This window comes from Myxococcales bacterium (assembly GCA_016717005.1).
In the GTDB taxonomy this organism is placed as follows: Bacteria; Myxococcota_A; Polyangia; order Haliangiales; family Haliangiaceae; genus UBA2376.
The window spans coordinates 1,326,445-1,384,115 of sequence record JADJUF010000001.1; the positions used below are offsets into that span (position 1 = coordinate 1,326,445).

A 57,671-nucleotide genomic window follows, 5' to 3' on the forward strand; every position below is an offset into this window, starting at 1 on the left:
CGCGCTCGCGCTGGGGCCGCGCCGATCGAGCCGCGCGCTGGTCGCCGGCGTCGCGGGGATCGCGCTCGGCGCGGCCGCGCTGGCGCGCGCGCTCGGCAGCCCGGTGGACGCGGCGATCGGCGCGGGCGTCCAGGCCGCGCTGGTCGGCGCCGTCGGCGCGGTGGTGCTGCACCTCGGCCAGCGCTACCGGCGCCGCGCCACCCTCGACCGGCGCGGCCTGCGCTGGGCCGGCGGCGGCGCCGCGGGCGCGCTGCCGCTGGCGGCGATCGATCGGTTCCTCGCCCCGGGCCCGGGCGACGACGTGGTCGTGGTCGTCGCCGACGACCGGGCCCGGCCGGTGTTCACCGAGACGCCGGGCGCCCGCGCGATCGCGACCGCGCTCAACCTCGAGCTCGACCGCCTGCGGGCGCCGGGCCGGCGCTGACCGACCGCCGCCGCCGTGCGCGCGTCGCGCGCGCCACCGCGGTCGCGCGCCACGATCCTCGCCAGGACGCGCGCGCCCGGATCTGATCGCGCGGCTCGCTCCCGTCGCGCCTGCGCTACGCTGCGGGAGTGCGCCTGGGTCCGATCTCGGTCGGCGACGACGTCGGCGGCGGCCGCGTCGTCGCGATCGCGCGCGCGGCGGGCGAGGCCATCGTCACCGTCGAGCTGGCCGGTGGCCAGCCGCTCGCGTTCGCGCTCACCAGGACGGTGACACGCCGCGGCCCGTTCGCCGCGCTGCCGGCCCTGACCTACCGCGCGACCGCGCTGCCGTTCGCCGGGTTCGCCGCGGTCGGCGCGGCGCTGGCGACCCGGCTGGCGCCGGCGTGGCCCGCGGTGCTCGACGAAGCGGCCGCGCCGACGTCCTGGCCCGACGCCATCCGCGCGCTCGGCGACGATCCGTGGGCGACGCGCGCGCTCGTCGACCTGCTGCCCGCCGAGGCGCTGGCGCGGCGGGCCTGCGTCGCGCCGTGGACCCGGCTCGAGTACGGCCGCCGCGATCAATACGGGCCGTGCTGCGCCGACTTCCAGGCCGCGCCCGCGCTCGGCCACGCCGATCCGCTGACCTTGTGGCGGTCGCCGCACCTGCGCGAGTTCCGGCGCGCGCTGGCCGCGCCGCGGCCGCCGTCGACCTGCCGCGCGACCTGCCCGCGCCTGGTCGGGCGCTCCGACACGCTCGCGGGCATGATCGTCCGCGGCGGCCCACCGGCGTTCCTGGCCAACCAGATCGGCGCCGTCACCGCGATCCTCGACGGCGACGACGATCCGCCGACCACGCCGCTCGAGCTGGTGTGCTCGGCGACGAGCTACTGCAACTACGACTGCTTGATGTGCAGCCACGGCGAGCTCGGCTCGCTCGCCGACGAGCTGCCGGCGGCGTTCTACGCCGCGCTGGCGCCGCTCTTGCCCGGGCTCAACCGCCTCGAGGTGCTCGGCGGCGAGCCGCTGGCGTCGCCGGTGCTGCGCGAGGTCCTGGCCGGGCCGCTCCTGGCGACCGCGCCCCACGTCGAGGTCGCGCTCACGACCAACGGCTCGTACCTGACGCCGACCGAGCTGGCGCGCTACCGCCACGTCCGCCTCGGTCACGTCACCGTCAGCCTCAACGCCGCCACCGCCGCGACCTACGCCGCGGTCAACCGCGGCCTCCCGCTGGCGCGCGTGCGCGCGCACCTCGACGCGCTGCTCGCCGCGCACCGCGCCCACCGCAACCCGGTCGCGATCACCTACAGCATGGTGCTGCTCCGCGGCAACGTGCACGAGCTCGAGGCGTTCGCCGCGCTGGCCGAGGCCGACGACGTCGCGGTGCGGTTCATGCTGCCGATGGGCGATCGCAACCACGCGAGCATCCTGTGCGACCCGGCGGCGATGCGCGCCGCAGTCGCCGGGCTGACCGCGGTCGCGGCCCGGCTGCGCGCGCGCGGGCGCGCGGGCGAGGCCCTGCGCGTCGACGGCGAGGCCGGCGTGCTGACCGAGCGCCTGCGCCGGGGCCTGGTCCGGGCCCTGCCCGATTGAGGGCGCGCCCGCGGCCCTTGCGTCGGCCGCGGATCGGGGCGATCCACGACGCGTGCGCTACGTCGGCAAGGTCTACCGCCCCCCGTCCGAGGCCGACGCCCTGATCGTCCAGGCCACGATCGGCTGCTCGTGGAACCACTGCACCTACTGCGACATGTACCGCGACAAGCCGCGGTTCGCGGTGCGCGCGCTCGACGAGACCCTGGCCGATCTGCGCGGCGCCGGGGGCGCCGTCGGCGATCAGGTCGACAAGGTCTTCGTCGCCGACGGCGACGCGCTGGTGCTGCCGATGGATCACTGGCGGCCGCTCCTCGCGACCTGCCGGGCGCTGTTCCCGCGCCTGCGCCGGGTCAGCTGCTACGCCACCGCCGGCAACGTCGCCGGCAAGACCGACGCCGAGCTGGCCGAGCTGCGCGGGCTCGGGCTGGCGCTGGTCTACATCGGCCCCGAGTCCGGCGACGACGACACGCTGCGCCGGATCGCCAAGGGCGCCACCGCGGCCGAGCACGTCACCGCGGCCCAGCGCGCCCGCGCCGCCGGGCTCGAGGTGTCGGCGATCTTCTTGCTCGGCGCCGGCGGGGTCGCGCGCTCGGCCGAGCACGCCGCGGCCTCGGCGGCGCTCGCGACCGCGATGGACCCGCACTACCTGGCCGCGCTGACCCTGACGATCGTGCCGACGACGCCGCTGGCCACGCTCGCGACCCGCGGTCGGTTCGAGCTGCCGACGGTCGACGGCCTCTTGCGCGAGCTGCGCACGTTCGTGGCCGAGGCCCGCCCGACCGACGCGCTGTTCCGCACCAACCACGCGTCGAACTACCTGCCGGTCGGCGGCCGCCTGCCGCGCGACGGCGCCGCCCTCGCCGCCGCGATCGATCGCGCGCTGGCCGGCGAGCTGCCGCTGCGCCCCGAGCACGCGCGTGGGTTGTGAGCAGGGACCGACCGCGTCAGCGCGGCGCGGCCTCGCGCGCCTTGTACTCGTAGTAGCGGTCGAGCACCATCTTCACGTACTGGCGCGTGCGGGTGTACGGCGGCACCTGGTTGCCGTACTTGCTCACGGCGCCAGCGCCGGCGTGGTAGGCCGCGATCGTCAGCACGAGATCGCCATCGAACTTGTTGGCGAGGATCCGCAGGAGCCGGGTGCCGCCCATGATGTTGTCGCGGGCCTCGAACACGCTGGCGACGCGCATGTCGCCCTCGACCGCCGGCATCAGCTGCATCAGGCCCTTGGCGCCGACCGCCGACACGACGTTGGGATCGTAGTCGCTCTCGACCTTGATGATCGCGCGCACCAGCGGCACCGGCAGGCGGTACAGCGCCGCCGCCTCGTAGATGTGCTCGTCGTAGCGACGGAACCGCTCGGGCGAGCGGTCCCTGGCCGGCACCGCGTCGCACCGCGCGCAGCCGCCGCGCTCGACCGACGCCTTCGAGCCACGCTCGGGCGTCGCGTCGATGAGCTTCTTCCAGCGACCGCCCCGCGGCTTGATGTTGGTGAAGTGCACGACGCCGTCGCCGTCGGTGTACGAGTAGATGTCGGCGGCGGCGGTGCCGACGATCAGCGCCGCGACCACCGCGAGCACCACGGCCAGGCGGCGCGACGGGCGGCGGGAGCGACGACGACGACGGCGGGCCATGGGGAGAAAAATCGTAGCAGCCGCCGACCGCCGCCGCAAAAATCGCCTACCGCGCGCCCCAGGCCACGGTCGGGCACCGGTCGCCCAGCTCGTAGCCAGGGGCGTGGGCGCCGAGGAGCTCGAGCCGCTCGCCCACGACCGCGCGCACCTCCGCCAGGGTCGGGAACGAGTAGGTCAAGGTCGAGCCCCGGTAGGCGTCGATGCCGTCGATCACCGCCCGGGGCCAGCCGGTGCGCGCCGCCAGCGCCGCGCGATCGGGCACCAGCGCCTCGACCGCGCGGCCGATCTCGGCCACGGCGACGTTGCGGTGCGCCGGCTGGATCGCCATCGCCACGCGCCACTTGAGCGCGTGGAAGCTGCCGATGGCGCCGCCCGCCAGCGCCGCCGCGACCTCCGCCAACCGCTCGCAGGGCTCGGGCGCCGTGAACAGGCGCACGACCAGCCGCCCGCCCGGGGCCAGCGCCCGCGCTACCTCCGCCACCAGCACGCGGTAGTCCGCCGGGAACGCCAGGGTCGACAGCGCGCCGTCGCCGACCACCAGATCGATCGCGCCGCCGCCGACCGGCAGGGCCCGCCAGTCGGCCTGGGCCGCGGCCGCGCCCGCGGGCGCCGTGGCCGCCGGATAGATCGACCCGATCACCGACGCCGATCGCTCGAGGGCGACCAGCGTCGTGCCCGCGGGCCACGCCGCGGTCACCAGCTCGGGCGTCACGCCGAGGACCAGCGCCCGCGGCGCGCGCGCGGTCGCGCCACGCCACGCCGCGACCTCGCGCTCGACCAGCGCCACGTCGTCCGGCCCCGGCCGGAGCGGCGCGCCGACCTGCGCCCACTGCCGGGCGTGGCGCGGCCAGTGATCGTCTCCGCGAGGCGGTTCATCGCGCATGGCCCGCCCGGCAGGATATGCTGCGCGCGAGGTCCCCCGCCATGCGTCGCACTACCTTCGCCACGGGCATCGCCCTGCCCGCGCTGCTCGCGCTGCTCCCGGCGTGCGAGAACGACGAGACCTGCACGCTGATGGTGTGCGGCACGACCTGCGTCGATCTGATGCTCGACCCGACCAACTGCGGGACCTGCGGCCACGGCTGCGTCTCGGGCGAGACCTGCGTCGCCGGCACCTGCACCCAGACGCTCGACTGCACGCCGCCGACCCAGGCCTGCGGCGACGTCTGCGTCGACACCCAGACCTCGACCGCCCACTGCGGCGCCTGCGGCGTCGCGTGCAGCGCCGACGGCGACTGCGTCACCGGTGACTGCGCCGAGCCGCTCGCGGTGCTGCAGACCAGCTACCTCGACCGCACCGTCGACCGCGACGCGTTCGTGCTCCAGGACCGCACGTTCGCGCTGACCCGCCTGAACACGACGATGTTCGCCGGCGGCCGCGTCCTCGACCACGCGATCCTGCCCGACGGTCGGGTGCTGGTGCTGGCGGCCCAGACCGAGGACGTGTTCGAGCTGTTCCTGGTATCGGCGCGCGGCGGCGCCTGGACCCGGCTGTCGGGGCCGCTGGTCGCCGGCGGCGACGTGCTGCCCGGCTTCGTGGTCAGCGCCGACGGCCGCAAGGTGCTCTACCGCGCCGACGCCGACGTCGACGACGTGATCGATCTGTACGCGGCCACCGTCGCCAGCCCGGGCGCCGCGGTCAAGGTCGACGGCGCGCTGACCGCCGGCGGCGAGGTGTCGTCGGTGTTCGCGCTCTCGGCCGACGGCGGGCGCGCCGCCTACGTCGCCGATCAGGACACCGACGAGCTCAACGAGGCCTACACCGTCGACCTGTCGACCGCGACCCCGGGCGCGAGCACCAAGCTCAACCCGTCGACGGTCGACAGCGTCTGGGACCTGCGCCTGAGCGCCGACGGCGGCCGCGTCGTCTATCGCGCCTACGACTCGAGCACCGGCCGCACCGCGCTCAACGTGGTCGAGACGACGACGCCCGGCGCCGCGCAGCAGATCCTCTACGCCGACGGCGCCGAGGGCCAGGTCGAGAGCTACCAGCTCACCGCCGACGGCAGCGCGGTGGTGTTCACCGGCGGCAACCTGTTCCTGGCGACGTCGCTCTGGCGCGCCCCGCTGGCGCCGGTGGCCGACGCGACCCGGCTGGTCGACGGCACCACCGGCCCGGTCCGCGCCGACTTCCGGGTCACCGCCGACGGCGCCCGCGTCTACTACCGCCAGACCGAGGCCGGCTACGATCGGGTGTTCCGGGTCGCGGTCGCCACCCCGCTGACGCCGACCGGGCTGTCACCGGCGCCGGCCGGCCCCGACGACGAGGCCACCGACTTCGCGATCACCGCCGACCAGCGCGCGCTGGCGTTCCGCGGCGGCGCCGATGGGGCCGAGGGCGGCATCGTCCAGCCGGAGACCTTCGGGCCGCTGCCCGAGGCCGCGTACGCGCCGGCGCTGTACCACGTCGATCTGGCCGGCGCGCAGCCGGGCGCGCCGACGCTCTTGAGCCCTGCGCTGGGGCCGAGCGACGAGGGCATCGGCCGCGGCTACCGCGTCACCCGCGACGGGGTCCGGGTGCTGTACCGCGCCGATCACGATCAGCCGAGCTTCTCCGACGCGTACCTGGCCGACGTCACCACGCCCGGCGCCGTGCGCAAGGTCAGCCCCCCGCTCGATCAGGCCAGCGACGCCACCGACGTGTCGCTGGTGACGTTGTTCTGACGCCGGTGCCGGCGCGCTCGAGCCTCCGCGGCGTCGCGTGGCCGGCCATCCCCGACCCGGCCGCGGCGCGGGTCCAGGCGCTGGCGTGGCAGCTCGACCAGAGCCAGTGGTGGTCGCCCGCGCGCCTGGCCGCGCACCAGGATCAGCAGCTCGCCGAGCTCCTGCGCCACGCCGCGACCTCGCCGCACTACCAGGCGACGTTCGCCGCCGCCGGCTGCGCGTTCACCGGCGCCGCGCCGACCGCCGACGCGTGGGCGCGGGTGCCGATCGCGTCCCGCGCCGAGCTGGTCGCGGCCGGCGACGCGCTCCTGAGCCGCGCCTACCCGGCCCAGCACGGCGCGGTCCACGACGTGCTCACCTCGCGCACCACCGGGGCGCCGGTGCGCCTGCGCGCCACCGACCTGATGGCCAGCTTCTGGAACGCGATCACCCTGCGCGATCGCACCTGGCACCGGCGCGATCTGACCGCGCACCTCGCGGCGATCCGCCACGTCGCCGACGGCGGCGCGCCCCCCGACGGCGATCGCGCGCGCGGCTGGGGCCCGGCCACCGCGCCGCTCGCGCCCGACGCGCCGCTGTCGCGCCTGTCGATCGCCGCGACGATCGACGCGCAGGTGGCGTGGCTGGTCCGCGCCGATCCCACCTACCTGCTGATCTACCCGAGCGCGCTCGACGCGGTGGTCCGGCGCCTGGCCGCGACCGGCCAGCGCCTGCCGTCGCTGGCGCAGGTGCGGACGATCAGCGAGGCGCTGGCGCCGGCCACCCGCGCCGCGTGCGCCGAGGTCCTCGGCGTGCCCGTGGTCGACACCTACTCGGCGCAGGAGGTCGGCTACGTCGCGCTGCAGTGCCCCGACCACGCCCACTACCACGTCGTCGCCGAGCGGCTGCGGGTCGAGATCCTCGACGACGACGGTCAGCCGTGCCCGCCCGGCGCGACCGGCCGCGTGGTCGTCACCGACCTCCACAACTTCGCGACCCCGGTCATCCGCTACGAGCTCGGCGACTACGCCGAGGTCGGCGCGCCGTGCCCGTGCGGGCGCGGCCTGCCGGTGCTGACGCGGGTGGTCGGGCGGCGCCGGGGCCTGGTGAGCTACCCCGACGGCCGGCGCGCCTGGCCGGTGTTCACGGTCGCGTGTCGAGCCGCCGCGCGCTACCGCGAGCTGCAGCTGGTCCAGGACACCGTCGACGCCCTGCGCCTGAGGATCGTCCCCGAGGCCGGCCCGCTGACCCCCGCCGAGCGCGCCGCGCTGGTCGCCGCGCTCCAGCGCGCGCTCGCGCACCCGTTCGCGATCGCGATCGAGGAGGTCCCCGAGCTCGGGCGCAGCCCGGCCGGCAAGCTCGAGGAGTTCGTGTCGCACGTGCCGGCCTGACCGCCGCCCGACAAAACCGCGACGGCCGGACCTCGCCCCGCATCGGATTCGGTATGGTCCAGGACATGGCGCAGCTGGAGACCGACTACCTCGTGCTCGGTACCGGCATCGCCGGGCTGTCGTTCGCGATCGACGCCGCCGAACACGGCCGGGTCACGATCGTCACCAAGCGCAGCGCGATCGACACCAACACCAACTGGGCCCAGGGCGGCGTGGCCGCGGTGCTGGCCCCCGACGACTCGTTCGAGCAGCACGTCGCCGACACGCTCACGGTCGGCGACGGCCTGTGCGACCGCGCGGCGGTCGAGCGCATCATCGCCGAGGGCCCGGCCGCGGTCGCCAAGCTGCTCGAGCTCGGCACCCGGCTCGATCGCAACGCCGCCGGCGAGCTCGACCTGACCCGCGAGGGCGGCCACTCGCGCCGGCGCGTGGTCCACCACGAGGACATCAGCGGCCGCGAGATCCAGCGCGCGCTCCTGGCCGCGGTCACCACCCACCCCAACGTCACGATGCTCGAGGATCACATCGCGGTCGACCTGCTGAGCATGGCCAAGTACGGCGGCGACGCCGCGTGCTTCGGCGCCTACGTGCTCGAGAAGGCCACCGGCGTCGTCCACACGATCGTCGCGCGCGCCACGATCCTGGCCACCGGCGGCGCCGGCAAGGTCTACGTCTATACGTCCAACCCCGACGTCGCGACCGGCGACGGCGTCGCGATGGCCTACCGGCTCGGCGCGGTGGTCTCGAACCTCGAGTTCGTCCAGTTCCACCCGACCGTGCTGTTCCACCCGATGGCCAAGAGCTTCCTCATCTCCGAGGCGCTGCGCGGCGAGGGCGGCAAGCTGCGCCTGGCGACCGGCGAGCGGTTCATGGACGGCTACCACGAGCGGGCCGAGCTGGGGCCGCGCGACGTCGTCGCCCGCGCCATCGACAACGAGCTCAAGAAGTCGGGCGCCGACTCGGTGTTCCTCGACATGACCCACCTCGAGCCCGACTTCGTGCGGGCCCGCTTCCCCAACATCGCCGAGCGGTGCCTGGCGCTCGGCATCGACATCACGACCCAGCCGATCCCGGTGGTGCCGGCCGCGCACTACATGTGCGGCGGGGTCAAGGTCGACGAGGTCGGCCAGACCACGGTCAAGAACCTGTACGCGATCGGCGAGGTGTCGTGGACCGGGCTCCACGGCGCGTGCCGGCTGGCGTCGAACTCGCTGCTCGAGGGCATGGTCTACGCCCGCCGCGCCGCCGCCCACGTCAAGGACGCGGTCGCGGTCCGCCCCAGCCACATCACGCCGTGGCAGTCGGGCGACGCCACCGACTCCAACGACGCGATCGTCGTCGCGCTCAACTGGGACGAGATCCGCCGGTTCATGTGGTCGTACGTCGGCATCGTCCGCTCCGACAAGCGCATCGACCGCGCCCGCCGCCGCATCGAGCTCCTGCGCGACGAGCTGCGCGAGTACTACTGGAACTTCAAGATCACGAGCGACATGATCGAGCTGCGCAACCTCGCGCTGGTCGCGCACCTGATCATCGAGAGCGCGCGCCGGCGCAAGGAGTCGCGCGGCCTGCACTACACGGTCGACTACCCGACCAAGGCCGAGGTCGTGCGCGACACCGAGCTGCAGCTGACCAACGGCCCCGCGGCGTAGCCGGCGCGCCACGGCGCCGCCAGTTTCACACCCAGGGTAGTCAACCGCGGTTCACGGGATCGGCGCCCGCGGCCAGCCCGATCTAGATCGTAACAATATGAGATCGAAAGACTTTCCGCGGCCAGGCCGCGACCGCGCGAGGCCGGGCAACCGTCGCGCTCGACCTGGCATCGCGGTCGCAATACCCGAGCGCGTTACCCTCGCAGCGTTATCTTGACGGACGGCCACAACGTTGCGAGGGGCCGCCGAGGCATTCCGCCTCGGCGGTTTGTTTTTTCGGCGACCGGGTCGGCGTGCGCGCCGCACCCGGATCGCCTATCTTCGACGAGCATGGTCATCGGCTCGCGCGCGCGGCGCATCCGGATCGCCCTGGGCGCCCTCGCGCTCGCCGGCGTGGCCGGCCTGGGCTGCGCCGGCCGCCTGCGCAACCCGGCCCCGGCCCGCTCGGGCGCGACCGCGATCGTCGACGCGCTGGCCGGCGACGACCCCGCCGCGGCCTACGCGCTCCTGTCGAAGGACGCGCGGACCCGGGTCAGCTTCGAGGAGTTCCGGCTGCAGTGGCAGGCGAGCGCCGCCGAGCGCGCGTGGCAAGTGGCGCGCCTGCGCGAGGCGCTCCTGGCCGATCCCGACGCCGGCGAGCGCGCGACGATCACGTTCGCCGACGGCAAGGCCGTCGCGCTGGTCCGCGATCAGCGGCGGTGGCGGCTCGACGCGGCGCTGGTGTCGCGCACGCGCGCCGCCCGGCCGCGCGAGGCCGTGCGGATGTTCGCCGAGGCGATCCGCGCCCACGACCTCAACGCCTTCCTGCGCTCGCTGACCCGGCGTCGGCGCCAGGGCCTGATGCGCCAGCTCGACGGCTTCCTGGCCGGCCTCGAGCGCACGGTCGAGGGCACGATCGAGGAGATCGGCACCGACCGCGCCGAGCTGCGCTGGGACGAGGGCGGCATGCGCTACCGGATCGTCCTGCGCAAGGAGGGCGACGAGTGGCTGATCGACGACCTCCACATCCAGCTCGCGCCCAAGGACGCCCCCTCGTCGGACGACGACGACGATCAGCCCGTGCGCGGCATCTTCGATTGAGCCGCGATCGACCGCGGCGGCGATGACCTACGCGTCGAGCCCCGGCGGCGGGAACGGCGCGACCGGCACGTCCCACCGGCGCGCCAGCGCCGCGAGCCGATCGGCCGACTCGGCCGCCGACGGCCGCGCCGCCGGATCGCGGGCCAGCATCGGCACCAGGATCTCGCCCAGCTCGGGCGGGCCGGGGAACGGATCGAGCTGGCCGTCGATGATCCGCGGGCGGAAGTCGTCCGGACCGCCAAACGGATCGCGGCCGGTGGCGAACCACCACAGCACCGCCGCCGCCGCGAACGCGTCGCTGGTCGGCGTCGGCGGATCCGACCACAGGATCTCGGGCGCGAAGAAGCCGCCGGGGGCGAAGGCACCACCGAACTCGCCGGGGCGCCACGGGGCTCATGCGACCGGCCACAGGCGTGGGTGACTGCCGCAGTGTACGCGGTTCCGTCGACGTAGACGGTCTCCGGGCGGATCCCTGAGAGGAACACGCCCTGCTGCACGGCGGCGCTCGCGGTGCGCAGCAGCCCGTCCCCAACGCCGACCGCACGCAGCGGGTCGGCACGCCACGCCCTGCCGCGCAGCGCGCGCCCTGCTGGTCGCGTCTCGACGACGAGGACGAAGCCTTCGGTCAAGTCCTCCTCCGTGTCGACGCACGGACCATCGAGGTCATCACCCGGCTGCGGCTGCCATGAGCCGGGGTCGACCCGCGTGACCCCCAGGAGCTTCGTCGTACCCGGGACTTCGTAGGTGATCGCGGCGACGAGCTTGTCGAGACGATGTGGCTGAACGCTCGTGATCACGAGCGGGCGCTGGTCGGCGACACGAACGCCGTCGTAGATGTCGGTCCCGAGGATCAGGCGCCGGCGGACGAGGAACTGACCGCCGCCGCAGGTGTAGTACTCAGGATAGGTGACGAGGCTCATGGGTCGACGTAGCTCACTGGCGGCGGCCGATCGAGTTCAGGGAAGCGGCTGAAGGAGACCCGCTCGGCCCAACTGGAAGCCGCGTTGCCCGTAGAAGTCGCCGGTCCAGATCGACTGGCCGCCGGCGCTGACGTCGATCTGCGCCTGGTAATAGTAGACCTTATGGCGCTCGCTGTAGCGGACCACGCGCGACTTGCTGATGTGGACCTGCACGCGCGGTCGCGTGTCGCCGTCGACCGCGTTGGTGATCGTGCCGTCCCAGTCCATGACGAACTGGGTGTGCAGCGTGTGCTCGGTGCCATCGGCGACGGTATGCAGGTCCATGGCCGACGGCAAGAGGCCGGTGCCCTGGACCTTGCTGGGGTCCTTGGCGATGTCGGCGAAGTCGACGCCGCCCTTGCCGTCGGGCACATCGAGTTCGATGCGCTTTCCTTTCTTGTGCGTCGGATGACTGTGCGCGACCGACCGCACGTTGGCCGGCATGCTCACCTGTTCCGCGTCGCCGATGTACATCACGAAGCCGTCCCGGGTCTGCACCAGCGCCCACTCGCGCTCGGTGACCTTCAGGTGCTTCGGGATGTCGTCGATGTCGAGCGTCGCCAGCGCGTTCTTGTCGCCGGTGGCGAGCAGGTGGAGGACCGCCTCGCCCTCCGCCCGGGTCTTGAGCACCTTGCCGACCGCGCGCGACCCCGGGCGCATCAGGTCCTTGCCCCGGCGGGTCGGGTGCAAGTCCTTGGCGTGGGCCAGCTCGTCATCGGCGAGCGTCCGCACCGGGTGGTGCCCCTCCCGCAGCGGATCGTCGGGGTCCTTGTACGGGCCGCCCTTGCGGGGCGCGTCGGGATCGGGCCCCGCGGGCTTGTCGACGTGGGGCGCGTCGACGTGCGGCGCATCGACGTCGACGTCGGGGGCGCCACCGTGGGGCTTGCCGGTGTGCGGCATGTCGGGCCCGTCGCCGCCACCCATCTTCACGACCTTGCGCGCGTTCTTGCCGACCGCTTCCTCGGCCTCCTTCACCGCCTTGACCGGCAGCTTGATGCTCTTGCGCAGCTTGCCGACGTAGGTGCCGATCGAGCCGGCCGCGTCGGCCGCCTGGATCACCTTGATGAACGCGCCGAAGCGACCGGCGCCCGCGATGACCGTACCCTCGCCCACCGTCACCAGCGTGATGAACGCCAGCATCATCACGTAGCCGACGAACTCGCCCTGGAAGTTGCCGCGGTCGTAGTCGTTCTTCGCCTCCCACTTCTCCATGAAGTCGGTGGCGATGTCCTGCATGATCTCCTTCCGGTTCTTCCACGCCGCGGACAGCTGCTTGGCGAACGCCTTGATCTCGGTGAAGTCGCCGACCAGCATCTTGGCCGCCGACCAGATCAGCGACGCCAGATCGCCGACGCCCTTGAACAGGTCCACCAGCGAGCCCCACGCCCCCTCGAGCAAGCCCACGACGAAGCCGGCCGCGTACTGGGCCCAGTCGATCGCGCGCTCGATCACGCCGACCGTCGAGTCCCAGGCGTCGCGCATCATCTCGCCGAGGTCCTGGACCGCCTCGTAGCTGTCGGACCCCGAGACGATCTTGCCGCTGGCGCGCAGCTGGTTGACGAACTCGATCGACGGCACCCACAGCATGTGGCCCTCGCGCACCCGCGCCCTGGACCACAGCTCGAACGCCTCGCGGTTGTCCTTGGTCGACAGCGCCTTGTCGTCGACGTCGATCTGCCCGGCGCCCTTTCGGTACACCGCGCGGCGGCCGTGGTTCGCGTGGTAGATGGCCTGCACGTACAGCCGCGCGTCGGTGCCCCAATGGAAGTCTGGGTAGTGCTTCGCGGCGATGTCCTTGAGCATGTCGCCGGGCTTCACCTGGTACAGCGCCGCGGTGGGCTCGGGCGGATCGGTCACGACCAGGTGCGACTCGACGAAGCCCTCGCCGGTCGGGCTGCCGTCCAGGCCGGGCGCGACCACGTGGTACCAGCCGTTCGAGGTCTCGCGGTCAGCGATGACCATGGTCCCGAACGGCAGCAGCGTGCCCTTCGCGCCGGCCGGCGTCGCGCGCAGGTGCAGGCCCTGCTCGGCGCTCACCCGCGCGGTCTCGTGCACGGCCTTGGTGGTCTCGCCGGGCGCGAGCTGCTTCCACACGTCGGCGCCGGCCGCGTCGCTGACCGCCTGCACCGGCTTGTACGCGCGCGCCGCGTGCTCGATGCGCTTGAGCATGCGCGCGCGGGTCGTTGTCGCGAACGCGTGGTGGAACGCGGTGGCCAGCTTGTCGGACGCCGGTGGCGGCTGCACCGACAGCCGCGCCCACAGCGACGCGTAGACGTCGACGTCGAACGGCATCAAGAGCCCGTCGAACTCGGCCGCGCGCAGCTCGGCCTCCTCCTGATCGCCGGCGGCGACCGGGCGCTTCAAGATCTCCAGCAGGTCCCGCTCGAGCCCGGGGTCGAGCTCGGGCACCAGGTCGCGGTCGGTGGCGGTCGCGACCTTGCGCTGCACCCGCACGCCCACCGGCGGCCCGGCCGCCAGCAGATCCTCGGCGCTGACGCCGGCGACCACGCGGTCCGCGACCTGGTCGGCGTGGGCCTCGAGCGCACCGTCCCCGCCAGCGCCGTGGCACTGCACGCCCTGTTGCTGCTGCGCGACGTGCGCGGCCTCGTGCGCGGCCAGGTGCAGATCCGGCGGCGCCGCGAACGCGACGTGATCGCCGACCGCGAGCGCCTGCGCGCCCTGCGCCCGCGTGATCGCGCCGCCCTCGCCGCCGACGTGGGCCGTGACCCCATCGAGCACGCTGGCGTGCTCGCCGAACGACCTGCGGATCCGATCGCCGTGCGGCAACGCCTGCCCGGTCGCGGGCAAGCCCAGCCCGCCGTCACCGGTCACCCGCCCCGCGCTCGGGTGCGCGTGCTGCACGGGGACGCCGCCGCCGTCGGCCCCGCCACGCTCGGAGGCCTCCCCGCTGCGCGCCGCACCGCCCGCTTCGCGCGGCTGCGGGACGGCTCGACCAGCGAGCGCGCCCTTGGCCTGTGCGGCCGTCTGGAGGTGCAGCGAGAACGGGTCGTCGAGGCCTTCGAGCGCCGACGGCGGGGTCGAGGTTGTGGTCCGATCCGCGATCGCGGCTGGAGGGGCCGCGGAGGTCAGCTGGACGGGCGGGAATCCAGCGGTCAGCGTTCGTTTCCCGGGTGCGGGCGCGACCCGAGGTGCGAACTCCAGCGGAGCGTCGCGCAGGCGGTCCCGGGCGCGCCGGACGTCGGTCATCGGCGACACCGTGGGCCCGCCGTGGTGCCGCGGTTGGTGACCACCGCGCGCTCGCACAGGAGTCGGGCGACCGCACCAGGCATGGGTCGGGTCCGAAGAACATCCGTCTCACCGATTCCGGCTCCGGCATCCATGCCGACCTATCGGCCAGCGCGTCGAACGGTTGCGCGGGGCGGAAGGGCTGGAGGGCCGCAGGCCTCCGTCGCCCATCGCGGTTGTCCCGATCCCGACCCGATCTAGCGCCGCGCCGCGCGCAAGACCTTTGCGATTCCGTGTAGTTCGGTGACGAGCTCGGGCGACGCCGGGCGGCGTCGGCTCACTTGTAGCCGCGGCTGAGCAGGCGCTTGGCCGACGCCGCGAACGCCGCCGGCGGGCCGACGTGGAACTCGAACGTGTCGGCGAGGCGGGTGATCGTGTTGAACAGGAAGCCGACGTTGAGGGCCTCGACCAGCGCCGCGCGGGTCACGCCCGCGGCCAGCGCCGGGCGCACGTCGTCGGGCGTCAGCGCCGCGTGATCGAGCGTGACCTTGGCGAGGATCGGCAGCACCGCGCGGCACTGCGGCGACAGCGCGTCCTCCTCGGCGCCGGCCAGCGCCGCGTCGACGACCTCAGCGCCCAGGACCTTCGACGCGACCGCGCCGTGGGCGTTCGTTCAAAACTCGCACTCGTTCTTCTTCGACACCCACGCCGCGAACAGCTCGCGCTCCCCGACCGACCACGCCGACGGCCCCCGCATGACGTCCTGGATCAGATCGTTGAACGGCGCCCCGAACTGGTGCGGGCGGTAGCGCAGCGTCCGCACCACGTCGGGCATCGGGTGCCCCGACACGACGCGCACGATCTTGTACAGGACCCGATCGCCCAGGGTCACGCCGCGCTCGATCGACGGCAGCCGCATCAGCTCGGCTCCGCGGTGGTCGCCGCCAGCACCGCCAGCGCGTGGTCGATCTGCCGGGTCGCCTGCCCGACCGCCGCCGCCACCGTCAGCTCGAAGATCGCGGCGTCGTCCTTGCCCTCGGCCCGCAGCGCCGCGACGTGCTCGTCGGTCACGCGGTACGCGTGCTGCCGCACCGTCGCCACCAGCGCCGCCGCGGCCGGGGTCGCCGGCGTGCCGTCGTAGGCCGCCTCGCGCTCGGCCCGGGGCGTCGCGCCGGTTCCCTCGAGGATCGCCGCGGTCACCGCGGCCCGCCCAGCGGCGAAGCGATCGTCCATGGCCCGAGGGTAGCGCATGGCCACGCCGGTCGGGTCGGCCCCGGTGCAGGAACTGCGGCCGGCGCCAGCGCCGGCGCCCCGATCCGGAGCTGGCACCTCGGGGCCGGGCGGCGGACCGGTCGGGCCCGGAGCCGGCGTCCGTCGGCCCCGGAACCGCTAGCATCGGCGGCCGATGCGCACCATCCCGACCCTCGCGACCTCGACCCTCCCGGACCGGGCCGTGTTCGCGCGCCCCTGGCGCGACGGCTGGCTGGTCGCCACCGAGCGCGGCCTCGTGCTCGTGCTCGATCGGGCGCTCAGCCGCCGCGGGCAGGTCGCGCGCGGCCCCGCCGTCGTCGACGCGACGCTGGCTCCGGACGACGTGCTGATCAGCGCGGATCCCCGCGCGCTGACCGCGGTCGAGATCGCGAGCGGCCGCGTCCGGTGGCACCACGCTGGCGCCTACCTGGCCTGCCGAGCGCGGGGCGGCCGCCTGTGGGTGGCCGAGCACCTCGGCGCGACCATCGCGATCAGCGTCCGCGATCGAGCGACCGGCGCGCCGCTGCGCGCGCTCACGGTCGCGGCCTCGGCCGACGACGTCCTGTCGCTGACCGATCATCCGGATCCCGATCGGATCGTGGCTGCGCGGGCCGGCGCGGACGAGCGTGCGGCGTTCCTGCTCACCGACGCCGCCGACGGCCTGACCGCGACCGCGCTCGGTCCGGACGACCACCACGCGCCGGTGTTCACGCCGGCCGGCGACGCGTACCTGTCGGCCGGCGCCGACCGGCTCGTCTACCGCGCGTGGCCGTCGGATGACGAGCTCGACCTGCTGGCGTGGTCCGACGACGACGACGACGGCGCGCCCGACGACCGCGCCGGCCGCGACCTCCAGTACCTGCCGGGCGGGTACGCGACCTGGTCGTCGGCCCACGGCCGCCTGTACCTGCTCGATCTGGCGGCGCTGGCGGTGATCGACGAGCTGGTCATCGCCGACCACCCGCTGCGCACGGTCGCCGAGCTGCGCCCGAAGCGGCCCAAGGACACGACGCCGGCCACCGACTTCGAGTACGCGACGGCGGGCCCCGACGGCCTGATCCTGACGGTCCACGGCCACACCCACCTCGCCGTGACCGCGCTGGCGGCGTGGAGCCCCGACGCCGAGCGCCCGGGGTGACGGTCAGGCGGCGAGCGCGTCGCACCGGCCGCGCGGATCGCGGTGAACCGCGGCCGCGCCCGCGCACGTCGCTCAGCTGGCCAGCGAGCGCACGAACAGCTCGATGTTGCGGCGCAGGTCGCGATCCTCGCAGTGCGGCAGCGCCCGGCGCCAGGTCTCGACCGCGCGCCCGGTCTCGCCGCGCTCGTAGTAGAGGTAGGCCAGCCGGGTCAGCGCCGGGAAGTAGTCGGGCGCGTGGCTGACGACCTCCTCGTACTCGCGCACGGCGTCGTCGCGGTGCGCGGTGCGCTGGAGCATGTTGGCGAGCGCGAACCGCACCCGGACCGAGGCCGGCGCCTCGTCGAGCCGGGCGCGCAGCGCCGCGATCGCCCCGGCGCCGTCGCCGGCCTCGTAGCGATCGAGCGCGCGCCGCAGGTGGACCTCGTCGGCGGCGGCCCGGGCCGCGGTCCGCCGCCGGCCGAGCAGCTCACGGACGATCCGCAAGAGCCGGATCGTGTCGAGCGGCTTGGCGGCGTAGCCGTCGGCGCTGTAGCGCAGGAGCACCTCGGGCGTGACCCGCCCGGACTCGATCACCGCCGACATCAAGATCACGCCGACCTCGCGCAGGCGTGGGGTGCGCTTGATCGCGCGGCACAGCCGGAAGCCGTCGACGCCGGGCAAGAGGATGTCGGCGATCACCACGTCGGGCGCCAGCTCGCGCAGCGCCGCGATCGCGTCGTCGCCCGAGGCCGCGGTCGCGACCTGGTAGCCGCGCGGCGCGAACTCCTTCACCAGCAGCTGGCGCGTGGCGTAGTCGTCGTCGACGATCAGCACGCCGCCGATGCCGTCGGCGCTCGCCGCCGGCCCGGCGGTGAGCGTGCGCACCAGCGCCGCGACGTCGTCCTCGCCGGTCACGGCCGGCGCGGCGTCGAGCCCGGGATCGCTGTCGACCCCCGAACCGGCGCCGGCCCGGGACCACGGCCCGTCGGTCGGCCACGCGGCGCCGCGCGGCGCCAGGATCGCGATCTGGCTGGGCAGCTCGTCGTCGAGCGCGGCGTCCTCGTCGGGCTCGATCAGCTGCCGGACGTGGATCTCCTTGGTGCTGTCCTCCTTGACCACCCGCGCGGCGGCGGCGGCGTCGACGGCCGGCCCGTCGCCGTCCCCGCCGCCGTCGACCGTCGCGTCGTCGTCGACGCCGACCATGACGGCGTGCGGCACCTCGGCCCGAGGCCCGGGCTCGGTCGACGGGCCGGCCCAGACCGCGTCGCCGCGGCGGCGCGCCGCCAGGCCGGCCCGGACCGTGCGCGCGACCGTCACCCCCAGCGCGATCGACACCGCGACCGCGCCGCGCCTGGCCAGCGCCGCCAGCACGCCCGCGTCGAGCTGATCGGGGTGCGCGACCGCGACGAGCACCGCGCCGCCCTCGACCGCGACCGGCACCATCTGGGCGCCGAGCCAGATCTCGTCGGCGACGCCGTCGAGCAGCGTCAGATCGATCACCGACTCGTCGAGCACGATCGCCGACCGGCCCATCGCGGCCGCGAGCACCGCGGCCAGCGTGCGCTCGTCGGCGTAGCCGAGCACGTACGCCACCGACGCGGTCGGCATGCGCTCGCTCTGGCGCGCGAGCACGTCGTCCAGCGCGCGTTCGTCCGGTAACGCGCCGAGCTCCAGCAGCCAGCGGCCGAAAGCACTGGACACGCTTCACGCTAACACGCCGATCTGGCGTTCCTCACCGGGGTATCCCGCCCACACGCCCCCACTGGCTAGGGCGTGCGCCATCGCGCCAGCGTGTCACACTGTCAGACGCGCGCTCGTGATCCAGGTCTTCGACTTCATGCGCGAGATCGCCTGTACCCTGGAGGCATCAGCCTTGCTGACTGTCTCCGCCAGCCCTCACGAAGGAGAACGCACTACATGATGTATCAGATCGGCCAGAAGGCGGTTTACCCAGCGCACGGCGTCGTCGAGGTGGTCGGGGTCGACACCAAGCAGATCGCCGGACAGCCGTTCCTGTTCTACGTGCTCCGTGTACTCGAGAACGGGATGCAGATCATGGTCCCCAAGGACAAGGCCGACCAGGTCGGCCTGCGTGCGGTCGCGACCTCGAAGGACGTCGACGAGATGTTCGAGGTGCTCCGCGACCCCGACGTCATCCAGGACAAGCAGACCTGGAACCGTCGGTACCGGGGCTTCATGGAGAAGATCAAGACGGGCTCGCTGTTCGACGTCGCCGAGGTGTTCCGCGATCTGATGCGCCTGCGCGCGTCGAAGAACCTGTCGTTCGGCGAGCGGCGGATGCTCGAGACCGCGCGCACCTTGATGGTCAAGGAGGTCGCGCTGGCGCGGCGCTGGAGCGACCTCCAGGCCGGCGAAGAACTCGACGGCGCCTGCGCCTGACGCCAAACCCGACCGTAGTGCATTGATATTGCATCGGCGCGTGTGTTAGGGTCCGACCGCCGAATGCAGGTGCACGTAGCCACCGCGGACCTCGTCACGGTTCCCGTCGACGCCATCGTGAACCCTGGTAACTCCATGGGTATCATGGGCGGAGGGACCAGCGGGCACATCCGCCGCATCGGCGGCGACGTGATCCAGCAAGACGCGATGGCGCGCGCGCCGATCGCCGTCGGCGCCGCGATCATCACCGCCGCTGGCGCCCTGCCATGCAAGTTCATCATCCACGCGCCGATCATGGATGAGCCTGGGCAGAAGATCCCGGCCGAGAACGTGCGCCGGGCCGCCCGGGCCGCGCTCATCGCCGCGGACGTCAAGCAGTTCAAGGTGATCGCGTTCTCGGGCATGGGCACCGACCAGGGCGATGTGCCCATGGAAGAGGCCGCCCGCGCCATCGTCGAGGAGATCCGCGCCCACAAGCGCGCCTGCCCCGAGACCATCTACCTCGTCGACACCGACGCCGACATGGTCGACACGTTCGAAGACGCCCTGCGCAACGCTGTGCAGAATTTATAAGGGGGCTTTCGCAGCATCCTTGGAGGGGGCTTTCGCAAAGCCCCCTCCCCATTTTCGGCGGAGCCGAAAATGGGGCCCCTCCCCGAAACGTCTGACCTCAGACGCTGGGACCGACGCGGGTGGGGACAGGCTCCTGGGTCTCAACATGCTGAGATCGCTATTGAATTTCGGGCTACCGCGGCCGAAAAAGGGACAGGATCCTGGGTCCTAGGGTATCGAGATCGCTGATGATTTTCGGGCTACCGCGGCAGGATCGCTGGGCGCCGCTCGATCCGCGGGATGTGCAAGAGCGCGCGCGATCCCGGCGGATGTGCGAGCGCGGGCGCGGGTGCCGGCGGGGGTCGCGGGTGTCCAGATCTGGGCCCGCAGACGCGCCCGAGCGGGATCGGTCAAGCGCCGGAGACGGGCGATCTTGCGACGAAAATCGGCCAGGGATCGAGCGGTCCCGGCGGGTTGACGGGCCGAGGCGGAGGATGCTCTATTCGGCCCGCTTTGCAGCTCCAGGCATACACGCCAGCAGGACTGGCGATCCTCTGCACGCTCTTGTTCTGCGGGCTCTTCACCGCGCTCGCTGTCTTGATCGGGCCGAAATCCTCCAACCCTGAGAAGCTGAAGCCGTTCGAGTGCGGCTCCGAGCCCATCGGCAGCCCACGCGGACGCTACTCGGTCAAGTTCTACCAGGTCGCGATCCTGTTCCTGGTGTTCGATATCGAGACCGCGTTCATGTACCCGTGGGCGCAGCTGTTCACGCGGCTGTCGCTGGGCGTCGGTGGCGCCATCAGCTTCTTCGGCTTCGCCGAGATGATGATGTTCGTCGCGATCCTGGTCGTGGCCCTCACGTACGTGTGGCGCAAGAAGGCGATCGGCTGGGACTGATGCTGCGCCGACGTCATCGGCGCGCGCATCTGATCCGCTAGGAGTCTCACCATGCTTGAGCTCATCACGTCGAAGCTCGAGGACGCGGCCAACTGGGGCCGCAAGTTCTCGCTGTTCTCTTATCCGTTCGTCACCGCGTGCTGCGGCATGGAGTTCATGTCGGTCTCGGCGCCGAAGTACGACATCGCGCGGTTCGGCGCCGAGTTCCCGCGGTTCTCGCCGCGGCAGTCGGACCTGCTGATGATCGTCGGCACGATCACCGAGAAGCAGGGCCCGGCGCTGCGCCGCGTCTACGAGCAGATGACCGAGCCCAAGTGGGTCATCGCGTTCGGCGTGTGCGCGTCGACCGGCGGCTTCTACCAGAACTACCACGCGATGCCGGGCGCCGATCAGGTCGTCCCCGTCGACGTCTACATCCCGGGCTGCCCGCCCCGGCCGGAGCAAGTGCTCGACGCGCTGATCCTGCTGCAGGACCGCGTGCAGCGCCGCGATGGCCACAGCCAGCTCCGGCTCAAGCGCGAGAAGATCACGCTGGCCGCCGCCAACGCCGAGGACTGAGTCATGGCGCAGAAGGTCGTAGCGGCCGTCAAGGCCAAGTTCGGCGACGCGATCGTCGCTACCGAGTCGTCCCACGGCGACGAGGTCATCGTCGTCAAGCGCGACAAGCTCGTGGCCGTCGCCACGTTCCTCCGCGACGACCCGGCCATGGCGTTCGACGTGCCGGTGTTCGTCACCGCGATCGACCTGCTCGACTGGCGGCCCCAGGGTCGCCGCGGCGCGCCCGACCCCGACGCGCGGCCGGAGTTCGACCCCGGCGAGCACAACGACGGCCTGCGGTTCGAGGTGTGCTTCCAGCTGCGCTCGATCACCCACCGGCACCGCGTCCGCCTCAAGGTCCAGGTCAAGGAGAACGACTGCAAGGTGCCGACCCTGTCGCTCTTGTGGGCCGGCTTCGGCTGGCAGGAGCGCGAGACCTTCGACATGTACGGGATCCGCTTCGAGGGGCACCCCGACCTCCGGCGCATCTACCTGTACGACGAGTTCATCGGCTACCCGCTGCGCAAGGACTACCCCAAGGACAAGCGCCAGCCGCTGGTCCGCCGCCCCGACCTCGTCGGAGATCACTGACCATGGCCGACCTGAAGACGCTCGTCCTGGGCCGCAAGGAGGTCGCCGATCTCGACACCGAGACCGAGCTGCCGCCCGAGCTCATGACCATCAACATGGGGCCGTCGCACCCGGCGATGCACGGCACCGTCCGGATCGTGCTGACGCTCGACGGTGAGCGCATCGTCAAGGGCGACGTCCAGCCCGGCTACCTGCACCGCTGCTTCGAGAAGGAAGCCGAGCACGCGACCTACACCCAGATCTTCCCGTACACGGATCGGCTGAACTACGTCTCGCCGATGATCAACAACTGCGGGTACGCGATGGCGGTCGAGAAGATGCTCGGCCTCACCGGGCACCTGCCGCGCCGCGCCGAGTTCATCCGCGTGATCGTCAGCGAGATCTCGCGCATGACCGACCACCTCACGTGCGTCGGCGCCACGGCCATGGAGCTGGGCGCGTTCACCCCGCTCCTGTACCTGCTCAAGGCCCGCGAGTGGCTGTACACGCTGCTCGAGGAGGTCTCGGGCGCGCGCCTGACCCACAGCTACGTGCGCGTCGGCGGGGTCAGCAAGGATCTGCCGGACGGCTGGCTCGAGAAGCTCGAGGCCCGGTTCAAGGAGCTCGAGTTCGCGCTCCACGAGTCCGAGCAGATGCTCAACCTGAACAAGATCTTCCGGGATCGCATGGCCGGCGTCGGCGCCATCTCGCGCGCCGACGCGATCGCCTGGGGCCAGACCGGCCCGATCGGCCGCGCCGCCGGGATCGACTACGACGTCCGCAAGGACCACCCGTACTCGGTCTACCCCGAGTTCGAGTTCGACGTGCCGCTCGGCACTACCGGCGACTGCTTCGATCGCTTCCTGGTCCGGGTCGAGGAGATCAAGCAGTCGCTGCGGATCGTGCGCCAGGCCGCCGCCGCCCTGCCCGACGGGCCGATCATGGTCGACGACGGCCGCGTGGCCCTGCCGCCCAAGCAGGACGCCTACAACACGATCGAGGCGATGATCCGCCACTTCAAGCACATCGTCGACGGCATCAAGGTGCCGGCCGGCGAGGCCTACACCTTCGTCGAGGGTGGCAACGGCGAGCTCGGCTTCTTCATCGTCGGCGACGGCACCGGCCGCCCGTACAAGTGCTACGTGCGCAGCCCGTCGTTCGTGCACCTCTCGACCGCCGAGAAGCTCTTCAAGAACCACCTCATCGCCGACATCGTGCCGATCTTCGGCATGATCAACATGATCGGCGGGGAGTGCGACAAGTGAGCGACACGACCCAGGCGCCCCCGGCGCCGCCCCCGACGCACGTCACGCTGACCATCGACGGCAAGACCGCGACGGTGCCCAAGGGCACCAACGTGCTCGAGGCCGCGAAGACCGTCGGCATCGAGATCTCGGCGTTCTGCTACCACCCCGGCCTGTCGATCGCGGCGTGCTGTCGGCAGTGCCTGGTCTCGGTCGAGAAGAACCCCAAGCTGCAGCCGAGCTGCCAGCAGGCCGCCGGCGAGGGCATGGTGGTCCACACCGTCGACGCCCAGTCGACCCTGGCCCGCAAGCAGATGCTCGAGTTCACGCTGGTCAATCACCCGATCGACTGCCCGATCTGTGACAAGGCCGGCGAGTGCACGCTGCAGAAGCACTACTTCGAGCACGACAACGCCGACTCGCGGATCGACACGCCCAAGGTCGAGAAGCCCAAGGTCGTCGACCTCGGCCCGCACATCGTGCTCGACGCCGAGCGCTGCATCCTGTGCACCCGGTGCATCCGGGTCTGCGACGAGGTCGCCGGCGAGCACCAGCTCGAGATGAAGCAGCGCGGCGATCACGAGCAGATCACGACCGCGCCGGGCCAGCAGCTCGACAACCCGTACTCGCTCAACACCGTCGACGTGTGCCCGGTCGGCGCGCTGACGTCGAAGGACTTCCGGTTCACGATGCGGGCCTGGGAGCTCGACGCGACGCCGTCGGTGTGCCAGGGCTGCGCGACCGGCTGCAACGTCGAGATCCACCACAAGAACGATCGCGCGTGGCGCCTGGTGCCGCGCCCGAACGCCGACGTCAACGGCCACTGGATGTGCGACGAGGGCCGCTTCACCTACCACGACCTGCGCGCGCAGCGGCTGGCGGTGGCGACCGTCGGCGGGCTGCCGGCGTCGTGGGACAAGGCGGTCAAGGCCGCCGCCGACAAGCTGGCGCCGCTGCTCAAGGACGCGGGCACGGTCGCGGTGGTGCTGTCGGCCCAGGCCTCCAACGAGGACAACTTCGCGCTGGCCAAGCTGGCCGCGGCCTGGAAGGCCAAGGTGTTCGTCACCGCCCGGCCCGAGCAGGCCGAGCGCGCCGACGGCAAGCTGCGGGTCGCCGACGTCAACCCGAACCGCGCCGGGGTCACGGCCATCGCCGGCGCCAGCGCGGGCGATCTCGCGGCGCTCGAGACCGGCGTCAACACCGGCGCCATCCGCGCGGTGGTGTTCCTCGGTCACGACCTGCCGCTGTCCGAGACCGCGCTCGACCGCCTGCGCGCGCTCGACTGCGTGGTCGCGCTGGCGACCCACGAGCGCGGGCCGGTCAAGGCCGCCGGGATCGCGCTGCCGATCGCGGCCTGGGCCGAGACCCACGGCTCGGTCACCAACGCCGACGGTCGGGTCCAGCGCATGCACGCGGCCATCGCGGCGCCCGGCCAGGCGGTGCCCGGCTGGGAGGCGGTGGCGCGGCTGGCCCAGGCCACCAGCGCCAAGGTCGCGTGGACCACCGCCCGCGACGTGTGGAAGGACATGACCACCACGGTCAAGCCGTGGGCCGGCAGCCCCTGGGGCCGCGAGGTCCGGCCGCTGGCCCTGCGCTTCGCTGGATCGCGCGGGTGACGTGTCCGCACCGCTTCGCTTGCTTCGCCGTTGAACCACCGCAGGTACCCCGATGACCTGGCTCAGTAACAACATCTACGCGATCCTCGACAACCCCGCCCTCAAGTGGCTGTTGCTGGTCATGGTGATGGTGATGCCGCTGGCGTCGCTGCTCACCTGGGCCGAGCGGCGCCAGAGCGCGATGATGCAGGACCGCCTCGGACCCAACCGCGCCAACATCGGCCCGATCAAGCTCAAGGGCATCCTCCACTTCATCGCCGACGCGCTGAAGATGATCGCCAAGGAGGACTTCATCCCGGGCAGCGTCCACCGCGGGCTGTTCGCCCTGGCGCCGATCCTGGCCATCGCCCCGGTGCTGATCGCCTTCGCGATCATCCCGTTCGGGCCGACCATCTACCCGCACTCGTACACCGATAGCCTCGACGTGCTGGCCCTGGCCAGCGACCCGAACAACAAGACCTTCGCCGACTCGATCCGGCTGCAGGTGGCGTCGCTCGACTACGGGCTCCTGTTCTACTTCGCGGTGCTGAGCCTCGCCAACTACGGCGGCACGATCGCCGGCTGGGCCAGCTACAACAAGTGGGCGCTGCTCGGCGGCCTGCGCAGCTCGTCGCAGATGATGAGCTACGAGGTGTCGATGGGCCTGTCGCTGATGGGCTGCTTCGTGCTGGTCGGCAGCCTCGAGCCCGGCTTCATCGTCGGCAACGGCGTCTCGGCCCAGATGTCGGGATCGAACCCGCTCAACTGGCTGTGGCTGTGGCAGTTCCCGGCGCTGATCCTGTTCATGACCGCGGCCATCGCCGAGACCAAGCGCGCGCCGTTCGACCTGCCCGAGGGCGAGCCCGAGATCATCGGCTACTTCGTCGAGTACTCCGGCATGCGCTGGGGCCTGTTCTTCCTGGCCGAGTTCATCGAGATCGTCTTCATCTCGGCGGTCATCGCGACCGTGTTCTTCGGCGGCTGGCAGGTGCCGTTCCTGGACGGCGACGGCTTCCGGTTCGGCGGCTACATCACCGAGGTCGGTGGCCACTCGGTGTCGACCGGTGGCTGGGTGATGAAGATGCCGCACGCGGCGGTGACCGCGCTCCAGCTCGGGGCGTTCGCGCTGAAGGTGATCCTGATCGCGTGGTTCCAGCTCATGGTCCGCTGGACCCTGCCGCGGGTCCGCGTCGACCAGCTGATGAACCTGGGCTGGAAGGTGCTGCTGCCGTCCGCGCTGGCCTGGACCATGCTGACCGCGCTGTTCAAGCTGTGCGCCCTGTACCTGGGCTGGCTGTAAGGAGCGACCATGGGATCCCACGCCCACGATGACCACGAGCCGACGACCGCTGGCCCCAAGGTGCTGGCGGTGTCGACGGTGAGCCCCAAGGTCCGCACCATCGCGGTGGTGCGCCCGAGCGCCGACGACGTCACCTACCTCGCCGCCACGAAGACCGGCCTGGGCATCACGCTCAAGCACTTCGCCAAGAACCTGTTCGGCTTTCGCCGGACGGTGAAGCAGCTCAACGAGGGCACCGCGCCCCACGGCCTGCAGAACGACATCGAGACCATCCAGTACCCCGAGGAGAAGGTCGTCTACCCGGAGCGGTTCCGGGGCCTGCACCGCTTGATGCAGCGCGACGACGGCAACGTCCGGTGCGTGGCCTGCATGTGCTGCCCGACCGTGTGCCCGGCCAACTGCATCACGATCGTGCCCGAGCAGAGCGACGACAAGGGCATCGAGAAGCGCCCGGCGATCTTCGAGATCGACGAGCTGCGGTGCGTCGTGTGCGGGCTGTGCGTCGAGGCGTGCCCGTGCGACGCGATCCGCATGGACTCCGGCGTCCACGCCAAGCCGGTCGAAGAGCGCGGCGCCGCGATCATGACCAAGGACAAGCTCCTGGCGGTGTCCAAGGACGTCGGCAAGTCGCCGCTGTCGATCGCGACCCAGGGCGGCGTCGGCGCGAACTGGCGCGACGGCAAGTAGCAGCCGCGCGCGCACGCGCAGATCGACACCGGCTGCGCGCTCCCGCGCAGATCGCATCGACGCAGCGCGATCTCTCGCGCTGTTTCTTTTTTTTTGCGCGACGGGAGTGCGAGGCGGCGCCGCCACTTGCGAGTTCCCCTCGACGAATGTCGCCACGCGTCGTGAGAATTTCGGTTGACGCGTGTGATCGACGTCGCTAGGGTTGAACTCGAACCTGACGGCTCGATTCGACAAACGGGCACAATCTGTCTCCTACACCTGCTATCCAGGGATCTGCCTCTGTCCTGGGTGTGCATGCCCGCACGTCGGGAAGCCCAAAGGGATATGTGGAGCCCACCTACCGCATCGGTAGGGGATAGAAATGCCCACGGTCGAGCCTGTCAGGTTCGTTTTTTTCTCTGCACCCGGTGCGTAGCGCGCCGGCGCGGATGTTGAGACGGGCGGGTGTGTGAGCGCGTGACGTGAACCAAGCGGTCCGGAGCGTGGTGCGCGGGCGGGGTAGTCGGGACAACGGGTTGGCGTGACCTCGTGACGTGAACCGCAGCCGGAGTGCCTGGGGCGTTCGGGGTGCGCCGTGCGCCTCGCGGGGTGCGTACACGTCGGGATGTGCCCGAGCGCCATTGATCAGGACGGGATCCGCATCGGGATCGGGATCCGCATCGGGATCGGGATCGGGATCCGCATCGGGATCGGGATCCGCATCGGGACCGGGATCCGCATCGGGACCGGGATCCGGGTCGGGTTCCGGCTCCGGCTCCGGCTCCGGCTCCGGCTCCGGCTCCGGTTCCGGTTCGGGGTCCAGGTCCGGGCGAGCCTTGCCGATCAGGCGCGGGTGGCGCGGAGGCTCGCGAGGGCGACGGCGGCGACGCCGAGGGTGAGCCAGGCGCAGAGGGCGCCGGCGAGGGTGGCGCCGCGGGAGAGCGCGAGGGCGGCGCAGGTGGCGAGGTAGGCGGCGAGGACGGCCTCGGCGGCGGCGACGCCGGTCGAGGCGGCGCGGTAGCGGCGGGGGGCGCGGTCGCGGCCGATGGCGCCGTCCTTGGGCGTGCGCTCGAACGGCGTGCGGCGTCCGAGCGCGCCCAGCACGATGGCGCGCGACTGCGACAGTGCCATGCCGGCGGTGAGCGCGATCAGGGCCGGCACCCGGGCGAGCGTGCGCAGGCGCGGGCCGTCGGCGACCGCGACGAACGCCGTGATGACCGCGACCGTGACCGCGGCCGAGGTGGCGTGCACCAGCGGCGCCCAGATCGGCGCCGAGCCCAGCGCCAGCGCGGCGCCGCCGGCGACCAGCATGATCAGCGTCAGCAGGTACGGCAGGTTGTGGGTCAGGTGGAACAGGGCCTCGAGCCGGTGGCGCCATGGCCAGCGCGCGCGCGCGGTCGGTGCGATCAGCTTGCGCGCGCACTCGACCGAGCCCTTGGCCCACCGGAACTGCTGGGCCTTGAACGCGCGCACGTCGGCGGGCAGCTCGGCCGGCGCGCGCACGTCGGCGGCGTAGACGAACCGCCAGCCGGCCAGGGCCGCGCGGTAGGAGAGATCGAGGTCCTCGGTCAACGTGTCGGCGTGCCAGCCGCCGGCCGCCGCGATCGCGGTCGCGCGCCAGACCCCGGCGGTGCCGTTGAAGTTGAAGCACGCGCCGGCGGCGGCCCGGCCGCGCTGCTCGACCGCGAAGTGGCCGTCGAGCAGCATCGCCTGCAGCTGGGTCAGCAGGCCCGCGTCGCGGTTGAGGTGATCCCACCGGGCCTGGACCATGCCGACCGCGGGATCGACGAACGCGCCGACGGTGGCGCGCAGGAAGTCCGGCGTCGGCACGAAGTCGGCGTCGAACACCGCGTGCAGCTCGCCGGCGGCGACCGCGCGGCCGGCGTCGAGCGCGCCGGCCTTCCAGCCGGACCGGTCGGCGCGGTGCAGGTGGACCACGTCGACGCCGCGGGCCCGCCAGGTCGCGACCTCGGCCGCGCACAGCGCGCGGGTGTCGTCGGTCGAGTCGTCGAGCACCTGGATCTCGAGGCGGTCGCGCGGCCAGTCGAGCGCGCACGCCGCGGCGATCACGCGGGCCGCGACCGCCTGCTCGTTGAAGATCGGCAGCTGCACGGTGACGCGCGGCTCGGCCCGATCGCACCACGGCACCGGCGGCAGCGGCCGGCGCGCGCGCACGATCAAGCTCAGCCGGTGCAGCCCGTAGATCGCCAGCGCCGCGAGCGCCGCCAGGTACGCGGTCCAGGCCAGGGCCGCCGCTACCTGCACGGCCGACCGTCGGTCGGGCAGTGCGTGACCGCGAACAGGTCCATGGTCCACGCCACGCCGACGTGGATCAGCACGCCGCCCCAGATCGAGCGCGTCCGCATCGCGACCGTGCCGAGGATCAGCCCGGCGCCGATCGCGCCGAAGGTCTCGGGCATGGGCTTGCCGTAGTGGATCATGCAGTACGGCACCATCATCACGACGATCGCGCCGGAGCCGAACGCGCGCCGCAGGCCGTGCAGCATGAACCCGCGGAAGAAGAACTCGAGCGACAGGAACTGCAGCGCGTACATCGCCTCCCACGCCCACAGGTCGAAGCTCGAGCGGCTGGCGTAGCGGTAGAACGGGTAGGTGTGCAGGAACAGCTTGGTGCCCGACGCCACGTACACCGCCGGCAGGATGACCGCGAACATGCCGACGTAGATCCACAGGTGCTTGACGAAGCCGCGCGGCGACCAGTGGTAGTCGCGCAGGCGCTCGCCCGGCAGCACCGCGACCACCAGCATCGGCAGGAGCAGGTAGCCGAACACGCGCCAGCCGGTCCACCAGACGAAGCCCTTGAGGTGCCAGTACTTGTCGGGGTGGTGGGTGTCGTACGGGAACCAGGCCTCGTAGGTGTCGCGCTGGCCGACGTACTCCTGCAGCGTCAGCGAGACGCACACGGTCAGGAGGATCACCAGCACCTTGGGATCGAACCGGCGCGGGCCGTCGGCGGCGCCGGGCCCGCCGTCGCGATCGATCTGCTCCCACTGGTGCAGCGTCAGGTAGCGGACCAGCCGCCAGATGCGCCCGTCGCCACGCTTGCTCCACGCCACGATCGAGATCAGCGCGGCGACGCCGACGGCGATCGACAGCGCGAGGCGCAGCGCGTGGAGGAGGAAGGCGAGCATCCTACTTCTTGCCGAGCAGCGCGGCGGCCTGGCGCAGCCGCCGGCGGGTCAGCTCCTTGCCCAGCACCGCCATGGTCTCGAACAGCGGCGGCGACGCCTTGCGCCCGGTGATCACCAAGCGCAGCACCATGAACGCGTGCTTGGCCTTCCAGCCGTGGGCCTCGCACCAGGCCCGGGCCTCGTCCTCGAGTACCTTGGCGACCCAGCCGTCCTTGGCCTCGACCCGGTCGACGTAGTCGAGCAGGCCCTTGGCGACGTCGGCGGGCTCGACCTCGGGGATGACGAGCTCGGCGGCGACCGCCGTGTAGTCGAGATCGCCGCTGAAGAAGTACTCGGTGGCCCCGATGAAGTCGTCGAGGCGCTTGATCCGCTGGCGCATGAGCGGCATCAGCTTGATCAGCGCGTCGCGGTTCAGGCGCCAAGCGATCAGCGTGTCGGCGAGCTGGGCGTCGTCGAGATCGTGGATGTACTTCTCGTTCAACCAGGTGAGCTTGTCGAGCGCGAACACCGGGCCGCCCAGCGAGATCCGGTCCCACGAGAACGCCTCGATCATCTCGGCCAGCGTGAACTTCTCGCGGTCCTCGCCGAACGACCACCCCATCTGCCCGAGGAAGTTGAGCAGCGCGTGCGGCAGGACGCCGGTGTCGCGGTAGTAGTTGATCGAGACCGGGTTCTTGCGCTTGGAGATCTTGGACTTGTCGGCGTTGCGCAGGAGCGGCATGTGGTGCCACGCCGGTGGGTCCCAGCCGAACCCCTGGTACAAGAGCACGTGCTTGGGCGTCGACGAGATCCACTCCTCGGCCCGGATCACGTGCGAGATCTCCATCAGGTGATCGTCGACGACGTTGGCCAGGTGGTAGGTCGGCATGCCGTCGCTCTTGAGCAGCACCTGGTCGTCGATCTGGGCCAGATCGAACGTGACGTCGCCGCGCATGTGGTCGTGGACGACCAGCTGGCCGTCGGGCACGGACAGCCGGACGACGTGGGCCTCGCCGGCGGCCGCGCGCGCCGCCGCCTCGGCCGGCTCGATCCCGCGGCAGTGGCGGTCGTAGCCGAGGAAGCTGTCCTTGGCGGCAACCTTGGCGGCGCGGACCTCGGCCAGGCGCGCGTCGGTGCAGAAGCAGCGGTAGGCCTTGCCGCGCGCGACCAAGAGCGCCGCGTGCTCGGCGTAGATCGCCTTGCGCTCGCTCTGGCGGTACGGGCCGTAGGCGCCGCCGACGTCGGGGCCCTCGTCCCAGGACAGCCCGACCCAGCGCAGGGCGTCGAAGATCATCTGCTCGCTGTCGGCCCGGGCCCGCGACTGATCGGTGTCCTCGATCCGCAGGACGAAGGTGCCGCCTTGCTGCTTCGCGAAGACGTAGTTGAACAGCGCGATGTACGCGGTGCCGACGTGGGGGTCGCCGGTCGGAGAGGGAGCGATCCGGACCCGGACCGGGCGGGGCGACGCAGTCATGGTGCGGACACATAACACGGGCGATCGGGCCGCCCCCGGCTGGGCCGGCCGAGGTGGGCGGTGAAAGCTACAGAAAGCAGGAAGTCGAACGTTCTACTTTCAATAGTTGCCGGCCACCCGTAGCGTCGCGGCCATGAGGACCCTCGCCCCTGCCCTGGTGCTCGTGCTCGCCGCCGCGGCCTGCACCGACGGCGCCGACCCCATCCCCGACCCTGGCGCCGACCCGTTCGCGCCGCAGGCCGACACCAGCGAGGGCCTGACCAACGTCAGCGCCGATCTCGACGCGGTGCTCGAGCACGGCGCGCTCGCGACCGCCTGCGCCGACATGGCGGCGGCCCCGACCGATCGCCGGCTGCGCCTGCTGTGCGGCAAGGCGATGTTCTTCTACGCGTCGTTCGACACGCCCGGGGTGCCGCTGCCGATCCTGACCTGGCTGGTCGACAGCTTCCCCGACCAGGTCGGCGACGGCTTCGGCCGCCTCGGCATGATCACCGATCCGACCTCGCCCGACGCCATGCCGCTGGGCCTGCCGCGGGGGCCGGCGTTCGGCACCGTCGACGCGGTCTCGTTCGGTTGCGCGAGCTGTCACTTCGCCCAGCTGCCCGACGGGCGCTACGCGGTGGGCGCGGCCAACCACGCCTACGCCTACGGCCGGATGAACCTGATGATGGTGGTGCTGCCGTCGCTGGCGATCCCCGGCGCCGATCCCGCGAGCCACGATCCCGACGCGATCGCGGCGATCCAGCCGCTGCGCGATCGCATGGCCGCCGATCCGGCGATCGGGACCGCGCTCCTGACCGCGCTCTTGCCGCTGATCAGCGGCGGCGGCGGCGCGATGCCGATGGTGTCGCCCGAGAACGAGCGCTGGTACGCGCGCTGGCGCACCGGCACGATGGACTTCTTCATCCAGCCGCTGCCGATCGACGACGGCGTCCACACGGTCTCGAAGATCAGCGCGCTGTGGGCGGTGCCCGACGACGACGAGCTGGCCGCGGCCGACATCGGCTCGGCGATGCTGGGCTGGACCGGCGGCACCTCGAGCGTCCACAACTTCCTGGCCGGCTTCGTCGACCTCGGCGGCGGCCCGCTCGCCGCGTGGCCGCGCGAGCGCCTGGCGCCGCTCGCCGAGTACATCGCGTCGCTGCGCGCGCCGGTGGCCGCGACCCCGCCGCCGGCGGACCAGGTGACGCGCGGCCGCGCGGTGTTCGTCGACGCCGGCTGTCAGGACTGCCACGGCGGCCCGCGCGGCATGGGCGCGCGCACCTACCGCTTCGACGAGATCGGCACCGACGACGCGATGCAGTGGTGGGCCGACGGCCCCGATCACGACGGCCAGCTGGCGACGGGCCTGCGGTTCCAGCCCGGCGACTCGCTCACCCACCAGCTCAAGTCGCCGCGCCTGGTCGGGCTGTGGGCGATGTCGCGGTTCCTGCACAACGGCGCCCTCGACAGCCTCGAGCAGCTGCTGTGCCTGACGCCGCGCCCCACCGACGCGACGCCCGCGTTCGGCAGCGGCGGCCACGAGTTCGGCTGCGAGCTGGCCGCGCCCGATCGGCAAGCGCTGGTCGCGTACCTGAACGCGCACTGAGCCTCGAGCGGGAGCGGGATCGGGATCGGGCTCCGGTTCCGGCCCCGGTTCCGCCGCTACGGCAGGTGGCGATCGCGCGGGATGCGATACCGCTCGAGGATGCGGCTCATCGCCTTCGCGACCTCGGCGGTCTCGAGGATGATCACGCCGCCCGAGGTGGTCGTGATCTCGACGACGCCCACGGCCGCGTCGAGGCGCGCGGCGAAGTCGTCGAGGTCGTAGGGCTGGACGCCGTCGACGGTGGCCACGCCCTCGTTGTAGAGGTGGCCGTAGCCGACGTTGGTCTCGTCGGCGAGGATCTTCGACAGGATCACCACCTCGCGCCGCGCGGCCGAGCGGGTGCCCAGGTAGTAGTAGTAGAGGAACTCCTTGGGGGCCTTGTTCCACCACTTGTCCCAGGTGGCCAGGACGTCGCGGGTGAGCGCCTGGAACACCAGGCCGCCGAACACCAGGTAGCGCGGCGCCTGGTCGTAGCGCGTGCGCGGCACCAGCGGCCGCCATTCGCCGAGCTCGACCTCGAGCGTGAGCGCGGCGCCGGCGCGCAGCACCCGGACCTCGATGCGATCGCCGACGTAGTGGCGCCCGAGCACGACGTCGAACCGGGTCCGGTGCTGGGCGTCGTAGACGACCGTGCCGTTGTTGGCGACCGCGAGCCCGTCGACCGCCGTGATCACGTCGCGGACCTGGAGCGTGCCGTCGGCGCCGCTGCCGTGCTCGATCTGCGAGACCATGACGCCGGCCGCGCCCGGCGGCACGCCCGAGCTGCTTGCGCAGGAGCGGGTTCTCGAGGTTCTGGGTCACGACGCCCATCGCCGGCACCAGCGGGCGCTTGCCGGCGGCGACGCCGTCGAGGAACGTGCGGATGACCGGCGGCGGCACCATCTCGCCGATGTTGTCGACGCCGTTGAGCTTCTGGAACGCGATGCCGACGACCTTGCCGTGGCCGAACACCGGGCCGCCGCTGTTGCCGGCGTTGATCGCGGCGTCGACGGTGACGGCCAGCAGGTGCCGCTGCGAGTGGCTGTAGCGCTGCACCTCGATGCGCGAGACCACGCCCTCGGTGATCGAGATCTCCTCGCCGCCGACCGGGTAGCCGACCACCGCGACCTCGTCGCGCAGCCGCGGCATGGCGCCGAGCTCGGCCGGGGTCACGTCGGCGAGGAAGTCGGCGGGCTCGACCACCTCGAGCAGCGCCAGGTCGGCGTCGTGGCAGACCGCGCGGACCCGGGCGATCGCCTTGTCGGGGTGCGACGGCTTCTGGACCTGCAGGAACGTCGCGTTGGCGACCACGTGGGCGCCGGTGAGGATCGCCCCGCCGGCGATGACCACGCCCGACCCGGTCGACGACGTCGGCGAGCGGGTCTGCCAGGGGCTGTCGTGATCAGGATCCTGCGTGGTCGCGAACACACGCATCACCTCGGGGTAGGCCATGGGGCGCGGACCCTACGCCCGGCCCCGGTCCGATGCAATCGCAACCCGGCCGCCGCCGGAACACCGCGGCCGGTCCCGACGTTGTACGGTCCGAACCTCGGAAGCTCAGGAGAACCAAGATGAAGCGTCTCTGGACTTGTGTCGTCGTCGCCACCCTCGCCATCTCCAGCGCGGGGGTCGCGCTCGCCCAGCCGGCCCCGCCGGCCGCCGCCGCCGAGGCCGCCGCCGCCGAGGTCAAGGCCGGCACCGGCGTCGAGAACAAGGAGTCGGTCGGCACCGCGTCGGAGTTCACCGCCGGCACCAAGGTGTGGATCTGGTCGCGCATCACCGGCGCCAACGGCACCACCGTCAAGCACGTGTGGAAGAAGGACGGCACCCAGGTGTGGGCCGCCAACCTGGGCGTCAAGAGCACGCGCTGGACGACCGCGTCGCGGCGCCTGCTCAACAAGGCCGGGGCCTACACCGTCGAGGTGGTCGCGGCCGACGGCACCGTGCTCGGCTCGGTCGCGTTCACGATCAAGTAGGCGATCGCGGGGCGCGCCCGCGCCGCGCGCGGTATGCTCGCCAGATGTTGCTGGTCTGGGGGACGCGGTCGTACGGGCGGGTCGACGGGTTCGGTGGCCAGTTCGCGGCGACGCGGTTCTTCCACGTCTGGTTCATGCCGCTCATCCCCCTGGGCTCGACCTGGGTGACCGAGGATCTCGGGGAGCACGCACGCGGCCACGCGATCCGGCTGTCGGGCAAGAGCCTGGCCGCCGCGTACCTGCGCACCTGGGGCCTGCTCGGCGGCGCGATCGCGGCGCTGGTCGGCGTCGCGACCGGCGCGCTCGTGCCGATCGCGGTCGGCGCCGCGGTGGCCGGCGGCGGGGTGACCTCGTGGCGCTGGCGCACCGCCCGCGGCGTGGGCGCGCGCAGGGCCTCGCTCCTGCTCGCGACCTTGCCGACCGCGTGCGATCCGGTGCGCATGCGCCGCGGCCTGGCCGAGCAGCTCCGGATCGACGCCGAGGCCCGGTGGGCCGCGGTCGCGGACGGCCGCACGCCCGGCGATCTGATCGAGCGCGGTGACGCGACCCCGCCGCAGCGCGCGGCCGCGTTCACGCTGCTGCGCGTGCTGGCGCGGGCCCAGCGCGGCGCCACCGGGCGCGCGGCCCGGCGCGACTCCGAGCGCCTCCTCGACGCGCCACCGGCGGCGCAGGTCGGCGGCCCCTACCGCGATCAGCTGCCGGCGCCGTGACGCTTGCGCCGCCGGGGCCGCGCCCGTAGGGTGCGCCGATGCTGGCCCTGCAAGCGGTGACGCCGGCCGCGCTGGCCGCGGCGGTGCCGGCGATCACGCTGGCCGAGGCCCGCAAGATCATCGCGATGGTCCACCGCGGCCAGCCGGTCGCGCCGTCGGGCGCGGTCCGGCGCAGCGCCGCCGAGGCGGTGCGCGCGGTCGGCGCGGTGCCGACCTTGACGGTCTGCGCCGAGGAGGCGTCGCAGCTCGATCCGTTCGCGAAGCTGGTCGTGGCTGGGCCCGACGGCGCGCAGTTCGAGACCGTGCGCATCCCGCTCGAGCGCCCCGGCCGCATCAGCGTGTGCGTCAGCTCGCAGGTCGGGTGCGCGCTCGGCTGTACGTTCTGCGCCACCGGTCGGCTGGGCCTGGTGCGCAACCTCGAGACCTGGGAGATCATCGAGCAGGTCCGGCTGGTGCGCGCGACCCTGACACCGGGCCAGCGGGTCCACGGGGTCGTGTTCCAGGGCATGGGCGAGCCGATGGCCAACCTCGATCGCGTGCTCGAGGCGATCGCGGTGCTGAGCGAGCCGTGCGCGCTCGGCGTCGACGCGCGCGCGATCACCGTGTGCACGTCGGGCAACCCGGTCGGGATCCGCCGGCTGGCGCGCGAGGCCCCCAAGGTGCGCCTGGGCGTGTCGATCGCGAGCGCGCGGCCGGCGGTGCGTCGGTCGCTGATGCCGGTCGATCGCGCCCACGATCTGGACGCGGTGCTCGACGCCGCGGCCGATCACGCGCGCGCGACCGGGCTCGCGCCGATGTGGGCGGTGACCCTCCTGGCCGGGGTCAACGACAGCCCCGCCGACGCCGCGGCGCTGGCGGCGCGGACGCTGGCGTTCGCGGCCGCGACCGGCGTGCGCCCGCGGCTCAGCGTCCTGGCCTACAACCCGATCGGCGCCGACGATCCGTTCGCGCGCGCCGACGACGCCGCGCTGACGCGCTACCGCACGGTGCTGTCCGAGCACGGCCTGGCCAGCCACCGCCGCTACTCCGGCGGCAGCGACATCGCCGCGGCGTGCGGGCAGCTCGCGGCGGCCCAGGCCCGCGACGGCGCGGCGGCGGCGCGATAGCCTCGGACCGTGGCCGCCGACGAGCCGCTCCGCACCTCGATCGCCGCCGAGCTCGGATCGGTGGCCGACCTCGCGCGCGCGCTGGTCGCGCCCGCGCGCCGGCCGCTGCTGCCGCCGGGCACGATCGTCGGCGCGCACTTCGAGCTCGAGGGCGTGCTCGGTCAGGGCGGCATGGGCGTGGTCTATCGCGCGCGCGATCGCCGACTCGATCGCCGGGTCGCGCTCAAGCTCGATCTGCGCGGCGCCGACCTGGCGCGGGTGCAGCGCGAGGCGACGGCGCTGGCGCGGCTGGCCCACCCCAACGTGGTCACGCTCCACGAGATCGGCGCGCACGACGGCGCGGCGTTCGTGGCCATGGAGCTGTGCGGCGGCGGCTCGGTGCGCTCGTGGCTGGCGGCGCAGCCGCGCCCGTGGCGGGCCATCCTCGACGTGTTCCTGGCCGCGGGCCGCGGCCTGGCGGCGGCCCACGCCGCGGGCCTGGTCCATCGCGACGTCAAGCCCGACAACCTGCTGCTCGGCGACGACGGCCGGGTCCGGGTCGCCGACTTCGGCCTGGCCCGCGACGCCGTCGGCCTGACCAGCCCGGGCGGCGCGGTGCCGGCCGACCCCGAGGCCACCACCGTCGACGGCCGCGCGCGCGGGCCGGTCGCGCCGCCGAGCGCCGACGCGCCCGACGACGCCTCCGTCAGCGATCGCCTGACCCAGACCGGCGCGATGGTCGGCACGCCTCGCTACATGGCGCCCGAGCAGCTCGCCGGCGGCGTCCTCGATGCGCGGGTCGACCAGTTCGCGTTCGCGGTCGCGCTGTACGAGGCCCTGGCCGGCGTCGATCCGTTCCCCGCGGCGCTCGACGCGCGCATGGCCGCGATCGCGGCCGGCCACCTCGCCGCGCCGGTGCGCCCGGTGCCGCGCCGGGTGCTGGCGCCGCTGACCCGCGCGCTGGCGGTGTCCCCGTCGGCGCGCTGGCCCGCGCTCGACCCGCTGCTGGCGCGCCTCGCCGCGGCGGCGCGGCCGCGCTGGCCATGGCCGGTCGCGGCCGCCGGCGCCGGCGTGGCCCTCGCGCTCACGTTCGCGCTGAGCCGCGCGACCGCGCACGAGGCGCCGCGGCAGATGGCGCAGCCGCCGCGGCCGTGCGCCGGCCTGCCGCTCGATCTCGACGCGAGCTGGGGGCCGGCACCGCGCGCGGCGCTCATCGCCGGCAACCCCGCCGCGCCGGCGGCGGCGACGCTCCTGGCCGATCAGCTCGACACGCTGACCGACGAGTGGCGCACGGCGCGGCGACGCCTGTGCGTCGAGCTGACCGCGTCGTCGTCGTGGTCGCCGCTGCTCGGGCAGGCCGGCCGCCGGTGCCTCGAGAGCCGCGCGGTCGAGCTCGAGCGCATGGTCGGCCTGCGGGGCCAGGCGCCCGGGGCCCTGACCGCGCGGGTCCAGGTCGCGTACTACCCCAGCACCTGCGCCGACCCGGCCGAGCTCGTGATCGGCGTGCCCACCGCCGCCGAGACCCAGGCCGAGCGCGACCTCGCGGCCGTGATCGAGGAGGTCAAGCTCGGCCGGCGCGACGTGGCGACGTCCCGGGCGGCGGCGGCGCTGGCGGCGCTGCCGGCCGACGCGTCACAGATGGCGCGCGGGCTGACCGAGCTGGCGGCCGGCAACGCGGCGCTCTTCAACGACGACAACGACGGGGCCGAGGTCCACCTGCGCGCCGCGTTCTTCGCGCTGCGCGCCGCCAGCTCGAGCGAGGCGTTCGAGGTGGCCGGCAAGCTCACCGACGCGCTGGCGCGCAACGGCAAGGCCGAGCTCGCGGCCGAGTGGCTCGGCAACGCCCGCGCGGAGGCGGGGCGGCTGACCCTGCACGACGCCAACCGGGCCCTGCTCGAGCTGCTGGCGGCGCGCGTCGCCAGCGGCCGCGGCGACGTGACCGAGGCGCTGGCCGCGAGCGTCCGCGGGCTGGCGATCGCCGACGCCTGCCACCTGCCGGCCTGCTCCCTGGCGGCGCTGGCGCTGCGGTCGTCGCAGGCGATCTACCTGGCCGACGCCGGCCAGCTGGCCGAGTCGCTGGCGGTGGCGCGGCGGGTGGTCGACGCCCAGGAAGAGCTGTACGGCGCGGCGGCGCCGGAGCTGATCAGCGACCTGTTCAGCGTCGGGCTGGCCGAGCTCGACCTCGGCCAGCTCGACGCCAGCCTGGTCACGCTCGGGCGCGCGCGCGCCATCGCCGACGCCCGCCTGCATCCCGACTCGCCGACGCGGGCGTTCGCGCTGTGGAACCAGGCGCTCGCGCTCGGGCGCCGCGATCCCCGCGCCGCGCGCCCGCTGTTCGACCAGGCGCTGGCGATCATCGAGCGCACGCTGGGGCCCGCGTCCAGCGACGCGCGCGACCTGCGGGCCGATCGCACGCGGTGGAGCCGGGCCCGCTGACCGCCACCGCGCCTCGGGGTACGCTCGCCCGGTGACCGCCGAACGCGAGCACCTCGAGCGCGACGTCCGCGCCGCCTGCGATCGCGGCGATCACGCAGCGGCGGTCGCGTTGATCGTGCGCGGCTACGGCGGCGAGGTCGGCGCCTACCTCGACTCGATCGTGCGGGCGACGCCCGACGACGCGGCCGAGACCTTCTCGCTGTGGTGCGAGGATCTGGTGCGGGGCCTGCCCGGCTTCCGGTTCGGCGCGTCGGTGCGGACCTGGGTCTACACGCTCGCGCGGCACGCGGCGGCGCGCCGCGCCCGCGGCGACGGCCGCCGGGCCCGCCGCTTCCCGATGCCGGGTGAGCTCGATGAGATCGTGGCCCAGGTCCGGACCGCCACCGTCGAGTACCTGCGGACCGCGGTCAAGGACCAGCTCGCGGAGGCGCGGGCGAGCCTGTCCGACGACGACCGCGAGCTCTTGTTCCTGCGCGTCGACCGCCAGCTGACGTGGCGCGAGATCGCGGTGATCATGAGCGGCAGCGACGCGGCGCCCGAGGACGAGGCGGTGCGCAAGCTCGACCAGGCGCTGCGCAAGCGGTTCGAGGCGATCAAGCGCCGGCTCAAGGCCAAGCTCGACGCGGGCTGACCGGCGCCGCGCGCGGCCGTCACCCCGCTGTCACCTGGGCGTGACAGCGCCGTCACGATGAGCGACCCTGACGCCGTGAGCGACGCTCGGGCAGCCGTGTCGATCTGGTGGTGGGCCTTCGGCTACTTCGCCTGTTACGTCCCGTACAGCCTCGGCTCCAAGCTCCTCTCCAAGCCGCTGATCGACACCGGCGCGACGCCGGTCGCGAGCCTCGAGCTGCTGCCGCCGTCGGTGATGGCGGCGGTGGCCACGCTGATCGTGTTCCTCCTGGCGACCGGGTGGTGGCGCAAGGCCGGGCGCCGGACGATCGCCGGCGTGACGCTGCCCTCGCCCGGCCGGCTGACCGCGCTGTCGGGGCTGTGCTCGTCGGGGATCATCGCGACCACGACCCTGGCCTACACGTTCTCCAACGTCAGCATCGTGTTCGTGGCGCTGCTGATGCGCGGCGGCGTGCTGGTGCTGGCGCCGATCGTCGACCGGGTCACCAAGCGCAAGGTGCGGTGGTTCTCCTGGATCGCGCTGGCGCTGTCGCTGGCGTCGCTGGTCGCGGCGTTCGCGTCGAGCGGCGACGCCCGCATGCCGATCCTCGCGGTCGTGGACGTGGCGCTGTACCTCGGGTGCTACTTCACGCGCCTGACGCTGATGAGCCGCAAGGCGAAGTCGGCGGACCCCGACACCAACCTGCGCTACTTCGTCGAGGAGGGCATGGTCTCGGCGCCCGCGCTGCTGGTGGTGCTGGTGATCGCGACCCTGACGATCGGCGGCACCCACGGGGCCGAGCTCCGGGCCGGGTTCACGACCTTCTTCGAGCGACCCAACTGGTGGCTCGGCATCGCGGTCGGCGTGCTGTCCCAGGGCACGGGCATCTTCGGCGGGCTGATCTTCCTCGACCAGCGCGAGAACGCGTTCTGCGTGCCGGTCAACCGGGTCTCGAGCGTGCTGGCGGTGCTGGGCGCGAGCCTGTGGCTGGCCAAGGGCTACGGCGCGCACTGGCCCAACACCGAGGAGTGGTACGGCGCGCTCTTGATCATCGCCGCGATCGGGTTCTTGACCATCCCGCCGGCGCTCGAGAAGCGGCGCAAGGCGGCGGCCGCCGCCGCCCTCCCGCAAGCGCAGCTCCGCTGACCCGCGGCCGCTGAAGCTAGAGCACCGACCGGTTTGAACGCCGTCGCGAGACGCGGACGTGCGAGGCAGATCCGGGCGCACGCCCGAAGCGCAGCGAGGAGCGTAGGGCCCTACGTGACGAGCGAGCATCGGACGTACGCCCGGAGGTGCCCGCAAGGTCGCGTCGCAGCAGGCACTTCAAACCGGTCGGTGTTCTAGGCCTTCGCGCTCGGCCGCGCGCTGACCTCGCGGTGCCAGCGCAGCAGGTGGGGCGTGTCATCGCCGAGCCGGATGCCCGACACCTTGCCGAAGTCGATGCCGCACAGGAGCGTGATGTCGGCGACGGTGAACTCGTCGCCGGCGGCGAACCGGCGCCCGGCCAGCTCGCCGTCGAGCCACGCCAGGCGCTCGCCCAGCACCTCGCGCATGATGTCGGCGAACTCGGGCGCCTGGCGCAGGCGGCCCTCCCAGAAGGCGTGGCTGTTGCGGAACACCTGCGCCACCGGGCCCAGCACCTCGAGCTCGGCGGTGCGGTTCCACTGCTCGATCTCGGCCCGGTGCCAGGCGTCGCGCCCGAACAGCGCCGGCTCGGGGTGCAGCTCCTCGAGGTAGCGACAGATCGCCATCGACTCGCGCAGCACCCGCCCGTCGGGCAGCTCCAGCACCGGCACCAGCCCGAGCGGGTTCTTGGCCAGGAACGCCGGCGACAGGTTGGCGCGGTTCGCGATCGACACCTCGACCAGCTCGACCTGGTCGGTGAGGCCCTTCTCGGCCAGGAAGACGCGGACGCGGCGGGGGTTGGGCGCGCGGAGGTCGTGGTAGAGGCGCATCGTGCCGACACTCTACCGGGGCCCGCGCCCGGGAATGCGCGTCGTCACGCGTCGGTTCCTGCCCGTGACGATCGGCCTTGACGTCCAAACTACGTACGTAGTAAGCCTACGATCGTTGTCGTGACCACCATGCCCCGCCCGCCCGACCTCACGCCGGCCGAGTTCAACGTGATGAAGGTGCTCTGGCACCTCGAGCGCGGCACGGTGGCCGAGGTCCGGAGCGAGCTCAACCGCCGCACCGGCGTCGAGCTGGCCTACACCACGGTCATGACGCTCCTGGGGCGGCTGGCGGCCAAGAGCGCGGTCGCGGTCGACAAGGACCGCGAGCCGTTCATCTACGCGCCGGCGTTCCGGCGCGAGTCGATCCTGCGCGATCGCCTGCGCTCGTTCCTGTCGGACGTCTTCGACGGCGACTCCCAGGCCATGGTGCTCGGGCTGGTCGCCGACGAGTCGCTGTCGCTCGACGAGCTGCGCGCGATCGAGAAGGATCTCGAGAGCGACCGCGCCCGCCCGCGCAAGAAGGAGCGGCGGTCGTGATCGACGGGCTGCACCGGCTCGCGGGCGCGCTCGCGGCGCTGACCGGCACCGCGCTGATCCACGGCACGATCCTGGCGATCGTCGCCGCGGCGCTGGCGGCGACGCTGTTGCGCCGGGCCCGGCCGGCGGTGCTGGCGGCGCTGTGGCTGGTGGTGCTGTGCAAGTTCCTGCTGCCGATCGGGCCGGGCGCGCGGTTCTCCCTCGCGTCCCTCTACGATCGCGCCACCGCCGAGCCGACCCCGGCCGCGGTGCTGGCGTTCGCGCCGCCGACCGCGGGCCCCGCCGTCGCGCCGACCGCGCCGCCGCCGCCGCGCCACCCGATCGCGCTGGCGCTGATGACCGCGTGGGCCGCGATCGCCCTCGGGCTGGCCGCGCGCGAGCTCCGGCGCTACCGCCGCGCGCGGCGCCAGGCCCAGGCGCTGACCGCGGCGCCGGCCTGGCTCGCGGCCGAGGTCGCCGCGCTGGCGCCGCAGGTCGGCGCCCGCACGCGGGTCGACGTGAAGGTCGGCGGCGTCGCCAGCCCCTACGTCATCGGCGTCACCCGACCGGTCGTCGTCGTGCCGGCCGCGCTCCTGACCGATCGCCCGCGGCTCCTGGCCGCGCTGGCGCACGAGCTGGCCCACGTCCGCCGCGTCGACGGCGCGGTCCGGGTGGTGCAGCGGATCGCCGCGTGCCTGTTCTTCTTCTGGCCGGTCGTGCGCTGGGTCAACCGCCGCCTCGACCTCGCCCGCGAGCAGGCCTGCGACGCCTACGCGATCGCCCACGGCCCGCTCGACGCCACCGCCTACGCCCGCCTGCTGATCACCGTCGCGCGCCAGCAGGCGCCGGCCGCGGCGCTGGGCCTCGGCGGCAGCCAGCTCGCGCGCCGGGTCCACGCCCTGGCGCGGCCGCGGCCGACCGGGGTCGGCGCCGCCGGCGCGGTCGCCGTGCTGGCGTTCGCCGCGGTCGGCCTGACCGGCGCCCGCGCGGCCCGCGCCGAGCGCGGCGCCGTCGGCGAGCGCGTGTGCGTGTTCACGCCCCAGCTCGCCGCCGAGATCCTGGTGAGCTACCCCGAGGCCGACATCGACGGCGACGGCGCGCTGTCGCGGACCGAGGTCTGCGACTTCCAGCTGGCGATGCGTCGCCGCTACGTCAACACCACGTTCGCGGAGCTGCCGTTCGACGCCGACGTGCGCGAGCGGCTGGCCTCGACCATGCCGATGCGCGCGCTGCCGGCCGGCGTGATCGACGGCGCGTCGCCGCTTGCCTCCGACCAGCTCTGCTGCAATTGTTCCGCGCCCGGTTCCGAAGCTGTCCCCGGCCAGCCGGCCGAGTTCAACCCCGCCATCACGACGTGTACTAGAGGAGTCGATCCATGAAGAAGAGCCTACTGCCCGCCGCCCTCGCCGGCGCCGCCATGATCCTCGCCGGCTGCCAGCAGGACAACAAGGACGTCGTCAAGAAGCTCGACGAGATCTCCAAGAAGCTCGACAAGCTGCAGGCCACCGGCGTCGGCGGCGCCGCGCCCCAGGGCCAGCAGCGCCAGGCCCAGCGCCCGGGCCCCGATCCGACCAAGGTCTACGGCTACCCCGTCGACGATCTGCCCGCGGTCGGCAACCCCAGCGCGCTCATCACCGTGGTCAAGGCCTACGAGTACGCCTGCCCGTTCTGCGAGAAGGTGCGCCCGACCGAGGATCAGCTGTTCAAGGACTACGGCGACAAGATCCGGATCGTCTACGCGCCGTTCGTGGTCCACCCGCAGATCGCCACGATCCCCCAGCAGGCGTCGTGCGCCGGCTACAAGCAGGGCAAGTTCAAGGAGATGAGCGACGCGATCTGGGAGAAGGCGTTCAAGACCCGGCAGTTCGACGCCGCCAACCTCGAGGCGATCGCCAAGGAGGTCGGCCTCGACATGAACAAGTACGCGGCCGACATGAAGGGCGACTGCGTCAAGTGGGTCGGCGAGAAGCAGGGCGTCGCCAGCACGTTCGGCGTCGGCGCCACCCCGGCGTTCTTCATCAACGGTCGCTTCCTCTCGGGCGCGCAGCCGCTGCCCGCGTTCAAGGCGATCATCGACGAGGAGCTCAAGAAGGCCGAGGCCGCTGTCGCCAGCGGCACCTCCGCGGCCTCCTACTACAAGTCGGTGGTGGTCGAGAAGGGCCTGAAGAAGCTCTGAGCGCGACCCGCCGGCGACCTGCGGGTCCCCGACCGAACGACGGCCCGCCACGCGCGGGCCGTCGGCGTTTTCGGCCTGCACGTCGGGCCGTCGGCAGGTTCGGCCCGCCCTGTGAGCCGTCGGCGGGTTCGGCCCGCCCTGTGAGCCGGCGGCGTTTTCGGCGCTGCACGTCGGGCCGTCGGCAGGTTCGGCGTGTGAGCCGCCAGGAGTTGCGGCCCGTGCGAGCCATCGGCAGCTTCCGCCCGCGCGTCGGGCCTTGCGCGCCGCCCATGTTAGTGTTAATGGTACACCTATGAACCTCGAGCTGCGCGACGACGACGACGTGTTCGTGCTGACCGGCGCCGGCATCAGCGCCGAGAGCGGCATCGCGACCTTCCGCGACGCCGACGGGCTGTGGGAGCAGCACCGGGTCGAGGACGTCGCCTCGCCCGAGGGGTTCGCGACCCAGCCGGCGATGGTCTGGCGGTTCTACGCCCAGCGGCGGGCCCAGGCCGCGACCGTCCGGCCCAACCCCGGCCACGCCGCCCTGGCCGCGCTCGAGGCGCGTCTGGGCGACCGGTTCTTCCTGTGCACGCAGAACGTCGACGCCCTGCACGAGGCCGCTGGCTCGACCCGCGTGCTGCACATGCACGGGGAGCTGGGCAAGACCCGGTGCTCGGACCCGGCCTGCGCTCGGCCGCCGTTCGCCGACGATCGCCACGACTTCGCCGAGGCCCTGCCCCGGTGCGCGTGCGGCGAGCTGCAGCGGCCGCACATCGTCTGGTTCGGGGAGGTGCCGTTCGAGATGCACGCGATCAAGCGCCGGATCCAGCGGGCCAGCGTGTTCCTGTGCATCGGGACCTCGGGCGTGGTCTACCCGGCGGCGGGCCTGGTCGGCGAGCTGACCTACCGCCGGTCGCAGGGCGAGCGGGTCCGCTCGGTCTATGTCGGGCTCGAGCGCCCGGCCAACGCCGACCAGTTCGATCAGGTCGTGCTCGGCAAGGCCGGCGAGGTCCTGCCCGGCTTCCTGGCCGGGTGATCGCGCCGCGGCTTTACCCGCCGCCCGCTCTCGCCCATGATGCGCGCCATGCGCAAGGAGTTTGCGATCACCACCGGCGGCCGCGAGGCGACGGTCGCGATCGACCGCCACGCCGACGGCGAGCTGACCGTGGAGCTCGACGGCGTCGCCCGCGCCGTCGACGCCCGCCAGCTCCGCCCCGGGACCTGGTCGCTGGTGATCGACGGGGCCAGCTTCACCGTCGACCTCGATCCGCGCCGGGCCGGGGTCGCGGCCTCGGTCGGCGCGGCCGAGGCCCTGCTCGTCGTCGAGGACGCCCAGACCAAGCGCCTGCGCGGCGCCACCCACCGGGGCCCGGCGGCGCGCGGCGAGGAGATCCTGGCGCCGATCGCCGGCAAGGTCGTCAAGATCCTGTGCGCGGTCGGCGACGAGGTCGCGGCCGGCCAGGCCGTGGCGGTGCTCGAGGCGATGAAGATGGAGAACGAGATCATCGCCGAGCGCGGCGGCACCTGCGCCGACATCGCCAAGGCCGCGGGCCAGTCGGTCGAGACCAACGAGCGCCTGATGACCCTGGCGTGACCCCCGTCCGCCGCCCGGGACCGTCGGGCTGCCCCGCCGTTAGCCCGGCGCGGTTTGCGGCGGCGCCGGCCCGCGTGCTAAGGACGCCCAAGTCGTGACGTTCCGCTCGTTCGCCGAGGTGTTCGCCGCCAAGCAGATCTTGGTGTGCGTCGGCTCCGGCGGCGTCGGCAAGACCACCACCTCGGCCGCGCTGGCGCTGGCCGCGGCCCGGGCCGGGAAGCGCACGCTGGTGATCACGATCGATCCGGCCAAGCGCCTGGCCAGCTCGCTGGGCCTGGCCAGCCTCGGCCACGACGTCCAGGAGGTCGACCCGGCGGTGGTCGGCGCCGGCGTCGTCGCGGGCCCCGGCCACCCGGGCGCCGCGAGCCTGTCGGCGATGATGCTCGACCAGAAGCGCGCCTTCGACGAGGTGGTCGAGGGCCACGCCAAGGATCCGGCCGCGGTGCAGCGCATCCTCGCCAACCCGGTCTACGCCCAGGTGTCGGGCTCGCTGGCGGGCAGCCAGGAGTACGCGGCGATGGCCAAGCTCCACGACCTCGACGCCACCGGGCGCTGGGATCTGATCGTCGTCGACACGCCGCCGACGACGCACGCGCTCGACTTCCTCGAGGCCCCGGCCAAGCTGGCGGCGGCGATCGACTCGCCGGCGATCGAGTGGTTCCGCAAGCTCCAGGGCGGCGGCCGCTCGGGCTGGTCGCTCCTGGGCCGGTCGGGCTCGTTCGTGCTGGCGCGGCTGCAGAAGTTCGTCGGCTCGCAGTTCCTCGACGATCTCGGCGTGTTCTTCACCGAGTTCCACGACATCCTGGGCGGCTTCCGGCAGCGGGCCGAGGAGACCTACGCGCTCCTGCGGCAGCCGCGGGTCGGGTTCGTGCTGGTGTCGTCGCCGGAGCCGATGGCGATGCGCGAGGCGCTGTTCTTCCACGAGCGCCTGGTGCGATCGCAGATGCCGCTGGCCGGGTTCGTGGTCAACCGGGTCCACCTCCACCGCCCGACCGACGCCGACGTGCCCGCGCTCGAGCGCCTGCTCGCGAAGGAGCCCGCGGTCGCCGCGCTCGGGCTCTCCGGCACCAGCCTGCGCATGAGCGCCGAGGCGCTGCAGCGCGCCCACGCCGAGCAGGAGCTCCTGGCCGGCGTCGACGACGACGCCCTGACCCGGCTGCGCGGCGCGGCCGGGCCCGACGCGCTGATCGTCCGCGTGCCGCTCGCGCACCAGGACATCCACGATCTCGATCGGCTGATCGCCCTGGGCGCGACGCTCACGGCGCCGCCGACCTGACCGCGCGGGTCGCCCGCCACGCCCACGCGCGCGGGTGACCGGTGGCGAGCGGCGCCCAGCCCAGCCGATCGGCCGCGACCGCGCCCGGCATCCGGAACCGCAGGCCGACCGCGTCGAGCAGGTACACCGGCGCCACGCCGATCGCGGGGCGGACGTCGAGGCCCCAGCCGTCGACCTGGGCGGCGCGGCAGCCGCTGTACCACGCCACCATCGGCGGCTCCGTGGTGTAGACCAGGCACGGGCGCCCGGCGCGATCGGCGGCGATCGCGCGGGCCGCCACGACCGCCGGCGCGCGATCGCGGGCGAGCTGATCGAGCCGCCGCAGCGTCCACACCGCCGACGGGACCGCCGCGACCGCGGCCAGCGCCAGCGCGATCCGGGCCCGGGCGGGCGCCGCCGCCAGCCAGCTGGCCGCGACGACGATCAGCGCGGTCAGGGCGAACGTGATGAAGCGCGCCTCGCCGTGGACCCGCCAGCCGAGCAGGACGATCTGGCCCAGCGCCGCCACCACCAGCAGCCGCCGCAGCTGCACGGCCGGGTCGACCGAGCGGCGCCACGCGGCGAGCCCGACCACGACGCCCGCCGCCGCGATCAGCCCCGCGACCGGCCCGGCCAGGCGCACCGGCCAGGCCCGCAGGTAGAACACCAGGCCGTGCCCGGGGTAGTCGCGCCGGGCCAGGCGCTCGCCCTCGTGCAGCACGCCGAGGACCGATCCGGTGATCGCGCGGCTCCACACGAAGAACGGCACCAGCAGCGCCAGCGCCAGCGCCGCCGCGATCACGATCGCGCGCCGCCGCTCGGGGTAGATCACGAACGCCGCGACCATCACCACCGCGACCACCGGCGCCGACGCGTAGCGCAGGTAGCAGGCGGCGGCGGCGGCGGCGGCGGCGACGATCGGCCGCGGCCGCGGCCCGGCCAGCGCCGCCACCAGCGCCAGCAGCCCCAGCGCGGCCGGGATGTCCGACAGCGCCTCGGCGGCGCGCCACGAGAACTCGGGGATCGTCACCTGCACCGCGATCGCGATCACCGCGGCGGTCGCGCCGAACGTCCGCCGGGTCAGCGCGGCGATCAGGCCCACGTACGCCAGGGCGTAGAGCGCGAACGGCAGGCGCAGCGCCAGCTCGCCGCCGCCGGCGAGCACGCCGGGCGCGGCCGCGGCCATCATGCCGATCGAGCGGTGCAGCGGCAGGCCATCGCCGCCGCCATCGACGAGGTCGCGGGCGCCGAGCGCGTAGACCGCCTCGTCGTGGCCGAGCGGCCGCGTGGGCGCCAGCGCCAGCGCCAGCACCACGAGCAGGTACGCCCACGGCGTCAGGGCCAGCGCGCGCGCGCGCCGCGCTACGGCCGCTTCGCCCACGTGATCGACCAGCGCCAGGCGTCGTCGAGCGTCGCGCGCCAGGTGGCGAGCGTCGCGCCGGTGACGATCGCGATGCGGCGATCGCGCCGCTCGATCGCGGTGACGCGCCCCTGCCAGGTCAGCCAGACCGCGCGGGTGGGGCCGTCCTCGATCTCGGTGCCGGCCGCGAGGTGATCGACCGCGCGGCCGCCGGCGTCCCAGAACTCGAGCGCGTCGACGTCGGTGTCCCACGTGGTGACGGCCACGCCGAGCGCGGTCCACGGCGCCGCCACCGCGCCCTTGGGCCCGCGGACGATCACCCGATCGCCGCCCCACCCGGCCGCGGCCGAGGCCGCGATCGCCGGATCGAGGCCGTGCGCGACCAGGAACTCGCGCCAGCCCTCCTCGCCCCAGACCGACGTGTCGATCCGCAGCGGGTCGGGCGGCGCGACGATCTCGTCGGCGCGCGCGTCGGCGAGGTACAGCGCCGGGTGCAGCACCTGCTCGGTCGTGCGCGGCGGGCGCGCGAACGCGGCGTCGACCGCGGCCCACGGCTGGCCCTTGCGCAGCGCCGCGACGAAGCCGATGCCGGCCCGGTACGGGAACAGCATGGCCTCGCGGACCGCGACCGGCGCGGCGTCGATCAGCTGGCCGCCGCCCTCGCCGTCCATGTTGGAGGTGAGCAGCCGGACGACGTCGTCGTGATCCCACGGCGAGGTCAGGCCCTGGCCGGCCAGGCTGTACTCGATCATCAGCGCGACGCCGTCGCCCTCGACCAGGGCCTGCCGCGCCAGCGAGCCGTCGTTGTCGTCCTTGACCGCCTTCATCCACCTGGTCAGGTCGAAGTGCTGATCCTGGAGCGCGTGGGTGATCTCGTGGGCCATCAGCATGTCGGCCCAGGTGTCGTCGCTGCCGGGCTTGGCCGACACGTACAGCTTGGCCTCGGCCGGGTCGTAGAAGCCGGCGATCTGCTCGGTCAGCAGGTCGACGATGAGCGCGTCGAGGTCGGTCGCCATCGGCACCAGGCCCCAGCGCTTGGCGACCGCGGCGTCGGCGGCGCGCTCGGCCGGCGGCGCGTCCTCGTCCATGCGCAAGAGGATCCGCGCGCGCAGGCCGGCGTCGTCCATCACGCCCTTGTCGATCGTGCGCAGCACCGGCAGGCCGCGCGCCCGCGCGACCTTGAGCGCGATGTCGTCGGCGCGCGCCACCAGCTTCGCGGTCCAGGTGGGATCGTCGTCGGCGCGGGCCGCCAGCGACGCGAGCAAGAGACCGACGACAGCGCCGGCGGCGAGGGTCGTGCGTGACGCCATGGCGATAGCCTACACGGCCACCGGCAGCGCGGCCCGTGCCGGCGCGCTAGCATGTCGACGCCGTGATCGATCGCGCCCGCCTGCTCCGCCAGCTCGAGTTCGCCAGCTTCGCCCAGCGCGGCCAGGTGGCGGCGGAGGTGGCCGCGACCGCCACCGCCGCCGAGGTCGACGAGCTGCTCGACCTGCTCGCGCACCCGCACCCGCACGTGCGCCTGGGCGTGCTCGAGGTGATCCGCTGCGCCGGCCACCGCGACGCCCGGGCCCGGGTGCTGGCCCACGCCCGCGCCCACGCCGGCGACGATCGCGTGTTCGCGCTGCGGGCGCTGGTCGACCTGGCGCGCCCGGGCGACGACGACCTGCGCGCGGCGGCGACCGCGTGGTCGAGCGACGCCGACGCGTTCGTCGCGGCCCAGGCCCAGCGGCTGGCCGCGGCCGCGGCGCCGGCGCCGGCCGACGCCTCGGGCCCGACCCGGGCCCCGCTCGACCAGCTGGTCGTGCGGCTGTTCGGCGCGCCCCGCGCGGCCGAGCGGATCGCCAGCGTCGAGGCGATCGAGCGGCGCGGCCCGGCCGCGGTCGTGGCGACCGCGCGGCTGGCGCTGGTCAAGGGCTCGGCCGATGTGGTGCCGCTGGTCGTGCGCGCGTTGATCCGCCAGGCCGCGGCCGTGGCCGAGCCGCCGACGCTGATCCCGCTGCTCGAGGGAGCGCGCCGCCGGCTGCGCGACGCGCCGGCCGCGGTGGCGGCGCTCGACGACGCGCTGCTGGCGCTGGGCGGCCTCGGCCACGCGCCGGCGCTGCTGCGCCGCTTGCTCGAGCTCGAGCCGGGCCAGGTCGACGCCCTGGTCGCGCGGCTGTGCGGCCTGCCGGCGCCCGAGGTGGCGCTGCACGTGCCGGCGATGCTCGACGCGCTGGGCCGACGGCCGGCGATGTGGTCGTCGCTGGGGCCGGCCTTGGCCTACGCCGCGGCCGACGTGCGCGACGGCGCCCGCGCCGAGCTGCGCCGCCACGCCGACCTGGTGATCGCCGAGCTGCGCGCCGGCCGCGGCCGGCCGCCGGTGACGGTGGTGTCGACGACCTGGGTGCTGGCGCGCGTGGCCGCGCCGGGCGAGGTGCTGCCGCGGCAGCTGCGCGCCGCGCTCGAGCGCCTGCCCGCGCCCGAGGCCGCGACCGCGCTGGTGGCGCTGTGCGCCCGGCTGGCGACCGAGGCGGCCGCGACGGTGCTGGTGGCGCTGGCGCGCGATCCGCTCGACGCGGCCCGGACCGCGGCCCAAGCCGCGATCGCGGCGTGGCGGTCGCCGTGGGTCGAGCTGACCGCGGGCGAGCCGCCGACCGTGACGCCGCGCTACCTCGCCGCCGACGGCGCGCCGCTGGCCCGGCGCGACGAGCGCCTGCTCGGCGCCGACGGCGTCGAGCACGTGCTGGCGGCCGACGGCCGCCCCGTGGTCGCGACCGCCACCGAGCACGGCGGCTGCCGGTGCTGCGCCCCGCCGCGGGCGCTGGTGCGCCGCGCGGGCGACGGCCTGCGCTGCCCGGCGTCGTGGGTGGCGTACCTGCGCGACGGCGCCGAGCTGGTGCGCGAGGACGCGCATCCCCACGGCCGCTGCCGTGCGTGCGACTCGCTGCGACCGCGGGTGCGCGAGGGCGATCGCACCGTGTGCCTCGCGTGCGGCGCCGGCCGCGCCGCGGTGGTCGCGCCCCCGCCGGGGCTGCCCAACGTCCCGGTCGCGACCGAGCAGCAGGCGCTGCCGCGCCCGCCGACCCTGGCCGAGTTCGCGCTGGTCAGCCCGACCATCCGCGCGGCGATGGGCGCCAACGTGTTCGTGCGCGCCCACGACGGCGACGACCGGTTCAACGCCTCGGGCATCGTGATCGCCCGCGACGGTGACCACGTCGCGATCCTGACCAACCGCCACGTCGTCGAGAGCGACGATCAGGCGCGGCTGTGCCGGCTCGAGGCCATGACCGTGGCCGGCGAGGCCCGGGAGCTGCGGACGGTGTGGCGCGCGGCGCGCGGGGTCGATCTGGCGCTGATCGAGGGCCGGGTCAGCGACGCCGATCAGCTCGCGGTCATGCCGCTGGGCGCCGGCGCCGCGCTGGTCGGCGCGCCGGTGTTCGCGATCGGCAACCCGCTGGGCCTGCCGTGGAGCTACTCGACCGGCGCGGTGTCGGCGATCCGCGACTGGACCTCGCGCGACGGCCTGCCGGTGCGCGTCCTCCAGACCGACACCAGCATCTCGCCGGGCTCGAGCGGCGGCGGGCTGTGGCACGCCGACGGCCACCTGGTCGGCGTGATCTCGTTCGGCCACCAGGGCGGCCACGGCAGCCCGGTGCAGTTCGCGCTGTCGATCGCGGCGGTGCGCGACGCGTTCGCCCGCGACGACCTGCGCTGGCGCGGCCGACCGCTGACCGACCTGATCTGAATCTCAGAGGGCCTGTCGCCAGGCCCAGCCAGGTGCAGGGGTGCTCGGAGGTCCGCGGTCTCATCCAGGCCAGGTCGGCATCTCGGGGACAAGCCGACGGGGCCCCCACCCACGACGCGAGACTCCCGGCGCGCCGACGGTGCTCGACCGAAGAACTCACAAGCTCTGAGCTCCCTCCCCTCCGAGACGCGAGACGCCCCGGCGCATGGACCAGTGCTCGACCGAAGAACTGACAAGCGCTGACGCGCGCGCGCCGATCGACGCCGGCCCCGGCGCGCGCTGGCCCGCGGGTCAGCCGATCAGGAACCGCTCGCGCCAGGCCTGATCGGGGCCGCGCTCGATCAACAGCACGGTCGCGTTGCCAGGGTTGGGCTCGTCCTCGAACCACTCGACCGAGCGATTGAACCAGGCCATGCGGAACGCGCGCTGGGTCACGCCGTGCAGGAAGATCACGTGGTGGTGGAAGTGCGAGCGGTGCAGCTTGCCCATGAAGATCGCGAGCCGCTGGACCACGTCGGCCCGGCTCTCGCCGCTGGGGTAGCGGAAGTAGAACCGGCCGTTGTGATCGCTCATGCGGGTCCGGCGCGCGAACTGCTCGGGCGCCCGCGCCGCCATGCCGGCCTCGTCGAGCCCGTCCCAGTCGCCGAACTCCTGCTCGCGCAGCAGGAACGAGTCGCGGCGCATGACGCCGGCGAAGCGGTCGCCCAGGGCCCGGCGCATCACCAGCGCCTCGGTCTGGACGCACCGCAGGTACGGCGACCGCCACGAGCACAAGGTCGCAGGGTCGAGCGCCAGCGTCGCCAGGGTCGCGCCGGCGGCGAGCGCGTGGGGATCGTCGGCGGGCCGGGTCAGCGGGATCGCGTGATCGGGCATGACCTGGTAGACGGCCGGATCGTCGTTGGCGATCGAGCGACCGTGCCGGATGAGGGCGATGGTGGTGACGGTCGAGTCCATGCGCGGCGGCCGGGCGAGCTCGCCAGCGTACACGGTCGCGCGCGGGCGCCGGCGCCGATCGACGTCCGGCCGCGGGCGCGCGCGCGATTCCGCGCTACCCTGCCGCGCCTTGCCGTCCGTCCGCGATCTCGTGCGCGCCAGCGACCGCGGCCCGGTGCTGCTCACCGGCGCCACCGCGGCCTACGCCGCGTACCTCGGCGCCGGGCTGGCCGCGGCTCGGCCGCTGGTCGTGGTCGTGCCGTCGGACGCGGCCGCGCGCGCGTGCGTCGACGACCTGGCGCTTTTCGGGTGCGCGGCGACGATCCTGCCCGAGCCCGACGGCAGCGCCTACGCCGAGCTGGCCGCCGACCGGGCGGCCGAGGCCACGCGCCTGGCGGTGCTGTACGCGCTGGTCAAGGGCGGCGCCGCGGCCCCGCGCGCGATCGTCACGACCGGCGCGGCGCTGGTGCGCAAGACCTTGCCGGTGGCCGAGCTGGCGGCGCGCGCGGTCGAGATCCGGCGCGGCCAGGCGCTCGCGCGCGACGCCACCGCGGCCCGCCTGCTCGAGGCCGGGTTCGCCCGGGCGCCGGTGGTCGACGACGTCGGCACGTTCGCGGTCCGCGGCAACGTCCTCGACGTCGGCGCGCCGGGCCTGCCGTACCCGGCGCGGATCGAGCTCGACGGCGACGACGTCGACTCGATCCGGCTGTTCGATCCCGGCACGCAGCGCACGCTGCGCGAGATCGACGCGCTCGACCTGCACCCGATCCGGACCGCGGTGCCGTCGTCGGCCCACGACTGGAGGGCCGCGATCCGCCAGCTCGCCGACGACAGCCAGCACCCGTCGTCGGCGACGCGCCGGCTGATCGAGCAGCTCGGCACCGGCGAGCTGATCGGGCTCGACGTCTACGCGCCGGCGTTCCACGCCGCGCTGGCGCCGGTGGCCGCGTACCTGCCGCCCGACGCCGCGTGGCTGTGGTGGGATCCCGACGCGACCCTGGCGGCGATCGACGGTGAGCTGGCCGCGGCCGCCGCCGGCCACGCCGAGCGCCGCGCCCACAAGCAGCTGGCGTTCCCGCCCGAGGCCCACTTCGTCGAGCGGGCCGAGGTCGTGGCCCTGCTCACGACCGCGCGCCGGCGGGTGGTGGTGCCGGCGCTGGCGATCGTCGACGATCCCCGCGGCGTCGGCGCCGACGTCGTCGCGGTCCAGATCGATCCGCTCGCGACCCTGCGCACCCAGCTCGAGCGCGCCCGCGTCCAGCACGACGATCACCTGGGCGATCCGCTGGTGCGCGCGATCGCGGCCGCGCGCGCCGACGGCAACGTCGTGGTCTTGGCCGCCGACAGCGCCCAGCGCGCCGATCGCCTGCACGGCCTGCTCGAGGGCCACGGCGTCGCCGCCGACCGGGTCGAGGGCGTCGAGCGCGTCGCCTGGGTGGCCGGCGCGGCCGCGGCCGAGGCGGTGCAGATCGTCGTCGCGCCGCTGTCCCGGAGCTTCGCCAGCCCGGCCGACGGCCTGGTCGCGATCGCCGCCGCCGACGTGTTCGGCGTCAAGCGCCACGCGCCCCGGACCAAGAGCGCCAGCAAGCGCGCCAAGGACGCGCTGCTCGGCGGCGTCGGCGACTTCGCGCAGCTCGCGCCCGGCGACTTCCTGGTCCACCAGCTCCACGGCGTCGGCCGCTACCGCGGCCTGGCCAAGCTGCCGCTCGGCGGCACCGCGATCGACTTCCTGCAGCTCGAGTACGACGGCGGCACGCTGTACCTGCCGGTGTTCCGGCTCGGCGAGGTCCAGCGCTACGTCGGCGCCGAGGGCCACGGCCCCCGCCTCGACAAGCTCGGCGGCCTGACCTGGGACAAGGCCAAGACCAAGGCGTCGCGCCAGGTCGCGGCGCTGGCCGAGGAGCTGCTGCAGGTCTACGCCCAGCGCGCGACCCTGCCCGGCCACCGATTCCCGCCGCCCGACGAGATGTACCGCGAGTTCGAGGCCGCGTTCCCGTACGAGGAGACGCCCGATCAGCTCGCGGCGATCGAGGCGACCGCCGCCGACATGGAGAGCGCCAAGGCGATGGATCGCCTGGTGTGCGGCGACGTCGGCTACGGCAAGACCGAGGTGGCGCTGCGCGCGATCATGAAGTGCGCGCTGGCCGGCAAGCAGGCGCTCTTGCTGGCGCCGACGACGATCCTGGTCGAGCAGCACGCCCGGACGATGCGCGAGCGGTTCGAGTCGTGGCCGGTGCGAGTCGGCAAGCTGTCGCGCTTCCAGACCAGGACCGAGCAGCTCGCGACGCTGCGGGCCCTGGCCGACGGCCACGTCGACGTCGTCGTCGGCACCCACCGGGCGCTGTCGCCCGACGTGCGCTGGCAGGACCTGGGCCTGGTGGTCATCGACGAGGAGCAGCGGTTCGGCGTGGCCCACAAGGAGCGGCTCAAGAAGCTCCGGGCCCACGTCGACGTGCTGACCCTGACCGCGACGCCGATCCCGCGCACGCTGCACCTGGCGCTGACCGGCATGCGCGACCTGTCGATCATCGCGACGCCGCCGGCCGATCGCCGCGCGGTGCGCACGTTCGTCGCCCAGGTCGACGCGGCGCTGATCAAGGGCGCGATCGAGGCCGAGCTGGCCCGCGGCGGCCAGATCTACTTCGTGACCCGCCACATCGACGGCGTGGGCCCGCCCGACGCCACGCGCGCCACCACCGCGCGCGCCGACCTGTCGCTCAAGCAGTGGGCCGCGCTCCTGCAGCAGCTGGTGCCGCGGGCCCGGGTCGGCATGGCCCACGGCGGGCTCGGCGCCGAGGCGCTCGAGGACGTCATGGTCAAGTTCGTCGGCGGCGAGCTCGACGTGCTGGTCGCGACCACGATCGTCGAGAGCGGCCTCGACATCCCGCGCGCCAACACGCTGTTCGTGGCCCGGGCCGACGCGTTCGGGCTGTCGCAGCTCTACCAGCTGCGCGGCCGGGTCGGCCGGTCGAGCGCGCGCGCCTACTGCTACCTGCTGGTGCCCGCGCCCGAGCAGCTCACCGACGAGGCCCGGCGCCGGCTCGAGGCGCTCCAGCGGTTCACCGAGCTCGGCGCCGGCTTCCAGATCGCCTCGGCCGATCTCGAGATCCGCGGCGGCGGCGAGCTGCTCGGGGCCCGGCAGTCGGGCTCGATCGCCGCGGTCGGCTTCGACCAGTACGTCCGCATGCTCGAGGAGGCGGTCGCGCAGCTCCGGGGCGAGCCGATCCACCACCCGGTCGACCCCGAGCTGACCGTCGACGTCCCCGGCTACATCCCCGACGACTACGTGCCCGACCCCGGCCAGCGCCTGGACCTGTACAAGCGGCTGTCGGCGATCGAGGACGAGGACGAGTGCCGGGCGCTGCTCGACGAGCTGGCCGACCGGTTCGGGCCGGTGCCGGGCGAGACCCTGCTCCTGGCCGACCTGATGATCGTCAAGGCCCTGGCCCGGCGGCTCGACGCCACGACCATCGAGCTGACCCGGGTGCGGCTGGCGATCGGCCTGGCGCCGTCGACGCCGGTCGATCCCAAGCGCCTGCCCCGGGGCTGGCGGCTCGACCGCGACGGCCGGCTCCACACCGCCTTCGACGCCGAGGCGGCCAAGGCCCCGACCCAGGCGGCCCGTCGGCGCTTGCAGGAGCTGGGCGCGCGTGCTACCTGACAGGCGAAATCCGTAGCCAGGAAAGGCAGTTATGCGCACCGCCAGGCTCTTCGCCATCGTCTTGGCCACTTCCCTCTCGCTCGGACTCGCAGCCTGCGAGTCCAAGGGCAAGAAGTCGAACCAGGCCGCGCCCGCGGCCGGCGGCGGCGGCGCCCCGGCCCAGCCGCCCGGCGACCTCGCGACCGTGCTGGCCACGGTCGACGGCACCACGATCACCGTCGGTGAGTTCCAGGATCGCCTGAACCGACAGTCGCCGTACATCCGGGCCCGCTACACGTCGATCGAGCAGAAGAAGGAGTTCCTCGACAGCCTGGTGCGGTTCGAGGTGCTCGCGGCCGAGGCCGCCAAGCGCGGCTTCGACAAGGACCCGGAAGTGGTCCGCACGATGAAGCAGGTGATGATCCAGAAGCTCCTGCGCGACGAGTTCGAGACCAAGGTCACGCCCGAGTCGATCACCGAGGCCGAGATCAAGGCCTACTACGACGCCCACGCCGACGAGTTCCTCAAGCCCGAGGAGGTCCGGGCCTCGGCCGTCGTGGTCAAGACCCAGGCCCAGGCCGAGCGCGTCGCCAAGGAGGCGGCCGGCGACGCCGGCAAGACCAACAAGGGCTTCCGCGATCTGGTGTCGACGTACACCACCAACGACGAGCAGAAGCTGCGCGGCGGCGACCTGCGCTACCTGTCGACCACGACCAAGGACGTGCCCAAGCCGGTGATCGCGGCCGCGTTCGCGCTGGCCAACACCGGCGACGTGTCGGGCGTCGTCGACGCTGGCGACGGCACCTACTGGGTCCTCAAGCAGACCGGCCGCCGCAAGGCGCTGACCCGCACGCTCGAGGACGCCACCCAGACCATCCGCA

At 73.6% G+C, this 57,671-nt stretch carries 49 protein-coding genes, 1 other RNA gene and 1 pseudogene (2 of these 51 only partly in view); 34 read left to right on the top strand and 17 right to left on the bottom strand.

What is annotated here, in order from left to right:
• The 3 genes from IPL61_05590 to IPL61_05600 form a co-directional block, all read left to right on the top strand.
• Positions 1–424 carry the 3' end of a hypothetical protein gene (locus tag IPL61_05590; protein ID MBK9030803.1) on the top strand. Its footprint begins 437 nt before the window's first position, so 424 of the gene's 861 nt are visible here — the last part of the coding sequence; the start codon falls outside the window, past its left edge; it ends in the stop codon at positions 422–424.
• Between the two features lie 128 nt (positions 425–552).
• Positions 553–1,992 carry a radical SAM protein gene (locus IPL61_05595; protein MBK9030804.1) on the top strand — a complete coding sequence of 480 codons (1,440 nt, stop codon included), beginning with the start codon at positions 553–555 and terminating at the stop codon, positions 1,990–1,992.
• A gap of 52 nt (positions 1,993–2,044) precedes the next feature.
• A complete protein-coding gene (locus tag IPL61_05600; GenBank protein MBK9030805.1) occupies positions 2,045–2,920 on the top strand; it encodes a radical SAM protein in 876 nt (291 codons plus the stop codon).
• A 16-nt stretch (positions 2,921–2,936) separates the two neighbouring features.
• On the opposite strand, the gene IPL61_05605 is transcribed toward IPL61_05600, so the two are convergent.
• Both IPL61_05605 and IPL61_05610 read right to left on the bottom strand, forming a co-directional pair.
• The gene (locus IPL61_05605) at positions 2,937–3,623 is read right to left on the bottom strand and encodes a lytic transglycosylase domain-containing protein (protein MBK9030806.1); all 687 of its coding nucleotides are present in this window, start codon (positions 3,621–3,623) and stop codon (positions 2,937–2,939) included.
• A 46-nt stretch (positions 3,624–3,669) separates the two neighbouring features.
• A complete protein-coding gene (locus IPL61_05610; GenBank protein ID MBK9030807.1) occupies positions 3,670–4,506 on the bottom strand; it encodes a methyltransferase domain-containing protein in 837 nt (278 codons plus the stop codon).
• A 41-nt stretch (positions 4,507–4,547) separates the two neighbouring features.
• On the opposite strand from IPL61_05610, the gene IPL61_05615 reads away from it, so the two are divergent.
• The 4 genes from IPL61_05615 to IPL61_05630 all read left to right on the top strand — a co-directional run bounded on the left by IPL61_05615 (position 4,548) and on the right by IPL61_05630 (position 10,389).
• On the top strand, positions 4,548–6,287 hold the full coding sequence (locus IPL61_05615) for a hypothetical protein (GenBank protein ID MBK9030808.1): 1,740 nt from the start codon (positions 4,548–4,550) through the stop codon (positions 6,285–6,287).
• Positions 6,288–6,292: 5 nt separating this feature from the next.
• Positions 6,293–7,657, top strand: a complete 1,365-nt coding sequence (locus IPL61_05620; protein MBK9030809.1) for a phenylacetate--CoA ligase family protein — start codon at positions 6,293–6,295, stop codon at positions 7,655–7,657.
• Positions 7,658–7,722: 65 nt separating this feature from the next.
• The gene (gene nadB / locus IPL61_05625) at positions 7,723–9,309 is read left to right on the top strand and encodes an L-aspartate oxidase (GenBank protein MBK9030810.1); all 1,587 of its coding nucleotides are present in this window, start codon (positions 7,723–7,725) and stop codon (positions 9,307–9,309) included.
• A 330-nt stretch (positions 9,310–9,639) separates the two neighbouring features.
• On the top strand, positions 9,640–10,389 hold the full coding sequence (locus IPL61_05630; GenBank protein ID MBK9030811.1) for a hypothetical protein: 750 nt from the start codon (positions 9,640–9,642) through the stop codon (positions 10,387–10,389).
• Positions 10,390–10,416: 27 nt separating this feature from the next.
• Here the strand turns inward: IPL61_05630 and IPL61_05635 are convergent, their stop codons facing one another.
• The 5 genes from IPL61_05635 to IPL61_05655 all read right to left on the bottom strand — a co-directional run bounded on the left by IPL61_05635 (position 10,417) and on the right by IPL61_05655 (position 15,767).
• Positions 10,417–10,665: a hypothetical protein gene (locus IPL61_05635; protein MBK9030812.1), complete on the bottom strand. Its 249-nt coding sequence runs from the start codon at positions 10,663–10,665 to the stop codon at positions 10,417–10,419.
• 680 nt (positions 10,666–11,345) lie between these two features.
• Positions 11,346–14,180: a DUF4157 domain-containing protein gene (locus tag IPL61_05640; protein ID MBK9030813.1), complete on the bottom strand. Its 2,835-nt coding sequence runs from the start codon at positions 14,178–14,180 to the stop codon at positions 11,346–11,348.
• Between the two features lie 691 nt (positions 14,181–14,871).
• A complete protein-coding gene (locus IPL61_05645; protein MBK9030814.1) occupies positions 14,872–15,102 on the bottom strand; it encodes a hypothetical protein in 231 nt (76 codons plus the stop codon).
• A 105-nt stretch (positions 15,103–15,207) separates the two neighbouring features.
• Positions 15,208–15,453, bottom strand: a complete 246-nt coding sequence (locus tag IPL61_05650; protein MBK9030815.1) for a hypothetical protein — start codon at positions 15,451–15,453, stop codon at positions 15,208–15,210.
• Complete coding sequence (locus IPL61_05655) at positions 15,453–15,767, bottom strand: hypothetical protein (protein MBK9030816.1); 315 nt, start codon at positions 15,765–15,767, stop codon at positions 15,453–15,455. The genes IPL61_05650 and IPL61_05655 overlap by 1 nt, the downstream gene beginning before the upstream one ends.
• A 172-nt stretch (positions 15,768–15,939) precedes the next feature.
• Here IPL61_05655 and IPL61_05660 point away from each other — a divergent pair, with 172 nt between their 5' ends.
• Positions 15,940–16,923, top strand: coding sequence for a hypothetical protein (locus IPL61_05660; GenBank protein MBK9030817.1), 984 nt, complete (start codon positions 15,940–15,942; stop codon positions 16,921–16,923).
• 72 nt (positions 16,924–16,995) lie between these two features.
• Here IPL61_05660 and IPL61_05665 read toward each other — a convergent pair whose 3' ends face one another.
• Entirely contained in the window at positions 16,996–18,603 is a 1,608-nt protein-coding gene (locus tag IPL61_05665; protein MBK9030818.1) for a response regulator, read from the bottom strand.
• Between the two features lie 219 nt (positions 18,604–18,822).
• Here IPL61_05665 and IPL61_05670 point away from each other — a divergent pair, with 219 nt between their 5' ends.
• The 10 genes from IPL61_05670 to ssrS all read left to right on the top strand — a co-directional run bounded on the left by IPL61_05670 (position 18,823) and on the right by ssrS (position 27,071).
• A complete protein-coding gene (locus IPL61_05670; protein ID MBK9030819.1) occupies positions 18,823–19,302 on the top strand; it encodes a CarD family transcriptional regulator in 480 nt (159 codons plus the stop codon).
• 63 nt (positions 19,303–19,365) lie between these two features.
• Positions 19,366–19,875, top strand: coding sequence for a macro domain-containing protein (locus tag IPL61_05675; GenBank protein ID MBK9030820.1), 510 nt, complete (start codon positions 19,366–19,368; stop codon positions 19,873–19,875).
• A gap of 492 nt (positions 19,876–20,367) precedes the next feature.
• The gene (locus IPL61_05680; protein ID MBK9030821.1) at positions 20,368–20,751 is read left to right on the top strand and encodes an NADH-quinone oxidoreductase subunit A; all 384 of its coding nucleotides are present in this window, start codon (positions 20,368–20,370) and stop codon (positions 20,749–20,751) included.
• Between the two features lie 51 nt (positions 20,752–20,802).
• The gene (gene nuoB, locus IPL61_05685; GenBank protein MBK9030822.1) at positions 20,803–21,309 is read left to right on the top strand and encodes an NADH-quinone oxidoreductase subunit NuoB; all 507 of its coding nucleotides are present in this window, start codon (positions 20,803–20,805) and stop codon (positions 21,307–21,309) included.
• Positions 21,310–21,312: 3 nt separating this feature from the next.
• Positions 21,313–21,879, top strand: a complete 567-nt coding sequence (locus tag IPL61_05690) for an NADH-quinone oxidoreductase subunit C (protein MBK9030823.1) — start codon at positions 21,313–21,315, stop codon at positions 21,877–21,879.
• A gap of 2 nt (positions 21,880–21,881) precedes the next feature.
• The gene (locus IPL61_05695) at positions 21,882–23,123 is read left to right on the top strand and encodes an NADH-quinone oxidoreductase subunit D (protein MBK9030824.1); all 1,242 of its coding nucleotides are present in this window, start codon (positions 21,882–21,884) and stop codon (positions 23,121–23,123) included.
• Positions 23,111–24,718 carry a (2Fe-2S)-binding protein gene (locus tag IPL61_05700; protein MBK9030825.1) on the top strand — a complete coding sequence of 536 codons (1,608 nt, stop codon included), beginning with the start codon at positions 23,111–23,113 and terminating at the stop codon, positions 24,716–24,718. The genes IPL61_05695 and IPL61_05700 overlap by 13 nt, the downstream gene beginning before the upstream one ends.
• A gap of 52 nt (positions 24,719–24,770) precedes the next feature.
• Positions 24,771–25,997, top strand: a complete 1,227-nt coding sequence (locus IPL61_05705) for an NADH-quinone oxidoreductase subunit H (GenBank protein ID MBK9030826.1) — start codon at positions 24,771–24,773, stop codon at positions 25,995–25,997.
• Positions 25,998–26,006: 9 nt separating this feature from the next.
• Positions 26,007–26,684 carry an NADH-quinone oxidoreductase subunit I gene (locus IPL61_05710; protein MBK9030827.1) on the top strand — a complete coding sequence of 226 codons (678 nt, stop codon included), beginning with the start codon at positions 26,007–26,009 and terminating at the stop codon, positions 26,682–26,684.
• A 212-nt stretch (positions 26,685–26,896) separates the two neighbouring features.
• A non-coding RNA gene (ssrS, locus tag IPL61_05715) (6S RNA) lies at positions 26,897–27,071 on the top strand.
• Between the two features lie 435 nt (positions 27,072–27,506).
• On the opposite strand, the gene IPL61_05720 is transcribed toward ssrS, so the two are convergent.
• The 3 genes from IPL61_05720 to IPL61_05730 are packed head-to-tail and all read right to left on the bottom strand — an operon-like array spanning position 27,507 to position 31,268.
• Positions 27,507–28,928 carry a glycosyltransferase gene (locus IPL61_05720; GenBank protein MBK9030828.1) on the bottom strand — a complete coding sequence of 474 codons (1,422 nt, stop codon included), beginning with the start codon at positions 28,926–28,928 and terminating at the stop codon, positions 27,507–27,509.
• Complete coding sequence (locus tag IPL61_05725) at positions 28,919–29,815, bottom strand: CPBP family intramembrane metalloprotease (GenBank protein ID MBK9030829.1); 897 nt, start codon at positions 29,813–29,815, stop codon at positions 28,919–28,921. The genes IPL61_05720 and IPL61_05725 overlap by 10 nt, the downstream gene beginning before the upstream one ends.
• Before the next feature lies 1 nt (position 29,816).
• Positions 29,817–31,268, bottom strand: coding sequence for a glutamate--tRNA ligase (locus IPL61_05730; GenBank protein ID MBK9030830.1), 1,452 nt, complete (start codon positions 31,266–31,268; stop codon positions 29,817–29,819).
• Between the two features lie 133 nt (positions 31,269–31,401).
• Here IPL61_05730 and IPL61_05735 point away from each other — a divergent pair, with 133 nt between their 5' ends.
• Positions 31,402–32,856 (top strand): hypothetical protein, encoded by a 1,455-nt coding sequence (locus IPL61_05735; GenBank protein ID MBK9030831.1) that lies wholly within the window; start codon positions 31,402–31,404, stop codon positions 32,854–32,856.
• A 56-nt stretch (positions 32,857–32,912) separates the two neighbouring features.
• On the opposite strand, the gene IPL61_05740 is transcribed toward IPL61_05735, so the two are convergent.
• Together IPL61_05740 and IPL61_05745 are read right to left on the bottom strand one after the other, a co-directional pair.
• The gene (locus tag IPL61_05740; protein MBK9030832.1) at positions 32,913–33,611 is read right to left on the bottom strand and encodes a PDZ domain-containing protein; all 699 of its coding nucleotides are present in this window, start codon (positions 33,609–33,611) and stop codon (positions 32,913–32,915) included.
• A gap of 154 nt (positions 33,612–33,765) precedes the next feature.
• Positions 33,766–34,287: pseudogene (locus IPL61_05745) on the bottom strand (trypsin-like peptidase domain-containing protein).
• A gap of 119 nt (positions 34,288–34,406) precedes the next feature.
• Here IPL61_05745 and IPL61_05750 point away from each other — a divergent pair.
• The 6 genes from IPL61_05750 (at position 34,407) to IPL61_05775 (ending at position 40,798) form a co-directional block, all read left to right on the top strand.
• Positions 34,407–34,811, top strand: a complete 405-nt coding sequence (locus tag IPL61_05750) for a DUF2914 domain-containing protein (protein MBK9030833.1) — start codon at positions 34,407–34,409, stop codon at positions 34,809–34,811.
• Positions 34,812–34,855: 44 nt separating this feature from the next.
• Complete coding sequence (locus IPL61_05755) at positions 34,856–35,521, top strand: hypothetical protein (GenBank protein ID MBK9030834.1); 666 nt, start codon at positions 34,856–34,858, stop codon at positions 35,519–35,521.
• 38 nt (positions 35,522–35,559) lie between these two features.
• Positions 35,560–36,627 (top strand): radical SAM protein, encoded by a 1,068-nt coding sequence (locus IPL61_05760; protein ID MBK9030835.1) that lies wholly within the window; start codon positions 35,560–35,562, stop codon positions 36,625–36,627.
• Positions 36,628–36,636: 9 nt separating this feature from the next.
• Positions 36,637–39,042, top strand: a complete 2,406-nt coding sequence (locus tag IPL61_05765; GenBank protein ID MBK9030836.1) for a serine/threonine protein kinase — start codon at positions 36,637–36,639, stop codon at positions 39,040–39,042.
• A 31-nt stretch (positions 39,043–39,073) separates the two neighbouring features.
• The gene (locus tag IPL61_05770; GenBank protein ID MBK9030837.1) at positions 39,074–39,673 is read left to right on the top strand and encodes a sigma-70 family RNA polymerase sigma factor; all 600 of its coding nucleotides are present in this window, start codon (positions 39,074–39,076) and stop codon (positions 39,671–39,673) included.
• A 96-nt stretch (positions 39,674–39,769) separates the two neighbouring features.
• On the top strand, positions 39,770–40,798 hold the full coding sequence (locus IPL61_05775) for a hypothetical protein (protein MBK9030838.1): 1,029 nt from the start codon (positions 39,770–39,772) through the stop codon (positions 40,796–40,798).
• A gap of 194 nt (positions 40,799–40,992) precedes the next feature.
• Here IPL61_05775 and IPL61_05780 read toward each other — a convergent pair whose 3' ends face one another.
• The gene (locus tag IPL61_05780; GenBank protein MBK9030839.1) at positions 40,993–41,607 is read right to left on the bottom strand and encodes a glutathione S-transferase family protein; all 615 of its coding nucleotides are present in this window, start codon (positions 41,605–41,607) and stop codon (positions 40,993–40,995) included.
• A gap of 120 nt (positions 41,608–41,727) precedes the next feature.
• Here IPL61_05780 and IPL61_05785 point away from each other — a divergent pair, with 120 nt between their 5' ends.
• From IPL61_05785 to IPL61_05810, 6 genes are all read left to right on the top strand, one after another.
• A complete protein-coding gene (locus IPL61_05785) occupies positions 41,728–42,144 on the top strand; it encodes a BlaI/MecI/CopY family transcriptional regulator (protein MBK9030840.1) in 417 nt (138 codons plus the stop codon).
• On the top strand, positions 42,141–43,502 hold the full coding sequence (locus IPL61_05790; protein MBK9030841.1) for a M56 family metallopeptidase: 1,362 nt from the start codon (positions 42,141–42,143) through the stop codon (positions 43,500–43,502). Before IPL61_05785 ends, IPL61_05790 begins: the two co-directional genes overlap by 4 nt.
• Entirely contained in the window at positions 43,499–44,299 is an 801-nt protein-coding gene (locus IPL61_05795) for a thioredoxin domain-containing protein (protein MBK9030842.1), read from the top strand. Before IPL61_05790 ends, IPL61_05795 begins: the two co-directional genes overlap by 4 nt.
• A gap of 292 nt (positions 44,300–44,591) precedes the next feature.
• Entirely contained in the window at positions 44,592–45,317 is a 726-nt protein-coding gene (locus IPL61_05800) for an NAD-dependent deacylase (protein ID MBK9030843.1), read from the top strand.
• A 48-nt stretch (positions 45,318–45,365) separates the two neighbouring features.
• Positions 45,366–45,875, top strand: coding sequence for a hypothetical protein (locus IPL61_05805; protein ID MBK9030844.1), 510 nt, complete (start codon positions 45,366–45,368; stop codon positions 45,873–45,875).
• A gap of 94 nt (positions 45,876–45,969) precedes the next feature.
• The gene (locus tag IPL61_05810; GenBank protein ID MBK9030845.1) at positions 45,970–47,151 is read left to right on the top strand and encodes an ArsA family ATPase; all 1,182 of its coding nucleotides are present in this window, start codon (positions 45,970–45,972) and stop codon (positions 47,149–47,151) included.
• Here the strand turns inward: IPL61_05810 and IPL61_05815 are convergent.
• Both IPL61_05815 and IPL61_05820 read right to left on the bottom strand, forming a co-directional pair.
• The gene (locus IPL61_05815) at positions 47,132–48,511 is read right to left on the bottom strand and encodes a glycosyltransferase family 39 protein (GenBank protein MBK9030846.1); all 1,380 of its coding nucleotides are present in this window, start codon (positions 48,509–48,511) and stop codon (positions 47,132–47,134) included. The two genes, IPL61_05810 and IPL61_05815, sit on opposite strands and share 20 nt — an antisense overlap.
• Entirely contained in the window at positions 48,493–49,800 is a 1,308-nt protein-coding gene (locus IPL61_05820; protein ID MBK9030847.1) for a hypothetical protein, read from the bottom strand. Before IPL61_05820 ends, IPL61_05815 begins: the two co-directional genes overlap by 19 nt.
• Before the next feature lie 62 nt (positions 49,801–49,862).
• Here IPL61_05820 and IPL61_05825 point away from each other — a divergent pair, with 62 nt between their 5' ends.
• The gene (locus IPL61_05825; protein MBK9030848.1) at positions 49,863–52,217 is read left to right on the top strand and encodes a serine protease; all 2,355 of its coding nucleotides are present in this window, start codon (positions 49,863–49,865) and stop codon (positions 52,215–52,217) included.
• 291 nt (positions 52,218–52,508) lie between these two features.
• Here the strand turns inward: IPL61_05825 and IPL61_05830 are convergent, their stop codons facing one another.
• Positions 52,509–53,171 carry a histidine phosphatase family protein gene (locus IPL61_05830; GenBank protein ID MBK9030849.1) on the bottom strand — a complete coding sequence of 221 codons (663 nt, stop codon included), beginning with the start codon at positions 53,169–53,171 and terminating at the stop codon, positions 52,509–52,511.
• A 109-nt stretch (positions 53,172–53,280) separates the two neighbouring features.
• Here IPL61_05830 and mfd point away from each other — a divergent pair, with 109 nt between their 5' ends.
• Positions 53,281–56,811: a transcription-repair coupling factor gene (mfd, locus tag IPL61_05835; protein ID MBK9030850.1), complete on the top strand. Its 3,531-nt coding sequence runs from the start codon at positions 53,281–53,283 to the stop codon at positions 56,809–56,811.
• A 61-nt stretch (positions 56,812–56,872) separates the two neighbouring features.
• Positions 56,873–57,671, top strand: partial view of a peptidyl-prolyl cis-trans isomerase gene (locus IPL61_05840; GenBank protein ID MBK9030851.1) — the 5' portion only. Its footprint extends 242 nt past the window's final position; the window shows 799 of its 1,041 coding nt (coding positions 1–799); it begins with the start codon at positions 56,873–56,875; its stop codon lies off the right edge, out of view.

What these genes read in the sequence shown, in the direction of transcription:
- IPL61_05605 (MBK9030806.1), bottom strand. Translation starts at nt 3,623, where the DNA reads ATGGCCCGCCGTCGTCGTCGTCGCTCCCGCCGCCCGTCGCGCCGCCTG.
- IPL61_05610 (MBK9030807.1), bottom strand. Translation starts at nt 4,506, where the DNA reads ATGCGCGATGAACCGCCTCGCGGAGACGATCACTGGCCGCGCCACGCC.
- IPL61_05615 (MBK9030808.1), top strand. Translation starts at nt 4,548, where the DNA reads ATGCGTCGCACTACCTTCGCCACGGGCATCGCCCTGCCCGCGCTGCTC.
- nadB (MBK9030810.1), top strand. Translation starts at nt 7,723, where the DNA reads ATGGCGCAGCTGGAGACCGACTACCTCGTGCTCGGTACCGGCATCGCC.
- IPL61_05630 (MBK9030811.1), top strand. Translation starts at nt 9,640, where the DNA reads ATGGTCATCGGCTCGCGCGCGCGGCGCATCCGGATCGCCCTGGGCGCC.
- IPL61_05650 (MBK9030815.1), bottom strand. Translation starts at nt 15,453, where the DNA reads ATGCGGCTGCCGTCGATCGAGCGCGGCGTGACCCTGGGCGATCGGGTC.
- IPL61_05655 (MBK9030816.1), bottom strand. Translation starts at nt 15,767, where the DNA reads ATGGACGATCGCTTCGCCGCTGGGCGGGCCGCGGTGACCGCGGCGATC.
- IPL61_05660 (MBK9030817.1), top strand. Translation starts at nt 15,940, where the DNA reads ATGCGCACCATCCCGACCCTCGCGACCTCGACCCTCCCGGACCGGGCC.
- IPL61_05670 (MBK9030819.1), top strand. Translation starts at nt 18,823, where the DNA reads ATGTATCAGATCGGCCAGAAGGCGGTTTACCCAGCGCACGGCGTCGTC.
- IPL61_05675 (MBK9030820.1), top strand. Translation starts at nt 19,366, where the DNA reads ATGCAGGTGCACGTAGCCACCGCGGACCTCGTCACGGTTCCCGTCGAC.
- nuoB (MBK9030822.1), top strand. Translation starts at nt 20,803, where the DNA reads ATGCTTGAGCTCATCACGTCGAAGCTCGAGGACGCGGCCAACTGGGGC.
- IPL61_05690 (MBK9030823.1), top strand. Translation starts at nt 21,313, where the DNA reads ATGGCGCAGAAGGTCGTAGCGGCCGTCAAGGCCAAGTTCGGCGACGCG.
- IPL61_05695 (MBK9030824.1), top strand. Translation starts at nt 21,882, where the DNA reads ATGGCCGACCTGAAGACGCTCGTCCTGGGCCGCAAGGAGGTCGCCGAT.
- IPL61_05705 (MBK9030826.1), top strand. Translation starts at nt 24,771, where the DNA reads ATGACCTGGCTCAGTAACAACATCTACGCGATCCTCGACAACCCCGCC.
- IPL61_05710 (MBK9030827.1), top strand. Translation starts at nt 26,007, where the DNA reads ATGGGATCCCACGCCCACGATGACCACGAGCCGACGACCGCTGGCCCC.
- IPL61_05725 (MBK9030829.1), bottom strand. Translation starts at nt 29,815, where the DNA reads ATGCTCGCCTTCCTCCTCCACGCGCTGCGCCTCGCGCTGTCGATCGCC.
- IPL61_05730 (MBK9030830.1), bottom strand. Translation starts at nt 31,268, where the DNA reads ATGACTGCGTCGCCCCGCCCGGTCCGGGTCCGGATCGCTCCCTCTCCG.
- IPL61_05735 (MBK9030831.1), top strand. Translation starts at nt 31,402, where the DNA reads ATGAGGACCCTCGCCCCTGCCCTGGTGCTCGTGCTCGCCGCCGCGGCC.
- IPL61_05750 (MBK9030833.1), top strand. Translation starts at nt 34,407, where the DNA reads ATGAAGCGTCTCTGGACTTGTGTCGTCGTCGCCACCCTCGCCATCTCC.
- IPL61_05755 (MBK9030834.1), top strand. Translation starts at nt 34,856, where the DNA reads ATGTTGCTGGTCTGGGGGACGCGGTCGTACGGGCGGGTCGACGGGTTC.
- IPL61_05760 (MBK9030835.1), top strand. Translation starts at nt 35,560, where the DNA reads ATGCTGGCCCTGCAAGCGGTGACGCCGGCCGCGCTGGCCGCGGCGGTG.
- IPL61_05780 (MBK9030839.1), bottom strand. Translation starts at nt 41,607, where the DNA reads ATGCGCCTCTACCACGACCTCCGCGCGCCCAACCCCCGCCGCGTCCGC.
- IPL61_05795 (MBK9030842.1), top strand. Translation starts at nt 43,499, where the DNA reads ATGAAGAAGAGCCTACTGCCCGCCGCCCTCGCCGGCGCCGCCATGATC.
- IPL61_05800 (MBK9030843.1), top strand. Translation starts at nt 44,592, where the DNA reads ATGAACCTCGAGCTGCGCGACGACGACGACGTGTTCGTGCTGACCGGC.
- IPL61_05805 (MBK9030844.1), top strand. Translation starts at nt 45,366, where the DNA reads ATGCGCAAGGAGTTTGCGATCACCACCGGCGGCCGCGAGGCGACGGTC.
- IPL61_05820 (MBK9030847.1), bottom strand. Translation starts at nt 49,800, where the DNA reads ATGGCGTCACGCACGACCCTCGCCGCCGGCGCTGTCGTCGGTCTCTTG.
- IPL61_05830 (MBK9030849.1), bottom strand. Translation starts at nt 53,171, where the DNA reads ATGGACTCGACCGTCACCACCATCGCCCTCATCCGGCACGGTCGCTCG.